This window comes from Rhodopirellula islandica (assembly GCF_001027925.1).
Classification (GTDB): Bacteria; Planctomycetota; Planctomycetia; order Pirellulales; family Pirellulaceae; genus Rhodopirellula; species Rhodopirellula islandica.
Genome location: NZ_LECT01000031.1, coordinates 230,686 through 288,356 on the forward strand (window position 1 = coordinate 230,686; position 57,671 = coordinate 288,356).

Genomic DNA, 57,671 nt, shown 5'->3' on the forward strand with positions numbered 1-57,671 from the left:
CAATCGCTTTGTGACCGAGATCGAGGCAAACGTGCGACTCCGTGGGCCGACTGATCACGCGGGTCATCACAACTGCCGCGGGCTCGAAAGGCATTGCAGGAGAGAAGGTCGGCTGCCCCGCGTCCCACAACACCGTCGTCCCGGCGCCCGTTTCGATTTCAAGTTGCCGAGCCCGTGCCTCCGCCTGCCAAAAACTGGCGGTGGGCGTCCCTCCCGCAACCAATCTCGGCTGGGTTTCAGAGTCGTGCTGCCACTCCGCGAGCCACGCCCAAAACGGCTTCATGACGTCATCGAACTGTTGCTTCAAACGCTCGGCGTCCGTGTCATGCAAGTGACCGTCGTAGACGTGAATCCCAGCGAAAGCAACATGCTCCCTCGACAACAGAGATCGAACCAAATCCGATGCGGCAGCGGATGGCGTGATGCCGGTTCGGTTCATGCCAACGTTGACGTCCAACCAGACGCTTCCGCAGACACCGGCCCCTTGAAACGCATTTTCAAGTTGCTCCAACACCGCAGGTTCATCCACCAAGCACGAGAACAAACAACCGGGATAGCGTTTGATCAGCTTCACCAAACGCTGAATATTTGGTCCCACTGGCTGCACGGCAAGCAGAACATCCTTGGCCCCGGCTTCGGCGGTCATCTCAGCTTCTGCAATCGTCGCCGTCTTGAACCGAGTGATCCCCGCGGCAATGTTCATCTGGGTGATGGCGGGCATCTTGTGAGTTTTCACATGGGGCCGCAGACGATCGGAACTTCCCGCCATTTCGATCATCCGATCTAAGTTGGCTTGAACTCGATCGGGGTAGACCAACAACGCTGGCGAATTGACTTCATCGAGATTGTCCGTTTCGTACCAGGGACGCGACATGGGGGCAGGGGAACGAGAAATCCGATCAGTCCAATGTTTCGAGTTCAACTGGCAAAACCAATTCAGTACCTTGGCGGAGCACCGTGACGTCAACCACGTCACCACGCTCGTAGTTCTCAAAAATCAGCGTCAAATCCGCCGTCGAAGTGACCTGATGATTGTCCACCGCCACAATGATATCGCCCAGCACGATGTCCCCGAAGCGGGTTCGACGCGTCGGCATCAATCCTGCCTCCGCAGCGCTGCTGGCATCAGGCACCTCCAGAATCAAGACGCCCGGCGGCAACTTGAACCGCTTGCTCATTGAATCGCTGGCAACCGTGATTGCGATTCCGGGGCGGATGATTCGCCCGTGTTCAATCAACTCGGGAACCACCCAACGAACCGTGTCGACAGGAATCGCGAATCCAATTCCGGCGTAAGCTCCCGAGGGGCTGTAGATCGCTGTGTTGACGCCAATCAATTGCCCTGAACGATCCAACAACGGCCCGCCACTGTTGCCAGGGTTGATCGCCGCGTCGGTTTGAATCACATCCTTGATTGGGATCCCCGAGTCCGACTTGATTTCGCGACCGAGCGCACTGATGACGCCCGTCGTGAGGGTCTGATCCAATCCGAAAGGGTTGCCAATCGCAAGCGCGGTCCGCCCCACTTCCAAATCAGCTGAGACACCTCGCGGGATAGGACGAAGCCGTTTCGCAGGGGCATCGATTCGCAACACGGCAAGATCTTTGTCCGGGGCAACGCCCACCAATTTCGCCGGAAAGCTGGTTTGATCATCAAACGCCACCATCGCCACGTCGGCGTTTTGAATGACATGATTGTTGGTCACGATGTGCCCGACTTTGTCCCAAACAAATCCGGTCCCACTGCCCTGCGGTATCTCCTGCAAGTTCATGCTGAGGAAATCGCGAGCCACCTTGGAGGTCGTGATGTGGACGACCGATGGTGATGTCACCCGGAACAGTTCAATCGTCCGCGACTCAGAATCCGGCGTTTCGCTTGCTGCGGAAATGCCCATCGTTTCGCGAGCGACCTCGCCCTCATTCGCCGTCCGCTCCACTACATACGAATTGCGTCGCGTGGCGGTCTCAGTGGATCCGCTTCCACTTGAACGCGGCCCTGGAGAAGTGACCTCTGTCGATGGTTGCAAAGACCGATCGACCTCAGAACGGCGAACCAGAAGTGCGATGACCAGGAGTATCAAACTCACATTCATCACCACCAAGCCAACGAAAAGAGATCGTTTCAAAGCGGACATCACGAAGCGGTGAGACTCCAATCGCGTCGCTGTCGACTGCTGGGAATGCCCATCTTTTTCCGATACTTGGTGACGGTTCGGCGAGCGACCGTCATCCCGGCTTTCTTCAACTCGTCAACCAGATTCTCGTCGCTGTATGGTTTGCTCTTGTCCTCTTTGTCGATCAATTCTTGCAGCTTCAAACGGATCGTGTCCCAGGCAACATCCTCCCCATCCTCGGTTTGGGTACCGCCGACGAAGAAACGACGCAGCGGAAGAATCCCTCGCGGGGTTTGAATCCATTTGTCATCCACTGCACGACTCACCGTCGTCACGTGAACCCCCACTTTGTCAGCGATTTGCTGCATTTTCAAAGGTTCAATTGCCTCAGGACCTTCATCGAGAAACCGCTTTTGGTGCTCCACGATGGCTTCCGAGACTCGGGTCAGAGTGCTTCGGCGTTGCTCGATCGAGTCGATCAACCACTGCGCGCCGTTGATCTTTTGCTTGATGAACTCACGCTCGGCATCCGAGCAATCGGAGGCTTGCAAACGACGCCGGTAGTACTCGCTGATGAACAGTGTTGGAACTCGGTCGTCGTCCAGACGAACACGATATTCGCCGGATTCATCCTGCTCCAGAATGATGTCCGGTGTCACGTTGGGAACGTACGTCTCCAAAAACGCAGCACCCGGTTTCGGATTCAAGAGATGCAACTCTTCACGCAACTCCTGGATCAGCTCAATCGAGAATCCAGTCTTCTTCGAAATCTGTGGCAGACGGTTTTCTGCCAGGTCATTCAGATGCCCCCGAATCAGGATCGACAACTCGTCGAAATGCTCGATTGACGAGTCCAACTGCGCAATCAAACATTCGCTCAAATTGCGAGCGGCAATGCCACTTGGCTCAAGGGACTGCACCACCGCCAGTGCTTCTTCAGCTTTCTCGTAGTCTTCCTTTGAATGTCCGGAGGGAAGCAAATCAGCCAACGGCATCCGCAAGTAACCACCGTCCGATGCATTCAGCGTGCTGATGATCCGCTCAGCGATTTGCTCCACCTCATCATCGATGTCCATCTCAGCGAGCTGGTGCAGCAGATAATCGTTCAGCGACTCAGGACGCGACTGGGCATTCGCCATCATGTCGTGACGACGGTCCGCGTCATCCGACATGCGGTTGGCACTCTGCCGAAAGGAATCATCGAAGGTGCTCGGCAGATCCGAATCCATGTTCAACAGACGCTCAAAGTCGTCTTTGTTGTCATGGTCGTTGTCGACCACCAATTCCTTCTCGTTCTCGCTGCGTGTGTCCTTGTCGGGGACCTCGTCGTCACCTTCATCCGGATTCAGAGGATCTCCGGTTTGCTGCTCCAGCAACGGATTCTCGTTCATCTCCTGCTCGATGCGTTCCTGCAATGCCAACGTGGGCATCTGCAGGATCTCCATCGACTGGATCATCCGTGGCGCGAGTTTTTGGACTTGGCTTTGCCGGGCTTGTAGCCCCACTGACATCCGCATGAGAATCTTTTCTGAAATGCGTGACGTGAATCAAATGGTAGATCGCCCCTCAGAGAATACCGAGTGAGCGAATTCGATGCCAATTCATCACTGGCGTCCAGATTATAACCGCTGCCTACCCGTCAACGCATCAGCAATTATTTCGCGATTGGCATATTCCAGGACGCTGCCGGAAGTGATCCCGCGAGCCAAACGCGTGATTTCCACCGGAAATTCCTGCATTAAATTCGATAAATAAAGGGACGTGCCATCACCCTCGACCGTCGGATTGGTCGCCATGATGATCTCAGAAAAATTTCCCGTCCGCACCCGCTCCACCAGCGAATCAATGGTCAATTGGTCGGGTGTGATCCCATCCAGGGGTGCGATCCGGCCAAGCAACACGTGATACAACCCCGCGTAGACCCCCGACGCATCGAGACTGAGCAGGTCACGCGGTTGCTCGACGACACACAACCGAGTGGCATCGCGTTTGGGGTCAGCACAGATCCGGCACAGCTCGGTCTCGGACAGGTTGTAACAAACCGAGCAATAACGAACGTCGGTGCGAACGCGACGAATCGCGGACGCTAGCGCCAACGCCTCATCCTCATGGACTCGCAACAAATGGAACGCCAATCTTTCAGCGCTTTTGCGACCGATCCCTGGAAGCTTGCTGAGCTGGTCCACTAAATCGGATACCGCACCGGCATGCCCGCTCATCCATTGCCACCCGTCAGGCTCGTCAGCAAGCCATCGACACCGGGCATGTTCAAATCCATGTCCGATGCAAGCTGACTGATCGCACTGGCGTACAACTGCTTGGCAGCTGCACCGGCCGCGTTGGTCGCATCGCGAATGGCGTGCTGCAGATCTTCGGGGGCAACCACTTCGCTGCCACCGACACCCAAGATCTCGGGTGCAATCTCCACCGATTGGACTTCACCGATCCCATTCATGACCACTTCCACGTGATTGCAAGACGAACTTGCTGAGACACGTTCGCTGCGCATCTGGTCATTGAGCTCCTGCATTTTCTGCGGGATTTCTTGCAGCTTGCCAACCATCGAAGCGATGTTGCCGAGATTGCCGAGGCCTTTGAACATGGGACCAATCCAGTGGAACGAGAGTCAGGGAGATCAAATATAAAACGAACGAATCCGATCGTCACGATGCTCAACCGCGAGGGGTGTCCACGCGAACGATTTCAGCGCCCAGCAATTCGACGCAGGATTGAACCAAGGGGTTGGCCTGGATCTCGCGCATTCGCTGCATCCGATTTCGATTCTTGGGCTTGGCGGCCGCAACCGGCTCAGCCTTTTTCACCGCGGTCGCTTCGAATTGCAAGGTAGCACGCCGACCAGTCACCCGGGCAACGGTTCGAAGAATTTCCTCTTTGTGCTCAGGCATCTGGCACCGACTCAGTGCCAACCCAGAGCTCCCAGGAAACACCAACCGAAGGACACCGGGCTCGGGCGAATCCACCCGCTCGGCTGCTTTGGCCAACGTCGCGGTCATCGGATCCATTTCCTGAAGCACCTGCGACCAACCGGACTTGGCTTCTTCACTGGAAATCAGCGGGTAACCATCCGTCGAGGTCGTGGATGCAGCTTGCTCGCCCGCAGACTCCGCAGCAGCAGCTGGCTGAGGCACGGCAGCTGACTGGGGCACGGCAGCTGGCTGAGCCACGGCGGGTGACTGGGCCACGGCAGGTGATCGACTCGATCCGGTGAGGGACGAGGCTTGCCCGACGGGCGCGGAGGATGGTGACGCTGCGGGCGGGGGACTGGATGCAGCCGCTGCGGAAGCAACTGGTTGCGCCGGATTGGACGTCGCTTGATGAGCAGAAATGGGTTCCGCCGCGGAATCAACACGCACATTCACCGCGTCACGCTCCGAAGCCGAACTGGACTGAGGCGTGGCGGGCGCCGTCGCGGGAGCTGAGCTAGCTACCGGGGCCCGCTTTTTTTTTTCGCTGCCGCCCTTTGCACCGCTGGCACCTGACGCAGCCGCCAAATCCGAGATGGCCTGCAAATCGGGCAGGTGACAAACCTGAATGACCGTCGCTTCCAGCAAAACCCGAGCGTGGACACTGTGCCGAATTCGAACCAACGTTTCATCGACCAAGCCGACAATTGCGAGCACCGTCTGCAAGCCCCAACGACCTGCCAACTCGCCCAACGCACCGTGCATCGATGCAGCCGCGTATCGCATCAGGGAAGCTTCGCATCCGACGGCAACCGCCATCAGGTCACGGAAGTAACCAAGCATTTGCTCCGCCAACCGCCCCGCGTCGACCCCCTCGGCAATGGCCTCGTCAATCTGCGAAAGTGCGGCCGCGGCATCTCGTGCCGCCATGGCTTCGGCCAAACGATGCAGACGCTGATCGTCCGCCGTCCCCAGCATCGTGTGCACATGGTCGGCCGTCAGGTGCCCATCGCTGAAACTCAGCACTTGCTCGAGCAACGATTGGCTGTCTCGCATTGACCCTGCGGCACGACGTGCCAACAGTTCCAACGCTTCCTCTTCCACCGTGTTGTTTTCAGCTTCGACAATCTCGCGCAGACGCTGCACGATTTTATCGCTTTCAACCGGCGCAAAATCGAAACGCTGACAGCGACTGAGCACGGTGATCGGAATTTTCTCCGGATCTGTCGTGCAAAAAATGAACTTGACGTGCTCGGGCGGCTCTTCCAGCGTCTTCAAGAGCGCGTTGAACGCGGCCCCTGTCAACATGTGGACTTCGTCGATGATGTAAATCTTGTACCGCGAGCGACTGGGCCGCACCCCAACGTTGGCTCGCAACGACCGAATTTCATCGATCCCACGATTGCTAGCACCGTCGATCTCAATCACATCGACGTCTTCGCCCGAATCAATGGCCTGTGCGACATCGCTTTCGTTGTCCGGGTTTGCCGTCGGACCATCGGGGTGATTCAGGGCCTTCGCGAAAATCCGAGCGGTGCTGGTCTTGCCGACCCCGCGGGCCCCCGTGAACAGGTAAGCATGCCCCACGCGAGAGGTTTCAATCGCACCCTGCAAGGCGCGAGCAACATGGTCCTGACCGACCAGCTGCGTGAAATCTCGCGGCCGATAGCGTCTTGCAACAACGACGTACGACCCGTCGTCTGCAGAATGATCGTCGCTCACAGATTCACATGAATTCGTAGAAACGGTTAAAAAAACCGGCTGGCAATCGCGTCTGCTTGGTGGAGGCAACCCTCACACAAAGTTACACCGCTTATGGCTGCTCCAGTTAAGGCCTGACCAGGTTCACGACTCACAGTCGCAAGGGTCGCCACCATCAAGCAGATCGCTCCGCTAGTTTAGGTCAAGCATCTCTTTTGCGAAACCCATCCCAGCCCCAGTTTGACGAAGTTGCAGGTTGAATCGCTTCGTCGCATCGATCGCGCATTTCGGTTACCCTGAGGGCACTCGTTGTTCACCATCAACGATGCTTGGGACAGACCGTTCGGACGATCGATTCGCCATCGAATCTGCTGAAACAGCCTCCTTGAGCGAAACACAGGTCCAGTCGGGCTGAATCTTGTCGGGAATGGAACAGATGGAAAACGGGTTCGAACCCCAAGCAGAAACAAAATCCGACCCCATCGAACAGGTCGAGTTGGAACCAAGCTGGAACGCCTGGCAGTCACTGCCAGAGCGCTGGCAACAAAACCACGGCTCGCTGCTGATGGCTTTCGCGACCCTGGTCTTTTTGACTGGAATCGGCGTCCTGACTTACCGACAAAACCAGTTCCGCCCGCCGGCCTTTCCAGATGCGTCCAGCATCAATCCCGCCCACAACAATTCTTTGACGGCGTTGGACTTGGCCACCGGCGAAGCAGCTGACGCGAACGAGGAACGTGTCCTGATTCGAGTCATCGGCGCCATCCCGAGTGACTCGCTGGTTTGGCTGGCACTCTACAACGCCGACACTTCGTTCAATGATCCGGAGAATGCGTTGGTCGCCGCCCAATTGCCCATTCAGCCCAATGGCGTGGCGGCGTGCACGATCCCAATCAGCCAACTCCCAAAACGATTTGCCATTGCTGCGTTCCACGACACAGACAACGACGGCGCCTTGTCCCGAAATCAGTTCGGGATCCCCGCTGAGCGTTACGGCTTCAGCAACAACGCTCGCGGAAAATTTGGGCCACCGGATTTCGCAGAAGCGGTGATTGATCGGCCTGAAAACGGCGAGACTCCCCTCGACGTGCAGATCTACTGAGCCGCAGCTGCCGGTGGCCTCCTCCCGATCACGGTGCGCCAAAAGCATTCTCGGGATCAGCGGGAAGGTCGATCCTCAATTCGCTTCCGCGACCAGCGTGGAGCGTCGGCGTTTGAATTGAGACGCCACCAAGAAGATCAGCAACCCAATCCAAACAAAAACGAACCCCATCTTTCTGGACGGGTCCAACGGCTCTTCAAACAACACGTAGCCCACCCAAAACTGCAGCGTCGGGCCGACGTACTGCAGAATCCCCATCAGCGATAAATCCACTCGCTGGACAGCGGCGGCAAAGAACGCCAGCGGTGCAATGGTGATCACCCCAGCCCCCAACAGCATTCCAAACTCGACGGGCGTCCCGGTTTGCATCGTCGAAACACCCTCTGCCAACCGTAGGCCCAAGTAGATCGCTGCGGGAACCACCAACACCGTGACTTCCAACATCAAACCAAGCAGCACGGGAAGCGTGGCCTTCTTTTTCACCAAGCCATACACGGCAAAGGAAGACGCCATGGCCATCGAGACCCACGGCAAACCACCGTTGCCGATCGCCATCACCGACACACCCACCGCGGCGAACCCGACCGCCACCCATTGCGGCCAACGAAGACGCTCGCCCAAGACCACCACTCCCAACAACACGTTCAACAACGGGTTAATGTAGTATCCCAGCGACGCCTCCAGAACGCGGTTGTTGTTGACCGCCCAAATGAACGCCAACCAATTGATCGCGATCATCAACGCCGCCACGATATAAACCGCCCAAACACGACGACTACGAAGCTCACGCAAGACGACTGAGAAACCTCCCCACCGTCCCCGCCAAAGCATCACAGGCAGCACCAGACCGAGTGTCACGAACGACCACACAATCCGGTGAGACACCAATTCCATCGAGTCAGCGTTGCCGATCTGTCGCCAATAAATTGGAAACAAACCCCACATCGTGTGAGCCACAATGGCACACACCAATCCGATTTTGAGTTCACCGCTGTGCGAGTGCTTCGGCGTCTCAGCCACCCGCATGACTCACATTGGAATTCGAGCGATTCAGATTTGAGCCATTCAGACCGGAATTCACATCCAAGGAGTCGCAGAGGGAGCGAGCCAAGTGCTTGACGTGAGGATCCTGAACCATGCTGTGGTGGTGCCCAGGAGTTAAAATCACATCCGCGCGATCCGCCAAATGAGACCAACCACGATCCGCACTGCCTTCCGTCTCGAACGGAACGTCGGTGGGGCGGAACAAGACGATCCGTGTTGCAATGGGTTTCATTTTGTACTGGGTGGCCAACTTCAAATGGTGGTGGAACAAGGCTTTCAAATCGTCGATTGCCCGAGCAGCAACGTCAGCAGGTGTGTCTTGATCCAACACTCCCAACTTCTCAGCGTGCTGCCACAGGAAAGGCAACTGCTCTTCGCTCGGGAGCTGCAACAACTCGTCCAGCGTCAAATCAATGCCGTATTCCAATCCCACGTTGGTTTGATCTTCCGCAGGGACCAGGTCACTGGCCCCACTCGGGATGGACGAGTCGAGCAGAATCAATCCCTCGACATCGTGCCCAGAGGAAATCAATTGCTGGGCAACTTCCATGGCAATGACCCCGCCGACCGACCATCCGCCAATCACGTACGGCCCCTCCGGCCGAACCGAGCGAATTGCGTCGACATACTCTGCGGCCATTGCCCGCATCGTCTCTGGCAAGGCTTCTTTCCCGTGCAATCCCCGCGAGCGAATCGCGTACATCGGTTGATCATCCGGCAATTTCGCCGCCAATTCCCGGTAACAAACGACGATGCCTCCCGGCGGGTGAACCATGAACAAAGGAGTCCGCTCCCCAGTGACTTTCAACGGAGCCAGTAATTCATTCAGACCGTGATTCTGCTGGATCGCTTGGTCTGCGTAGAACTCAACGGACGACTCCCCAAATCGTCGCGAAAGCTCCTCGGGATACAGTGTTGCCAATCGCCCGGCCATCGCGGAAATGTCAGCGAGATCAAAGAGCAACGACGAGGGCACATCGACCCCCAAATCTTCACTCAACCGATTCGTCAACATCGCCGCCTGAAGCGAACTGCCGCCAAACTCGAAAAAGTTCTGATTGATCCCAATCAACTGCGATCCCAACAGCTCCGTCCAACGATCCGCAAGATGCTGTTCCAAACTCGTTCGCGGTGGCTGATACGCCGCCAAGGCGGAAGCGTCTTGCGCGAGTTCCGGCAACGCGTTCAAATCCACTTTGCCGCTCGCGGTCACCACAAAGGCCTCCACTTGCTGCATGTGAGCGGGGCGTTTGTATGGCGGCAAATGCTCCGCCACATGATGCTGCAACGACAACACCACATCGCTCCACTGCGTCCCGCGTTCCGCAGCATCGCCTGGATGCCCGTCCGTCGACTCGGGCAAGTCCAACTGCACGAAGGCAACCAACTGGCTCGCCTCGGTGTCGCCAATCTCGCGAGGAACCACGGCCGCCTGAGCCACTGCAGGATGATCCTTCAGCACACTTTCAATTTCCGTTGGCTCGATGCGGTACCCACGAACTTTCAGCTGCCGATCCATGCGCCCCAAAACTTCCACCATGCCATCCACTCGCCGACGACCTTGATCGCCAGTCAGGTAAGCCCGTCTGCCATCGCCCAACGTCACAAACCGCTGATGAGTCAATGGTTCATCACCGAGGTACCCGTCGGCCAATCCCTTTCCGACCAAGGCCAACTCGCCCACAAACGTGGACGGCACTTCGCGTCGATCCGAATCCAACACGACCACGTCGGTATGATCCGCAGGCAAACCCACTGGAATGCGTCGCGGTGAATGAACATCAATGATGCGGTACGCGGTCGCTTCCACCGCGGCCTCTGTCGGACCGTAGCAATTCCAAATCTGGGCTTCACTGTTTCGACGGATCGTCCGGGGCAGGCTCTCGGGCATGGCTTCGCCACCAATCCAAACGTGCCGCAACGAATGACAATGTGCAAACTTGCGATGCGAGGCGACCAAGTCAATCCAGGAAGGCACACCAACCAAGACGGTCACACCTTCGCGAATGATTTGGTCCACCACCGAATCGACATCGGCGACTCGATCCACGTCCGGCCAGACAACGCTGGCTCCTTGAGCATAGGCAAACAATGTCATGCCCAACCCGGCATCAAACTGATGCGAGAGTGGCATCAGCATGCGGTCAGATGAATTCAAGGGCGTGATCCGACCTCGCCATCGCAACGTGTTCGCGATCGCACCCTGCGAAACAACAACGCCCTTCGGAACTCCGGTTGTTCCCGACGTGTAGATCACGTAAGCCGCGTCCTCGGCTGTGACCACCGGATCCTTCGCCGCACCAGGGAGCGATGATTTGCCGTTCCCATTGGTCACGCCATTTTGCGAACCGGTCAGCTGATCCCATGTGAACGACTGCAATGCCGAAGGAACCTCCTCGCCGAGTTGATCGACCAAGATCCGGGTGGCTCCCGTTTGCTGGACCACCAGATCCAGCATCACGGAAGGACGACTGGAATCCAGAGGCACCGGGACGGCACCGATCTGCTGCAACGCCAGAATCAAATCCATCGCTTGCTGGCCGGGCTTCGCCAGCACAGGCACAAACTCTCCGCGTTCAAAATGATGCGTCTGCAACCGTCGTGCGATCAAGTCTCGAGTCGCAACCGATCCCGCAACCGCCTCATCCGCCAGGTCAGAAAGGGAAGGGCTGGCTGGCTTTAATTTTGGCGACCGGAACAATCGGTTGAAGGATCGTCGCCGCCCACTGCCGACCTCAGCCTGCTCCTGTGAACTCGATGCCTTGGTCTGCGATTGCTGAGTCGCTCCCTCCAAAATCAACGCATTGAGAGTCGTCCGCTCATTCTCATCCGCGTCGCTCTTCCGATCAGACTGCAATGATTGCTGGGACGTCGATTGCTGAGCCTGCATCCCCTTGAACAAGTGGATCGAATCAACCAATGCGTTCGGCTCAGCCAACAACTTCCCAAGCAGCGACACGAACTGATCCGCCATCGCCTGCATGGTGTCCGCTTCGTACAGGTCCTTGCAATACACAATCATCCCACTCAGATGATCGCCAGTCATCTCAAAGATGAATTCCAAATCGTAGTGACAGGTTTGGTGCGGAACCGGGTAGCTTTCCTGCTTCAACCCTGCCATTTCCTTGACCTGAGTCGCCGATGGAAACAGATATCCGGCACGTCCCTCTTCGTCTCGCACGTGCGCCTTTTCGAACGTGCAAGAGACCTGGATCAGTGGACTGCGGCCCGTATCACGCGGGGGATCCACATCCCGAACGATTTGTGCAAACGGATATTCTTCGTGCTGCATCGAGTCAACCAAGCGATCGCCCGCCCGGCGGGCCAGATCCAGGAACGTTGGATTCCCAGAAACGTCGGCCACCAACGGCAACATATTGACAAAGAAGCCAACCGTGTCCTCCAAATCGGAGTGCGTCCGCCCCGCGAAAGGACTTCCGATGATGAACTTCTCTTGACCGCTGGCTCGGTGCAACATCACCTGAAGCGCCGCCATGACAACCGAGGACGAAGTCACCTGGGCTTGTTTGGCAACTTGATTGATCGCCGCGCCGACCTCCTCCGCACATTCGATCCCGACAATCTTGGCAGACTGAGTGAATGTCGTCGGACGGGTTCGATCTGTCGGCACTTCCAAGACCTTGGGGACATCCGCCAACGTCTTCGTCCAATACTCTTTCAGCGATTGACCTCGTTGCGAATTCAGCAGTCGACGCTGACGCAACACCAACTCGAAGTAGTCCTTCTCGGGCGCAACGATGGATGGAACCGCACCGGTCAAATATTGCGGGTAGAACTGCTTGATCTCGCCCAGAATCAAAATCAACGACCAGAAATCAACCACGATGTGATGTGTCGTCGCAACCACCACCCAGTCGTCTTCCGCCAACCGGAACAGACGCGTTCGCATCATCGGTCCATTCTGCAAGTCGAATGGACGCTGGGTCTCTTCGATCACAGCTCGAAGCAAGGCGTCTTGATCATGCTCGCCATCGATTGATGCCGACCAATCCTCAACCACAAACTCGGGTTTCAGTTCGTCGTGAACGATCTGCTGAAGCTCGCTCGATGAATCCGTGAACGTTGTCCGCAACGCCGCGTGACGCTGCACCACGCCTTCCATCGACTTCCGCAATGCATCGACATCCAGCGGCGATCGCAAGCGCGTCGGCAAAAACACATTGAATGCCGTCCCCTTCTGATTGCGACGAAATGCGTACCAGAGTCCCGTCTGCTGATCCGACATCGGATAACGTTGACGGTCCTGCATCGCCGGATCATCCGCGATCTCATCTTGTTCGTCCGCACCAACTTGCGTTCCCCAGGCTCCTTCGGAATCACCGGTTTCGGCCGCCAAGGATTCACTGAGCGTTGCCACCAAGGACTTCAAGCTGGATCCACGCATCAGGGAACCAATCTGAAGTTTCAACTGCAGCTGGCCCTCGATCCAGTTACGAAGCTCAACCGCCATCAACGAGTCCAACCCCATTTCCAACAGGGGCCGGTCAACATCCAACTCGGCAACGTTTCCGCCCAGCAACGACGCCAACTTGACCGACACCACTTCGTGCAAGCATCGCTCCCGATCAGAAGCTGCTACCTGACGGAGTGATTCACCGTTGAGCGTCTGCTCGGTGTGGTTGCCTCCACGAATCAAATGCGCAAATCGAGGGGAGACGTCCTTGGTCAAACCCAACCCGCGCCAACGTGACCAATCCATTCGTAGCACGCTGCACTGGGTCACTCCACGATGCAAGGCGCGAGCCAAACATTCGGTTGCTTCGGACGACGAGAAATCCAGCACCCCCTGACGCCGCAATCGTTCGCTCAGGTCTTCCCGTTCAGCCAAGTAGCCAACTTCACCAAGGTGCCCCCAGTTGACCACCGTCGCAGGCAGCCCTGACACACGGCGGTGATGGGCCAACCCGTCCAGCAACGCATTCGCCGCGGAATAATTCGCTTGCCCGGCGTGCCCAAACACACTCGACAAAGACGAGAACAAAATGAATTGATCCAGAACACGATCCCGAGTGGCTTGGTGCAAATTCCACCCGCCGAGCACCTTCGGCCACAGCACTCGATCCAAGGTCTCACGATCCAGATCAACGATCAGCCTGTCTTCCAAAACCATCGCGGTGTGCAACACGCCACGCAGCGGCGGCAACTGTTCGTCGATGTGATCCAACGTCCGCTGAATCTCATCGGGAACCGTGATATCGCACGGCAGCACCACCACCTGAGTCCCGCGAGATCGCATTCTCTCGATCACAGGGACGGCTTGCTCGCGAAGGGTTTTGCTTCGTCCGCTGAGCACCAATGTGCCCGCCCCGGACTCGGACATCCAATCCGCGATTCGCAAACCGAATCCGCCTAAACCACCGGCCAACCAGTAGGTTCCGTCGCTGCGGAACTGGAATTCACTTTCGTCGCGAGCTTGCACCTGCACCGGTGGAACGGTGTAGTCAACGATCACCTTGCCAATGTGCTTGGCCTGCTGCATGAACCGGAACGCCGACGCAGCGTCTGACGCTGCAAAACGTTTTGGAACATGGCCGTGATAAACTCGCGAGTTGAACTTCTGCACCACCGCTCGCAAACGCTTGCCCATTCGCACGGCATGCTGCTGAAACAGCTGGTCCAAATCAATCGCGAAGAAGGCAAGGTTGTTGCGCAACGGGTACATGCCCAGCGATTGATCGGCGTAAATGTCTCGTTTGCCAATCTCAAGAAAACGCCCGCCAACTCGAAGCAAACTCATCCCCGCGGGGATCGCTTCTCCCGGAAGCGAATTCAGAACCGCATCGATCCCCGGTTCACCACGGGACGCCGTCAAATCGGCGATCTCAGAAACAAAGTTCAGTGAACGGGAATCATGAATGTGCTCAACGCCCAGCGACCGAACATGCTCTCGTTTGAAATCATTGCCTGCCGTCGCGAAAACCTCCACGCCCAACTCTTGTGCCACCTCGATCGCCGCCAGCCCCACGCCACCACTGGCGGCGTGAATCAAGATCGATTCATCGTCCCTCAACCGAGCGCACGAATTCATCGCGTGATCCGCGGTCAGCCAAGCCACCGGGATTGCGGATGCATCGACCAGGTCCATCGCCTCAGGAGCCTTCGCAACCAACGCAGCATTGACCAACACATGCGTCGCAAATCCGCCGGGAGCCACCGCGATGACTTGGTCGCCAATCGCAAATTCTTGGACGTCGTCGCCCACGGCCGTGATCGTGCCACTGACTTCGGCACCCAATGCAACCGGGCCAGGAGGCAACCCGGGGTACAGATCCAACACCTTCATCACATCACTGAAATTCAACCCTGCGCCGGCAACCTGAATCTCAACTTCGTCCGCATGCGGCAATGCTCGACCGAAAGCCTGATGCTTCAGTTCGTCGACTCCCGATGCGGTGCCCTTGACCAACCGACAGGCCGAACGCTGCTCTGGATCGATCGCCGTCCAGCGTTCTTCACGATGCGTGTCAGGAACGAAACGGTGGACGTATCGAACGCCATCTCGCAACATCACCTCGTCTTCCGCGTCTTCGCGTGCCCATTCAGCAGCCAACCCTTCCAGCGGAAAATTCGCGTTCGGATCGCAATCCACCAAACGTGTTCGCAGCGATCCGATCTCACTCACAATCACGCGTCCGACACCGACCAAGGGCATCTGAATCGCAGCAACCGGTTGATCCAATTCATCACCCGACTGAGCCCCCAAGGTCACAATCGTGAATCGCGTGGCCGGACGATCGGGAATCGCCTCCCAACTTTGAACCAAATGCAGCGGAGCCCGCGTGCTCATCAAGGTGCTGTCACGAAGTGCATCACTGGCATCGCTTGGCGACATCGCTTCCAACGTCAGCGGGTCCAACGCATCAATGGCCCACAGATAGACCAAGTGCCAGTCTTCCGTCGACTCATGGATCCCGAGTTCAGCCCACAATCGCGAAAAGGATTGCGGGTCATCGGCGTCCACCCAGTAGCAATCCTGATCCACCGAGCCATCGCCCACGAATTGTCCCGCGTGCTGAGTTGGGTCTTGAATGGGATGCACCCACAAGAAGTCTTCGCGTGACTTTCCCCATCCGCGAACGAGCTCATCGGCGAGATCCGCTGGCGAGAACACCACCATTTTCTCGTTCGTTGAGTTGGACGAGCTTTCCAACTCATCCGCCTGCCAACGATATCGATACAGCAGATCCTTGGTCGATCGTTCGGTCTCGGCGCCCACGCGTCGGCTTTCGAATCCAACGATCGAACCCAAGTGCGATCCGTCGTCCAGATACAGATCCAAATCCGCCAACAGACGGTGTTCCGTCTTCAGCCGAATTTTCGCATGCACCGTCAATGACAAATCCAATCCGACCGACTGGATTCTCTCGAGATCGACTTGGATGTCTTTGATTTCATGTGGCAAGTACAACCCACCCGGTGAATTGCCGAACAGTGGATCGCAAACCACCATCGCATGAAAACAACTGTCCAGCACCGCAGGATGAACAAGAAACAGCGAGGCCTCCGCGTCAAAGGCAGGGGTGCGAACAGATGGCTCCAACTGCACCGTCGCAATTGACTCGCCATCGCACCGAACGCCCTCGCGAATGCCTTGGAACGCGGGCCCGTAGTTCAAGCCGATCGACTGGCAATAGTCGTAACATTCCTCTGCGTCAAAACTTTGTTGGCAACGTTTCCGGCCCGCCTGCAATTGGGCTCGCTTGGCATCGGCATCGATTGGCGCAGGAGTCCCATGGGTCGCCGCCAAGAGCGCCGTCCAGGCATCGCCCGGAATCTCACTGTATCGAATTTCGATGGAACGTCGGTCGCCCGCCAAGGAGGTTTCCAATCGATGCGTCTGCGATGGATCCAAGATCATCGCGTTGAGCAACTGCAATCGCTGAAGTCGGATCCGAGTGGGCTCGGGATCGCCCGCCAATTCGGCGGCCTGAGACAACACCGAGAGCGTTCCTGACAACGCCATCTCGATTCCTGCTGCGGCGGGAAACATCGCCGCACTGCGAACACGGTGGTCGAGCAAATAGGCTTGGTTGTCACCATCCACTCGGCCACGAAAAACCGGGTCGGCGGATCGGTCCGCGTCACCAAGCAGCGGGTGCACGGAGGTCGTTAGCCGAGAGCGACGGGATTGTTCCGATTCCTGCCACAACGCTTGCTGCTGCATCGGATAGAGCGGCAACTTAGCCCGTTTCGCCGGCCGAGGAACGACCCCCGACCAATCCATTTCAAACCCCAGAGAGAACAAGTCACTGAGACTGCTCAGCCAAAGCCTTTGGTCTTGATCAACCTCCGCGGAATCACTGGATTTCGATTCTGTTTTCGGTCGCCGTGCCGTCGCAATCAACTGAATGTTCTGGGGTGTGTGCCCGTAACATTCCGTCGTCGCAAACGCCAACACGGGGTGTGGTCCCAACTCAATCCCCACGCCATGCCCCGCCTTCGCTGCCACCATCACCGCATCGGCAAATCGGACCCCGCTGCGAACGTTCGTCCACCAATACTCACCAGCCAATGAATCAGCTTCGCTGATCGCACGTCCAGTCACCGTCGAAATCATCGGCGTGTGCAAAGGCCGCGTCTGGATGCCATCGAGCGAACGCAACAACTCGTCGCGAACCGGGTCCATTTGTGGACTGTGAAAGGCATACTCCACGGCGAGTCGACGACAGAAAATCGAATCCGCTTCGATTGAAACCGCCAATCTTTCGATCGCGTCCTTGTCGCCCGACAACGTGATCGAAGCCGGGCCGTTGACCGCGGCAATGGCAACCGTCGCGGGCATCAGCGGATCGATCTTTGCGAGCGCCGCGATTCGTTTCTCCGCCTCCTTTTCCGTCAAACCAACCGCAATCATCGCACCGCGACTGGTCGCCAGATCCATCGTCCGACCGCGATGAATTGCCACGCGGCAAGCATCCGCGAAATCCAGCCCACCGGACAAATGAGCCGCGGCAATTTCACCGACACTGTGCCCAATGATCAAACTTGGACGAATCCCAACCGAAGCCCACATCGCGGCTTGCGCCACTTGGATCGCAAACAGGGCTGGCTGCGCGATGGAGGTACGATCCATCCGAGTCGTTTCCGAATCGCGATGCAGTTCTTCGATCAGCGACCATTCCGAGGTGTGCTTTTGAAACTCGATCTCAATGCGTTCGATGATCTGACGAAAGACCTTGTTGTCTCGATAAAACCCACGTCCCATCGCCCACCACTGCGGTCCCTGACCACAGCACAAAAACACAATCCCTTGAGACCGTTCTGCAGCAGGCAAACGAGCTGGCATCAGAGAGGTTTCATTCGAGGCAGTCGTTGAACGCAACGAATCCGCCAGGGTGTTCAGCTCCGCCTGCAATGATGAAACATCCCCGCCAACAACCAACGTGCGAACATCATGGTGCGTGCGGTGATGAGCCGCCGTCGCTGCCACTGCCGCGAGCTCGAACAAACCGTCGCCAGACTGCGATTGTTCGGTCAGCCAACCATTCCACTGATCCGCAACTTCCACCAATGACTTGCGATCGGTCGCCGAAATGGGCAGGACAACAGGGCGAGTGCCGCCGGGTTCGGCCGGGTTCTCTTCGTCGGAAAAACCACTCGTCGATTGGCTTGCCACCTTCCCGCGTGGAGCTTCTTCAACGATCAAGTGACCGTTCGCTCCGCCATAGCCGAATCCGTTGATCCCGGCGATTCGAATCGCCCCTTCCGCTTGCCAAGGTTCCAACTCGGTCGGAACGTGCAGGTTCCAAGCACGCAGATCGATTTCGGGGTTAGGGGTTTGCAAATGCAGGTGAGGTGGGATGGCTTGATGGTGCATCGACAGAGCAACCTTGATCAAGCTTGCGATGCCAGCCCCGGCTTCCAAGTGCCCGATGTTTGTTTTGACCGAACCGATTCGGCATGGTGAATCGCGGTGGAGCGAACTCGATGCGATGACTCGCCCCAGCGCCCCAGCTTCGATCGGATCCCCAACGGCCGTTCCGGTCCCGTGAGCTTCGAAGTAATGCACGTCGGCGGGATCGACCTCGGCCAACTCACACGTGCGCCGGACCAACCGCTCTTGCTGTTCACCGCTGGGGACGGTCAAACCGGGAGTCCGACCGTCCTGATTCAGGGCGGTCGCCCGGATCGTGCAGTAGATTCGGTCGCCATCTTGCTGGGCCTCGCGGAGCGGTTTCAGCAGCACCATTCCCGCGCCTTCACTGCGGGCGTATCCGTTGGCTCGCGAATCAAAGGTTTTGCAACGGCCGTCCGGTGACAGCACGCCGAGCTGACTGAACGCGACATAAAAGTCCGGCATGATCAGCGCATTGACACCTCCGGCCAGTGCCGTTTCAGCTTCGCCGTTCCAGATCGCTTGGCAAGCCATGTGCAGCGCAACCAAGGAGGACGAACACGCGGTGTCGACGGCAACGCTTGGACCTCGCAAATCAAAACAGTATGAAATTCGGTTGGCCGCGATGCTGCTGGACGATCCCGTGTTCGTGTACGGCCCCAACTCCCCCCGATCTTCGAAACTCAGGCTGGCGACCGCATAATCGATGCTGCTGATCCCGGTGAACACCGCGACCGGGCGGCCTGCCAACGTGCCAAGCGGCGCACCGCCATCTTCCATCGCTCGATAAGCTACTTCCAACAGCATTCGTTGTTGCGGGTCCATCGCCGCGGCTTCGCGGGGCGAGATCCCAAACAGAGCCGGGTCAAATCGCTCGATGCCGCGAACATAACCGCCCCATTGGCTCTGCGTTTTGCCGGGCAATGGATCTCCAGGACGATAGAACTTTTGCAAGTTCCAACGATCGCTGGGGGTCCGCGAGATGGCGTCTGTTCCCGATGCCAACAGATCCCAAAACGCGGACGGATCGTCCGCATCGCCAGGAAAGCGACACCCGATGCCCACAACGGCAATTGGTTCGTTTCTCACGCCAAACCCTACCTTCGAATGTTTCGTTGTTTCATGTGTCATGCGTCATTCGCCTCGCAATCATCCCTGGTGGCGAAGGGCATCCGCAGGGCGCATCTGTGACGCACGCCAAACGGGCAATGACGCGCCCAAAACACCAATCCCTAACCCCACGACGAGCCCTCGCACCCAGACCCCTGTCGCGATCGTCGGCTGCAGCAATCCACCCGTTGCTTCGCTGTTTGCCAACACCTGCAGCAACACGCTCGCACCGAGTCCGCCCAAAACCGAAGCCATCAACGCAAGCATCACCGATTCGCAAAGGATTACTCCCGCGATTCGCTTGGCTGGCCAACCGATCGCTCGCAAAATCCCAATCTCGCCGGTTCGTTCCAGAACACTGGTCATCATGGTGTTGAGCGTTCCAATCGCTCCCACCAACAACGCGATCGTCGATGTCATCCAAGCCATCGCGCCGGCCAATTGCATCCGAGTATCCGAGCTCACAAACTCATCCGTCGCCAAGGGCAGAAGCTTGACATCCACCGCTTTGATTCGCTCCACCACCTGACCAACGTCGGACGCTTGGATTGACTCGTCCAGCACCACGTTGATGTAAGTGATTTGCCCGTCACGGCCAGCCAAATCCTGAAGCTGGTCCAACGGCACGATCATCGAACCGTTTTCCCAAACGCTTCCGCTTTGGAAAACTCCCGCGACAAGAAACGGTTCATCGAACAGATTCAAAATCGCGCCCGGCTGACAATCCAGTCGTCCTGCCAGGTTCTCGCCCAAATAAACCTGCCCCTCCACCTCGGAGTTCTCAGACGCCAACGAACCGGCCAATTGCATCTCGTAGTCCTTGAACAACCACGATTCGGTCCGCATTCCCATCGCTGGAATTCCGTAAACCTGCTGGTCTTCCGCCGACAAGGTTTCCAAAAGAACTCCCGCCGCACTGGCGACACCTTCGACCGCCGTCACCCGCGCGACATAGGTTTCTTCCAGCGAACTGCTTAAACGATCCGCGGAACCTTGGCGTGAAACAACCACATCGACTCGATGTGATTCATACACCCCACGGAATGACTCCGTGAACCCTTCGGCCACGCCCGACAAAGCCATCACGGAACCAATCGCGGTGGCCAAGGCCATCAGCGTCAGCCCCGTGCGCAGCGGTCGCCGCCACAGGCTTTTGAGCACGAAACCGAAGTAAGTCAACGGATCACCTAGGTAACTGGGTCAAGTGAAAACAACGAACGATCCAAATCGATGACGACCGCCTGACTTCGGCACCATCTTCAAAATTGCAAATTGACAGAAAATGGACGATTCAAAGGTACCACTCTGCGTTGGATCAAGAAAACCCTCTGGGGTTTGAGCTATTGTATTGGCGGCGTTTCACACGTCCCCTCCCCAAATCCCCCTTCTTTCCCCCAACAAGTGACCCCATGCCGAGTTTCACACCCTCGCGTTCTGTCTTGAGAATCCCTCGCGTCAAAGTGGCTGGATGGCGGACCGCCGCCGCTCTCCTGGCCGGATGTGTCATCCTTATCCCTTCCATCGTCACAGCCCAAACCCGCGGGCCAGCCGAAAAAGCCGCCAAACAAGATCGTTTTGAAATCACCGCTCGCGCATCGGAGATCGATCCTCGCGTGAAGGCCTACCCGGAAATCAATTTCTTGATCGAGGACGCCAAAGGAAAACCGGCGGATCAACAGCAGGCGATGTTCAATCCCAACGTCAATTCCCGAGGCCAATTGGTGATTTGGTTGATGGGCCACAACTCACAGCTGTTCGAAAAAGTAGGCGATTACGGCCTGCATGCGATTCGAGTCCACTACGCCAACAAGTGGTTCAGCATCTGCTGCCAAGAAAAACCGGTTCCCCCGACCTGTCGCGGCAACATGCGTCTGGAAGCCGCCACGGGGGAAGACTACACCGACGAAGTGGACCTGGCCAAACCTGACGGGATGGCGGAACGAGCCTTCCAATTTGTTCGTTGGCTGGCCGAACGAAATTCACCCGGCAACTGGGAACAATTCCTCAACGAAGACCGCACCGACCTGAACTGGGACAAAGTCATCGTGGCCGGCAGTTCTCACGGTTCGACCACCGCCGCGAGATTTGCCAAGCACCAACGAGTCGCTCGCGTCGTCGCGTTGTGTGGACCGCGGGACCAGCACCAAAACTGGCAAGCCCTTCCGTCGGCGACGCCGCCGAACCGCTACTTCGCGTTCTCTCACGTGCTGGACGGTGGCTGGGTCGATGACCACTACTGCCGCAGCTGGGAAATGCTCGGACTGAATGCCTTCGGCCCGATTGTCAACGTCGATGAACAGGCACCGCCCTATGGACACACCCGCCGTTTGATCACGGACTTCGATGTCGACGGAGACGCCAAGCGAGCGCACAGCAGCGTGCAGCCAGGACGCTCCGCCGCCAAGGATCCGAAAACGGGCGAGTACAAACACGAAGCGGTCTGGCGTTACCTCTTCACGCATCCTGTCGACCAAGTTGGCACGCCCGTTGATCGCGATCCCGATTGCACTCACGACCAAAAACAGTGAATGCCGTTGGAGATTTGTTTCGCATAAATCAGAGGGTTCTGCAGCAATGCTGCAGGGCCCTCTTTGCGAATGGCAGCGAGCGTGATCAGCGATTTGATCACCTCTCAGGCAAAACCCGCTCCGACAAAAGTCGCACGTAGAGTTCGATGTGGCGCTCGACCATCGCGTCGAGCGAGAACTCCGTGACGATGCGTTGTCGGGCTCGCTCGGAGACCCGCTTGCATTCCTCTGGGTCATTCAAAGCCGACAAACTTCGGCGGACCAAAGCCGCCTCGTCCCCCAGCGGAAACAGCCATCCGGTTTCCCCTTCGATGACCAAGTCTCGATTGCCGGGAATGTCCGATGCGACCACGGGAACGCCCGCCAACATCGCTTCGATCACCGCGTTGCTTTGCCCTTCGTATTCACTCGCGATCCAAAACAGATCCGCGTGCGGCAGCAGTTCAGCGACATCCTCTCGCTGCCCAGCGAAACGAACGTGCAACGGCGAGGACACCGCGTCTCGGTGGCGAACCAATTCATCTCGCTGGGGCCCGTCCCCAATGATCACCAACGTCGTCGCCCCGTGCGTGGTCGCCAGCAACTCGCCCGACCAGATCAAATCACGAATTCGTTTTTGAGGCCACAGTCGACCGACGGCCAGAATCAATCGACGATCCGGCTGCACATCCAACCGGCCCATCGCCTCCTCGCGATCGATCTCACTGAGTCCCGTTGTGCCGACAGACTCGACTCCATTGGGAATGACCACAAACTGCGCCGGATCCAACCCATTGGCCGAGTAAAATCCTTGGACGCCGGTACTGTTTGTCGTGATCGCCTGCGAGAGCTTCTGCAATCGTCGATCAATGCGAAAGTGCCAGGACGTCTTCCAGGGATCCACGCAACGCTCGCTGGCAATGATGACGGGAACCCCCGCCCATTTCGCAGCCACACGCCCAAAGCAATTCGCGGCGAACAACCATGTGTGCACCACATCGGGTGCGAAATGAATGAGCTCCTTCTTCAATCGAAACAACGCCGTCGGATCCATCTTGAAACGCTTGCCAATCAAGACGACGGGGATGCCAGCGTCTCGCAGTGCTGCACTCCGAGGGCCATCACGCGTGAGCAAGAACACGCGGACGTCATGCCCGGCTTCATGCAACCCCTTGGCAAGCAGGACCACCTGTTTTTCGGCGCCACCACGGTCCATGGTGGGAATGACCAAGGCGATCTTCATGAGGCTTTCGGGTTGGACATGTTTTGATCGGGACGCAAAATGGATTGCCAGAACGTCAATTCCGGTTCCAAGGGATGACGACGCGAAAGATCGCGTGCCAATTCGAAGGCATGTTGCTTAGCCATTTCCAAATCGCCCCAAACGGAACGAAACGCTTTCCGCAGCGTACTCGGCTTGGCTGGCTCATACCAAGCCAACGAATCCAAAATGGAAGCGTCGAATTGGGTTTGCAAGTACTCCCTCGCCGCTGGATGATCGGCGACAATCACGGGAAGCCCCGCCGCCAATGTTGCCGGAAAGGTGAACCGCAGCTGAGAATCTTCGTTCAGCACGACGGCGTCAACCGAACGCCAGATTTCCGTCATGTCCGAAAACGACCCCGGAATCGCGACGACACTGCGAACGCCCTCGGCTCGGAGTTCCGCGTGCACCCAGTCGCGTAGCTTCCCGTCGCCAAGCATCCAGATTCTCAGATCCGGATCTCGGGCAGCGAGAAAACGGGCACTCTGGACCAAGGCGCCCACACCACTTTCGGAGGACGCCGGTCCGGCCATCGGCCCGCACCACAGAAGCACGCGTGAATCGTTGTCGGTGGTCAGGTCGAGATTGATCCCCCGCAAACTCCTTCTCGCGTCCATTCGTTCCTCATTTGTCACCCTGACCGGTCGATGGAAACCGACCGGACGCCGGCGAAGCTTTTCCGCCGGAACACCGTGCGAAACCAAGTAACGATCCGTTTTGGCATGGTCCGTGACCACGGCATCCATCCCAATGCAGGATTGCAGGACGCGGCGGCCGCTTCTCGTGTTTTGGCACCAGATCTCATCCGAATCCTCGCCCCATCCGCCGCACATCGCAACACCCACGGTGGCTCTCGCGCCGCCCACCTCCGGCGGCCCCGACTGAACTGCGGTGGCCACCGCCCGAGATTCCTCCCGAAGTTGATCACAGACGATCGCATCGAGTCCGGGCATTCTCTCAGCCAACCAGTGTCCTAAATGTCGGACGTAACGCTGCGTCGACCAATCACCGCGAGGGGCTGCCGCCACACGATGAACCTTCACGTCACCCAACATGATTTCGGTTGGCCAAGTGTTGCCGTGCCGGGGCGTCACGACCTGCACCTGCATGCCCCAGCTCGCCAACCGCTGGGTCAATTCAAACGTCGCCGCAGCGGCTTCGTGTCGCCCCGCGCACAGCGGCCAATAGTGCCGAGCCACGAACATCACCCGAGACGCACTCACTGGCGCGCCGTCGCTTCAATCTCGTCCGGTTCCAACACACCGATGAACGGCAAGTTGCGATACATGTCGAGGTAGTCCAGCCCATACCCGACGACAAATTCGTCCGGGATTTCAAACGCCACGAAGTCAGGCTTCGGGCCGATCTGCTCCGGTCGCAACTTCCGAAGCAAGACCGCCGTGGAAACGCTGGAGGCGCCCATGTCCGCGATCGCTTCGCTGAGCTTGGTCAACGTGGCTCCGGTGTCATAAATATCATCCACCAACAACACATCCCGGTTCTGCACATCGATCAGCATCTTGGAATCGATTTCCAATTTGCCCGCCTGTGTTCCGCCCCGATAACTCGACGCATGAATCACGCCGACTCGCTGAGGCATCGACAACCGGCGAATCAAATCGGCGAAGAGGACCAACGATCCGGTCATCACCGCGACCACTGTGATGGGCCGATCGCCGTAGTGGGAATCAATTTCCTTGGCCAACTTCGACACCCCGTCATCGAGCTGGGATTCGTCAATCAGCGTTCGCATGGCGGGTCAAAGAGAAAGAGGATCAAGGAAGTGGTAGCAAAGCGACGTGACGAGCCTTCACCGCGACGAAGGCCCGCAACCAGTGTCAAACTAGTCCGATTGCGTAAACCAGCGAAAAGGCAGCGAATTTCCCGGTCGAGTCACCCCTGATGCGGGAACGCAACCGACCGATGCCCTGACCGCCTGCGGTCCGATTGAAAGGGTTGGGTTGTCTTCGTCGGCACCCATTTTGCCCTATCAATCGTGGATCGAACAGACGCATGACGCCATCACAAAAATTGGCACGGGCTCGTCACTGCTTCCAGGCTTGGCTGAACACCCAACCCGCAGAAGATTCGCCGGATACCATTCAAATTCGCCCGAGTGAACCGCAAGCCGAATGGAGTGAATCCGTCTTCATTTGCGACGGATTCTATCGAGGTCGCCGGTTCCGCACCGACAGCACTTCGGCCATCTGGTTCACCGAAGAGGATGAGTTGAAAATCCACGACGAAGACGGTTCCTGCGTTGAAACCCTGTCGTCCGCTGAGATGGAAGCACAATTCGCTGCCGCCCAACCTCAGACTGACACCGCTCAAACCGAACCACTGCGCCGAGCCGCTTAGGAGTCAAATGGCTCAGGAACCGCCGGGAAAGAAATGCCCGGTCCGCACGCTATGACTCGAGGAACTCCAAGCGTTTTTCAAGCGCCTCGAGTTTGGCGGTCACGCTGTCGAGTCGATCTTGAATTTTGTCGATTCGATCATCGTGGGCGGACTTCCCTGACCCAGATTCCACCGGTTCCAATGTGACAGGTGCCGATTTGGTGGGCGCTGCCGAAGCGTCCTGCTTCTTGATTTTGTCAACCAAGTACAAGCGTTCTTGGGGCGTGTACAAGCAGTGCGAGAATGTTTGCCCGCGCCCCGAAGGCGTCAGCGATTCGACCAAACCTTTCTCGATCAACGAATCCAATTCGGTCTTGAGCGAATCCAGGTCGGGAAATTTGTGCATGCGAGACGCTCGGGTGCGCAACTCGCCCGCGGTTTGTGGCCCACGCAGCAACAACTCGGTCATGATCGCCGCCCCGGGACTGTCGACCCCCAGCCACTCATAGGCTGCGTGCCGGTACTTCGTCACCCGTCCGCTGCCTTGGATCTCGCGAGCCGCACCGGCGGCCCGAAGCTCATCCAAGGCTGACAGAGCGTCCGATTCATCCACCTGCATTTGCGGTGAACGATTGGACTTTTGATTGCAGCCCGTGATCAGACCGGCCAAGGAAAGTGGGTAGCCGTCCGGCGTCGTCTTGGCCTTTTCAACCAACACGCCCAAGCAACGTCTCGCAGCGGCGGACAACGGGTGAGGTTGGCTGGTTTCGTTTTCAGCAGCGTTTTCTTCGTTCATGCAATTTCCTTCTTGATGCAAACCGCCTGGCGTCGATCGTGATCGCGCGAGCGGCAAGAAACGGGGAGCCTCTCGCGAGCCTCGGTTCAATCCGTTGACAATCCAATCGAACAACTCATGGCCAATCGAACGACTCATGGTAGCTTTTTCCCGACTTCTTGGCAGCAACCAACGATTTCCTCGAGCCGCTCTCTCGACGCAGGGCTCCAGACCGTATCATCATGCGTTGGGCTGCATCGCGAGGATACAGCCACATCGTTTTCGACTTGTGTAGGTGGAGCTGCTGCCGGTGGACACGTATCTCATCATCTTGATTGTTCTCATTGCCCTGCTGGTCATCGCGATCTTGCTGGCCGTGTTCTCTCCACGGCTGTTTGTTCGTGGCCTGTTTCGCCCGGTCCTGGCCACTTTCTACCGGAAACGTGTCGTGGGATTGGAGAAATTCCCGAAGGAAGGCGGTTGCCTCCTGGTCAGCAACCACATGTCGTGGATCGATGGGATCTTGATTCTGTGGGCCCTTCCACGAAACGTTCGCTTCGTGGTCGACGGCAGCAACTTCACGTCCAAGATCGGCGATTATCTCGGCCGAGCCTTTGACACGATCTTCATGATGGGCGGCCCCAAGTCGATTGGACGAGCCATCCGTGACGCCCGCGAAGGGCTGAACAAGGGTGACGTGGTCGGCATTTTCCCCGAGGGCACGATCACGCGAACCGGGCAATTGCAGGCCTTCCGCCCGGGGATGAGCAAAATCCTGAAGAACACCGACGCGAAAGTCGTTCCGGTTCACTTGGAAGGCATGTGGGGCAGCATTTTCAGTTTCTCCGGCGGCAAGTACTTCTGGAAATGGCCCGACAAGTTTCGACGGACAATCACGGTGTACGTCGGCGATCCGCTGCCGGCCGACACCCCGATCTCCACCGTTCGCGGCAAGGTCCAAGCCTTGGGGTCCCAAGCCCAAATCGATCACCGTCGCGAATTCCCAGTGCTGGCACGCCAAGTCCTGCGGGTCTGGCGACGCCGGGGCAAACGACTGCAAGCCGCCGACACCTTGGGCACAGAAGTGGGTGGCAGAAAACTGTTGATCAACACGCTGGCTCTGCGCCGCTGCCTGCATCGAGAGGTGTTCTCCAAAGACGAACAATTCATTGGCGTGCTGCTTCCCCCCAGCGTCGGTGCCGTCGCGGTGAACGTGGCCTTGGCCGCTGATCGACGTGTCAGCGCCAATCTCAACTACACCGTCAGCAGCGAGGTGATGAACCACTGCATCCACGATGTGGGAATCAAACACGTGCTGACCAGCGATCGGTTCTTGGAAAAGATCGATGTGGAACTGGACGCCGAAATTGTTTCGCTGGACAAACTGAAAGAAAAAGTCAGCTTGGCCGACAAAGTCATCGCGGCCCTCCAAGCGACGATTGTGCCGAGCTGGCTGCTGGATCGAATTCTGGGCCTGAACAAAATCCAGAGCGATGACCTGTTGACCGTCATCTTCACCAGCGGTTCCACCGGAATGCCCAAAGGCGTGCTGCTATCCAACGCAAACGTCAGCCACAATGTCGATGCCGTCAATCGTGCGATCCGCCTGACCACCGAAGACGTGGTCATCGGCGTGCTGCCATTCTTTCATTCGTTTGGTTACGCGGTCACGCTCTGGGCAGCACAAACGCTTGGCCCCGCCGGTGTCTACCACTTCAACCCGCTGGATTCCAAACAGATCGGCAAACTGGCCGAGAAGTACAAGGCCACGGTGCTGCTGGGCACACCGACGTTCATGCGTGGTTACCTGCGACGCATCACCCCGGAACAATTCAAGACGCTCAATGTCGCGGTGGTGGGCGCCGAGAAGATGCCCGCCGACCTGTTCGATGCCTTTGAGAAACGCTTTGGAGTCCGCCCCGTCGAAGGCTACGGCACGACGGAAATGAGCCCCTTGGTCAGCGTCAACATTCCGCCCTCACGTTCGGCTGCGAAGTTTCAACCCGATCGCGTCGAAGGCAGTGTGGGCCGTCCCTTGCCCGGGATCTCAGCGAGGATCGTCTCGCCTGACGATGGAACCGAATTGGATGCCAATGAAGACGGCATGCTGCTCGTGACCGGTCCCAATGTGATGCGAGGCTACGCCAATCGCGATGACCTGACTCAATCCGCTGTCATCGATGGTTGGTACACGACCGGTGATATCGCGCACATCGACAACGATGGCTTCTTGCACATCACGGGGCGTCTGAGTCGCTTCTCCAAGATCGCTGGCGAGATGGTGCCACACGTTCGAATCGAAGAGGAACTTGGCAAACTGCTCTCCGAAGGCGAGGACGACGACCAAGTCCGCGTTTGCGTCACCGCCGTTCCATGCGACCGCAAAGGCGAACGCATCATCGTCTTGCATTTGCCCACGTCCCAGATCCCCGACGCACTCCGCGAAGGGCTGAAGGAAGCCGGACTGGCAAACTTGTTCATCCCAGCCGCTGACAGTTTCTTCGAAGTCGACCAGATCCCGCTGCTGGGAACCGGAAAACTTGACCTCAAAGGTGCCCGAGATCGGGCCAGCGAACTCACGCTGGCGAGCTGCTGAAAAGAATCGCCACGTCCAGATCGCAACGCGAACGGACGGGCAAATCGCAATGCAGAAGGCACGGGCCTGCCATCGGCCCGGTTTCTCAAGCGGTTGCGATGCTTTGCCAGCCGACGGCTCAGCTCGACTCGATCTCGTCTTCTTGACTGACGGGCGAGTTCAAATCGATCGCTTCGAATCGACTGCGATAAAGAATGCGTTCCCACCACCGAGCCCGCCGCAACGACGGATCGTCTGCACTCACCAAATGGCGTTTCCCGCGACGGGTGCAGATCTTCAATTGGTTGTCAGCCAGGACTTCTTCCACCATCCAGTACTTCTCCACCACGTAGCGGTAGGTGTTTCCCTTCCCAGCGGCATGAACGTCGGAAGCACGCGGCCCCGGCGAAACACTGCTTTTGTGTTTGCGGTAGATCACCCAATCGTTTCGCTGAAATTGATTTGCGGCCAATGTCATTCCTGAGACGTGGATTTGAGCCAACTTACCTGACTGGGATGATGGCAGCTTTCAGAAAACGACACAATTGGTGGTGCGATCCATTGTCGTCAGGAACGCGAAATCGCTTGGAAGATTGCCTCCAAGCGATTCACGCGTGACCCGGAGATTGCGTGGATCATTTCGTCGAGAAGCGGAACACCGTTGTCGTGTCATACTTCTCACCAGGCTTCAAAATCGCCGATGGAAACGTCGGCTGATTGGGGCTGTCGGGGAAGTGCTGAGTCTCCAAGCAGAACCCTCCTCGATGCACGTAAGATTTGCCCGACTTCCCTTCCAAACGTCCATCCAAGAAGTTCCCGCAATAGAACTGGATCCCCGGTTCAGTGGTGCGAATTTCCATGACACGGCCAGTGACTGGCTCGAGAACACGGGCTGCCCACATCATTTCTCCTGGCTCACCGGAACGATCGAGCACAAAGTTGTGGTCGTATCCCAGCCCGAATTCGAGTTGTTCGTTGTCGACACCGATGTCGCGTCCAATCGTTTTCGCCTTTCGAAAATCAAACGGTGTCCCTTCCACCTCCCGCAATTCACCGGTGGGAATCAAGGTCGAATCAACCGGGGTGAATTTCGAAGCGTTCAATATCAACTCGTGGTCGAGGATGGTCCCGTTGCCCTCACCGGCCAAGTTGAAATAAGTGTGCTGGGTCAGGTTGATCGGGGTGGCTTTGTCCGTCGTCGCTTCGTAGTGGACAATCAATTCGTTTTCGTCCGTCCACTGGTAAGTGACCGCGACGCTCAGATTGCCGGGGTACCCCTCTTCACCATCTTTCGCGTGGTAGGTCATCTTCAACGCGGGCTTTCCATTGACCGCCGTGGGCACAGCATCCCAGACAACTTTGTCAAATCCGATCACGCCACCGTGCAAGTGATTGGGGCCATTGTTGGTCGCCAACGAATAAGTCTCGCCGTCCAACGTGAACTCACCCTCGGCGATTCGGTTCCCGTAGCGCCCAACCACCGCACCGAAGTAGGGCTTGTCGACTGCGTTGATGTAGCTTTCAACGGAGTCATACCCCAGCGCCACGTCGCCCAACTTCCCGTCGCGATCAGGCACCACGATGGAGGTCACGATCGCACCGAAGTTGGTGATCTGAACCTTGGCACCGGACTTGTTTTCAAGTGTGTACAGCTGGATCGAATCAAAGTCCTCGACCTGCATCTGATCTTGTGCCCGGCCAGGAACGGCAAGGCATCCAAGCATCAACACACCCGCAAACCAATGTGCAAAGAGTCGGTTCATACAAATTCTCCAAGAAGCGATCGAAGTGAGTTTGAAAGGAAAGGGAATCTTGCGACGACCGCTGGACCAATCACGGTGTCGCCGCTTGAACGATGAGATGAATGGAACAACCTAAATCGCGAAGTACGCGTAGACGCCCAAGCACAGCAGAACCAAAACGCCGCCGACGTAAGGGGCCGGTTTCCACGGGGTCAAGTCAACCAATTTGGCATCCCGTTGCTCGTAGGGCGAATCCCGACGAATCCCCATCGCCACCATCACCAACTGCAGTGCGACCAACAGGACAAACACCGCGCCCATGTAGTGAAACCCATTGCCGAAGATGGAAACCAGCCAACCGTCGTCGCCGCCGCTGCGGAAGGTCCCGATCACCATCAACACCAAACCGACAATCAACGCGACCATCGCGGATCGCCCGTCCGCAGTCTTGTGAAACAACCCCAACAAAATCACCGAGGCCAATGGGATGAAGTAGACCCCGTTGAGACCTTGGAAGAAACTGAAAACACCTTCGCGCCCGTAAAAGACCAGCGGAGCCGCGATGACAGCAAAAACGGCAACAACGAAACTGCAAACCTGGCCTGAGAAACGCACCTGTTTCGTGGTCGCATCCGGCCGAATGTATTGCTTGTAAACGTCCAACGAGAACAACGTTGCCGCCGAGTTCAACACCGAATTGAACGTCGAAAGAATCGAACCGATCACCACCGCAGCAAAGAACCCGAGCAACCATTCTGGCAACACTCGTGCGACCAACGCACCGTAGGCCTGACTGGACTTCCAATCGCCGTCGGCATTCAACCCGACGGCATCAATCATCTGCTGGTCCTCGGCGGTGATGACCAGATACGCCGCTGCGATCCCAGGCAACACGAGGATCAACGGCGCCAAGATCTTAAAGAACGCGGCCAGCAAAACTCCCTTTTGACCTTCCGCCAAATTCTTCGCCCCGAAAGTTCGCTGAATGATTTGCTGGTTGGTGGTCCAGTAAAAGAAATTGAGCAGCAACACTCCCGTGAACAACGTTGGCCAGTGAGTTGATTCGTCCGCTGCACCGAGCGACCGAAATGCGTCGGGATCCGCTTCCTGAATCTTCTGAAGTGCGCCCCCAATTCCACCTTCGTCTCCCGCGACAACCTGCAGCGAAAAGTAGGTGATCATCAAACCGCCAACCAACAACCCGGCACCGTTGAACGTGTCGGAAACCGCGATGGCACGCAATCCACCAAAGATCGCGTAGGCACCGCCCAACGATGCGATGAAGACCAGCAACATCCAAATCATCTGGTAGTCGGTGACCCCGAACCGAACGTGAAGCGACAACATGCTGTTGAGCCCGTTGGCGCCCAAAAACAAGACAAATGGCAACAGGATCAGCATGTAGGCAACGATGAAAATTGCCGCCGTCAACGCACGCACCCCGCGACCGTAACGTTCCTCCAGAAACTGCGGGATGGTCGCGATCCCCGATTTCAAATACCGAGGTAAAAACACCAGCGCCAAAACGACCAGTGAGATCCCCGCGACCACTTCCCAGCACATCACCGACAACCCATCGCTGAAGGAGTCTGCGTTGAGCCCCACCAATTGCTCCGTGGACAAATTGGTCAGCAGCAAACTTCCCGCGATGAAGACGCCAGTGAGCGAACGACCGGCTAAGAAATAACCCTCATCGGTGTCCACGTCGCTGCCACGCGTCTTCCACCAAGTCAGAAACGCTACCAGACCAGTGAAGAACAGAAAGGAAACGAGCGTGGTGGTGTTCATGGACATCCTCGGGGGTTGCATCATGCAAGGGGGTTTCAGCGAGACGACATACCATACAGCGTCACCCCACCCCTTACAGCCTCCACGAACTATTTTCTGCCGTTCCACACACTCAAGTGGCACGGATCCACCCTTCGATCATGATCCACTTGACGCCCGTGCGAGAAGGCCCCTCCAAACCAACCGTTCACCCTAAGACATATTGCCCGGCAAGCTCACCCCTTTCCGGGTGGCACCAAATCACTGAATGGAGGATCCAATCCATGGAATTGGAGGGACTGGCTATCGCCCACGGGCTGAATCTCGCAAAATGACACGCTTCAAGCCTGCCCCTCCGTTTGGGCATTTGCCCGCATTCCGAATTTTCGTCAGTCCCCAATCACTCATGGCCCAACGTTCACGCAGATCTCGAGCCGCTGAGACCACCGCAGGCGCGAGTCCCAACGGCTCCGACCCAAACCAAGCCTCCGACAAAAGCGCCCCCTCAAAAAACGAACCCATTCAGGTCAATCCCAAGGTCTTCAACGGCGACACTCAGATCGAGGTCGACGGGATCCAAGTCAACTTGCGGAATCGCTATTTAGCGGCGTTTTTGGCTTGGTTGGTGCCCGGAGCAGGGCATTACTACCAAGGTCGCCACACCAAGGGCACCTTGTTCGTGATCAGCATTCTCTCGATTTGGACCCTGGGATTTGCACTGGGCGGCTTTCACGTCGTTTACGCCTCGTGGTACCCCGGCGACAAACGCTGGCACTACTTCCTCCAAGCCGGAGTGGGCTCCGCCGCACTTCCCGCGCTGGTTCAGGGCAATCGAATGCGACTGGCGACGGACAATCGCGGGCGAACTCGTCAGGACTACGAACCTTGGTGGAACGGCTTCATGGCGCCCCCACACCGTCCCGTCGACGAATCCGAGGCCGATGAAGTTGCCGCCTGGTATGCCCGGCGTGGCTCGGGCTACGAAATGGGCACCTGGTACACGATGATCGCAGGGCTGCTGAACTTCTTGGTGGTTTACGATGCGTTTGGCGGCCCTTTGGCGGTTCCGATCAGCGGTCGCAAAAAACGCGAGTCGGAACAATCCGAAAACTCTCCCGACAACGAAGAAGCGGCAGCGCAATTTGCGGAAACGAGCTGACGCGATCACACTCTCCTCTGCGATCCCGGTCGCCTTCTCTAATCAACTGACTTTACTGTTGAAGGACGCGCGTTGAACAAACCTGCTCGCTCCAAACCTCACGTGGCGCTGATGGTCGAAACCGCGACTGTCTACGGACGTGAAGTGCTGTCTGGAATCATGCGTTTCATGCGAACGCAAGAAGATTGGTCGGTCTTCCTCGAACAACGGGACCTCATGACGTCGCCACCGGCCTGGCTGAACGATTGGCAGGGCGACGGGATCATCTCGCGAGGATCCACCAATGAAATGATCGAGGCCGCCGTCCAGCGGAACATTCCGGTCATCGAATTGAACGATCGCAGCGAAGTCGACAAGGCGCACGTCCGCAGCGATGACGCCAAAATTGGTGAAATGGCCGCCCGCCACCTGATGGAACGCGGATTCCAACACTTCGGGTTCTGCGGCTTTGATTTCGAAGCCTGGTCGCATCGACGCCAAGAAGCGTTCACCAAAACGGTCCAACAAGAAGGATGCCAGTGCGATTCGTTCAACTCGCCCTGGATGAATCTGGCCCGACCCTGGGAGGAGGACCAACAATCCATCTCGGATTGGCTGCAAGCGTTGCCCAAACCCTGCGGAATCTTCACCTGCAACGACCTTCGCGGCCAACATGTCCTGGCGGTTTGCTCCACCCTGGAACTGACCGTCCCCGAAGAAGTTGCCGTGATCGGGGCCGACAACGACGAACTGCTTTGCCAATTCTGCCAACCGCCCCTGTCCAGCGTGATCCCCAACGCGGAAGCGGTCGGCTTCCTCGCCGCGGAACGTTTGTCTCGCCAAATGAAGGGCGAATCGCACCACGAATCACAGCAAGTGGTGGCGCCCACTGGAGTCGCAACCCGACTTTCCACCGATGTCGTTGCCATCGACCACCCCGAAGTTGCCTCGGCGCTGGCTTATATCCGGCAACACGCTTGCGAAGGCCTGACGGTCGACGAAGTCCTGCAAAACGTTGCGGTCAGCCGCAGCACCCTCGAACGACAACTCCGTCGCTACCTGGGACGCACCCCGCAGCAGGAAATCCGCAACGTCCAACTCAAACGCGTCCGAGAATTGCTGGTCACCACCGAAATGGCCGCCGAACAAATCGCCTATCGGGCAGGCTTCGATCACCCGGAATACATGCACTACGTGTTCAAACGTGACCTGGGTTTGACCCCTGGGCAATACCGGCAAAGTGTCCGCGGGCAGGATGGTTGACTCCCCGCCTCCGAATCAGGGGTGAGATCCCAGCGCCAACGCTGTCGATTTCCCGTGCAAATGCGACGGGAACGCAGGAAGAAAATTTGGTCCCGGCGCGGCAACCAAGTATACTGATTCGACCCCGATCGCTCCCGGTCCAGCCTTCCCTCCCCTGAATTGCTGCCTGCATTCAATGGAAACGGACAGCTTGTCCGCGGGACTGATCGCCAACGGTGCCGAATCAATGGTGGATCTCGCCGTCTAAAATCCATTTTGTCTTCAGCGCCCGACCATTACTTCTCCCTGCACACTGATTCTCAGGATGTTGACCGTGAATCGCCACTTCTTCTCTCGTCGCACCCCAGTTTCGTTCTCCGGAATGACCTCTCTGATGTGCGTTGCCGCTCTCGGTTTCGCCGCCGCGGGACTTGCTTCGCCCTCCCAAGCCAATGCTGGTGGTGAAGAAACCGTCGTCAATGGCTTGTTCGAGGCCATGGAAGCCGGAACGGTCGAGGCCAAATTCATCCCTCAATCGTCTGCAAAAGCCAACTTGTTGGTCAAGAACCTGACTGACAAACCTCTGCACATCCACGTTCCCGCCGCCTTCGCTGGCGTTCCAGTTCTTGCTCAAGGCATGATGGGCGGCATGGGTGGTGGTATGGGCGGCGGCATGGGTGGTGGAATGGGAGGAGGCATGGGCGGAGGCATGGGTGGCGGTGGCGGCGGTCAAGCCATGGGCGGCGGCGGCGGCATGGGTGGTGGCATGGGCGGCGGCATGGGTGGTGGAATGGGCGGAGGCATGGGCGGCGGAATGGGTGGCTTCATGCGAGTCGCACCCGGACGCACGACCAAAATGGCTCTCAACACCGTTTGCCTGGAACATGGCAAACCTGAACCCAACGCCAAAATGAAATACACCATCGCACCACTCGACCAAGTCACCCAAGACCCTGCTGTGACGGCCTTGTGCGAAGCTCTGGGCAATGGACTCATCGCTCAAAACACCGCCCAAGCCGCAACTTGGCACCTGACCGACAAAATGTCATGGAGCGAACTGGCCGAGAAGAATCGCAAGGAAAGCCAGTACACCGGCAACGAGCCTTACTTCACGTCCTTTGAGCTGCGTGCCGCCTCCAATGTCGTGGGCGAAGTCAAACGCATCGCTCAAAATCACCAGGACAAACTGGAGTCAGACGAGAAGACTCAAGGCGGCCTGACCTTGGACAACAACTACGGCAGCTGAGGATCCTTGCCACAGAGTGATCGCCAAGAACGCAATCACCACAGAGAAAACCAAACGATACCTGCGAGGACCTCACGGTCCTCGCAGGTGTTTTTTTGGCCGTTGGGTTGATCCAACAAAGTGGATCAACGACGCGAATCAGTCGTCGTCGGAATGGACGGCTTCCGTCTTCCCCGCCTTCAAACGCAGGAACGAGTCGAAGAACCCCTGCAGTTCACTGCCGTCGAGCACACTGTTGAAGTTGCCGACGTAATGCCCCGTCCGAGCGTCCTTGACGCGTTGATCGGGGTGCAAGAAGTAATTGCGAATCTGACTCCCGAAACCGGTTCTTGCCTGAGTCTCGTACTTCTTGGCTTCCTCCGCTTCACGGCGTTCTTCCTCGATTCGTGCCAACTTGGCACGCAGCATCTTCCAGGCGGTGTCCCGGTTTTGGTGCTGACTCCGTTGGTTCTGGCATTGCACAACCGTGTTGGTGGGAATGTGTGTCAACCGAATCGCACTGTCCGTCTTATTGACGTGCTGACCACCTGCTCCACTGGCCCGATACGTGTCCTCGCGAACATCCTTCTTTTCGACGTTCACCTCGAACGAATCATCAATCTCAGGCGCAACACTCACGGCAGCAAAGCTCGTCTGGCGTTTGCTTTCGCTGTTGAATGGACTGATCCGAACCAACCGGTGCATGCCTTCCTCCCCCTTGAGATAGCCATACGCCATCGGCCCCCGAACCGCGATCGAAGCATGGTTGATCCCCGCCTCCTCGTTTTCTTGACGGTCCAGCAATTCGATTTTGTATTCCTGTCCCACCGCCCAAGCGGAGTACATCCGAAGCAGCATGTCGGCCCAGTCGTTCGCGTCCGTCCCGCCATCGCGAGCGTTGATGGTCACGATCGCACCCGCGGAATCATTCGGCCCGTTCAACAAAGCCTTCAATTCCAAGTCATCCAGGACGCCCTCCAGGCGATCGATCTCTGACCGAACCTCATCGACAATCGAATCATCGTCCTCTGCCATTTCGAAGAGGGCTTCCAAGTCCTCTGCAGAGGACTCAAGCTCATTCAACGGGGAGACAATTCCTTTCAGCCCCTTGAGTTGCATCACGACTTTTTGAGCCGCTTCACTGTCATTCCAGAAATCGGGCGCCCCCATTTGGGCTTCGATCTTTTCGATCGCTTGGTTCTTGCCAGCGTGGTCAAAGAGAGTCCTGTAGCTGGACCAGGCGGCTGCGAATCGCTTGGCTGCGTTGCGTCAATTCAGCGTCCATGACGAAATGTCCCTCTCGGATATGATGGTGAACCGGCGAGGCCGTGCACGGCGTGTGCAAGGTCCGCCAAATTTTTTTCTTCGAAAACGGATTCTACATGTCTCGCGTGGTTCTCGCGATGAGTGGCGGCGTTGATTCCAGCGTCGCGGCCCACCTGTTGTTGCGTGACGGTCACGAGGTGATCGGAGTCTTCATGCGCCACGGCGAAGCATCCGCTGCCGCCTGCCGAATTGATTCCGACGAACCCCAAAACGCCAATCCCCTGAATCTTCCCGTGCTGGGCGAGTCCGCAGGTGGTAAACGAGCCGACCACAAACAGGGCTGCTGCAGCGCGACCGATGCCGCCGACGCTCGCCGGGTCGCGATGTCGATGGGGATCCCGTTTTACTCCCTCGACCTGCAAGAAGACTTTCGCAAGATCGTGGACTATTTCGTCGACGATTACCTCGCCGCGCGAACACCCAATCCGTGCGTGAAGTGCAATCATTGGATCAAGTTCGGACGTTTGTTCGATTACGCCGATGGTGTCGACGCCGAGTTCGTCGCAACAGGGCACTACGCCCGAATGGTGCACGCCAACGGCCGCTCCGAACTGCACCGAGGCTTGGACGGTCACAAGGATCAATCCTACGCTCTGTTTGGCATCGACCCAGCCCGCTTGCCCCGCATGATGCTGCCCGTTGGCGATTTCACCAAACCTGAAATTCGCGACATGGCGACCTCGCTCGGATTAGGTGTGTCAGACAAAAAGGACAGCCAGGAAATCTGCTTCGTCACGCAGGGTCACCACAGCGATTTTGTAAAGTCCCGACGCCCGGAAATGGTCGGCGCAACCGCCGGCGAAATCGTGACCACCAACGGCAAGGTGGTCGGCGAGCACAACGGCTTCGAAGCCTTCACCATTGGCCAACGCAAACGACTCGGCGTCGCCATGGGCGAGCCTCACTTTGTGATCCGCATCGAACCAGACACCCGGCGCGTCGTGATCGGGCGATCAGAAGAGCTGCTGCGTCCAGGGTTGGTCGCCGATCAATGCAATTGGCTTGTGACACCGGAAGAGCTTGCGGAGGCCACATCAGTTGGCATCCAAATCCGCTACAACGGGCAACCTCACCCCGGGCGAGTTGAGATCGACGCATCCGATCCAACCCAAATGAAAGTGATGTTTGACGAACCACAATCCGCCGTCGCACCAGGCCAAGCCGCCGTCGTCTACGATGGCGAACGCGTCCTCGGCGGAGGCTGGATCACCCACGCCATCGATCATGTAGCCGACGGAGCCCCTCCGTCAGTCTGAGCGCTACCCAGCGCAGCAAGCGAGTGGATCAGCCCTCCTGAACGGAGGCCGTGCAGTTTTGAAGAGCCGTGCTCGTAACATCTTGCGACCCCCGCCCGACGAAGTTGGGAGGGGTCGGAAAACAAGTGTTCAGCGAGATTTCCGGGGGAGGGCACGCTCGCCGCCTCCCATGCTCGGCCCACTCCCTCGCGTACGCCTGAACGGCGTCGCTCGACCTCCCCCCAAACTTCGTTTGGGGAGAGGTGCATCGTGCGGAAACCCGCTGAAAAACCGTGTCAAAAAACGGCACGACCTCGAACGCAGCTGGGGAGCGGTCCCTGCACGCCGTTGAGCACAACGGCGCGGATCCGCGAGGAGCCAGGGTTCGTTTCGACGCAAAGACGCCAGGGCGCAGAGACGCATGGAATCGCTCGAGAGAGAGCATGAATCCACGGATGCAATTTGCCAGAAGACGGAAGGTGAGTTCGGGGCAACGGCCGAGTCTCTGCGTCCCCGCGTCTCACCGACTCTGCGTCAAAACCATATCGCATCGGCACCGACCCTCTGGCCCCGCCACCGTTTCCCGCAAACCGTACGGTGCCGTCCACCCAAAGACCATTGTATTGCCATTGCGTATGTGCGGAATCTGAAGTTCGATGGTATTCGTTGAGCTTGAGCGGCACCAAACAGGGCGTTGCTATAGCCCTTTGCCGATTAGATTGTTCGTGATTGCTTCAGCTACTTGATGCTCTGCATGAGACAGTCCCGTAGTCATCGCCATGGAGATTTCGGCTTCGTCGTTGTCACTCATTTACCGTTCCAGAATTTGAAGAGGCCTCGATGATGCGACTTCAATCGCATATTCAAACACTTGAAATATACCGCAAAACGTTTGCGCCCACGCCCAGCCGATTTCGGCCCATCAGTGAAGACACTTTCAACTCAAGCCCCAAAAGAGCAACATGGCTGCGGAAAAGGAAACTATCCGAGTAACACTTGGTGTCGGGCTGATTTTGGCGGTTCTGTCAATCGCCCCGGAGACGGTCAAATTTTATCTATCGGCCCGGTCCATTGATCGCGAGGCTGATTTAAAGGCAATCTCGCTTTTCGATGCCTGGGCTGGCCAGCAGGCCGCATGGGGAATCCAGATAAAGGAACTTGAGAAACTGCGTGGCGAGAAGCAAATGAGGGAACTGGACGCATCTCTACCCCCGCTTCCACCCGACTTGGACGCATTTGCCCAGGACGCAGCAAAGCGGTTCGATTTGGAACTTGAAAGCCTTCGGTTCAACATGCGGATCGCAGAACATCTCAATCGACCTACGCGAGTATCGCCGAACTCAGATGCCGAAGTCGAAACGCTGAACGAGCAGATTGACGATCTCCAGGCGAATCCGATCATCGACCGAGGTTTTCACATGTCTCTTGCGCAAAGCACTGACGAGGCAATCGCGTTCGCAAAGGCTAAACGTTTGGATTTAGCTGAAGCAAAATGGTTTGTTGGGATTAGCGGGCTATTGCACGCTCTTTCGTTTGCTGTCGGCTGCTACTTGATCTTCAGTGGAATGAGAGCCAAGCGTGCTTGACTCCTATCGACCGGCCCAGGCTTTATAGAGATAGGCAACGGCATCTTCTATGCTTAACTCGAATACAACCGTACGGTGCCATCCACCCAAAGCCATTGCACATAACTCGTTCTCGTACTCAGGGCGCAGCCCGGTACTCGCACTCGTTTTCGAAACCGGCGCCGATGAACTCACAGGGCGTCACGGTCCAGCACGGTACGGCGGCGCAAGCGATGCTGCACCGAATCATTGCGGTGTTGCTCCGAATCGCGATGGAATCTGTTGGTGCAGTTGAGCCGGAGGCGGGGTTCCCTGATGCATTCGAGCACGAGTACTGCTTCGCTGAGCACGAGCACGAGTGCGAAATCAGGTCGCCCCACACACTGACCATCGCCGGCTTGCTGGTTTGCTCAGTCGTTTGTTGCTCGGTCCCGTTTCAGCCGGTATTCTTCGATCTGGAGGGCCCGCCCCATCGGTGAGCCGATCGCCATGCAAGCCCAACGCAAGAACCAAGGGTTGTTGCCGAACTAGGCCTGCGAACGCTTGGCTATAGAACATCAACCGTCCCGGCTCGCAAAACCCAAACGTTCGCCGACTGACTTGCGTTGTTGGGAACAAAACATGAACCTTTCCTCTGCAATCGAATCCAATCGGCTTTCCAGATTGAAAGATGCTTTGCATGAGTTGTCGCGCGAGTGTGTTCGGCTCTCAGCGGAGCGGACAAGAGACTCCCAAACGCCAATTGGCGTCTCGAAATTCGGTGGGGAGCCTGACGTGCCACCATCGTTCGATTGGCCCATGTGGGAGGACGAGCCGATGACGTTTTTGGGCCAGATCAATTGCCAACAGATCTCGCGGATACTTTGCCCCAACTTCTTCCCGGATTCGGGTCTGCTCTTTTTTTTTCACTTCGTTGACGTTGATGGATGTTATTCTCGACGGAAATCAAATCGCGTATGTTGGTGGCAACGATCCACACGCCCCTGATTGCCTCGTCCGGCTCGACTCGGGATTCACCCTCGGGTTTGTTCTGGATTCAAACGCTGGTCACGGCCCCGCTGGATTACGATCTTGGTCGATCCAAAACTGATAGCCTCCAATGCGAGCCGAAATGGCATGGTAAATCGACGTCGCATCATTGCTCGCGTTGTTTGCCTCGTCCTGATTCTTATTTTCGTCCCCTATATCGTCAGCCGGATTGCCAGTTCATGGCGTGGCCTGTCCGCCCACGCATCGACGTCGATGGACGCCCCATCTGTGAATGGGCGGCCCCTGCGCATCGCGTGTTACAACATTGCTCACGGTCGCGGCCAATCGAAATCAAACTGGACTGGCGAATCGAAAGCCATGCGTCAGCAGCGATTGGACGAAATCGCGAAACAGATCGCGTCCGTTGATGCGGACATCGTTGTATTGAATGAGGTCGATTTCGACTCTTCTTGGAGCTTCTCCGTTAACCAAGCGGAGTACCTTGCCGAACAGGCAGGCTACCCGTACCGCGCGGAGCAACGAAACCTCGACTTCCGCGTCTTGTTCTGGAAATGGCGTTTTGGAAACGCGGTTTTGTCTCGCTTTCCGATTCGCGACTCGACGGTCATTGATTTCCCAAGCTATTCGCGCGCTGAAACACTGCTTGCGGGCAAAAAACGCGGGCTCGAATGCGTCGTGGATATTGAAGGAACACTCATCGATGTTGCTGGCGTGCATCTATCACATCGCAATGAAGGTGTTCGAACGAAGTCAGTCGATTTGCTCATGAATGTGACCAAACCAAAGCTGATTGCCGGCGACTTCAACTCAACACCCACTGGTTTTCCTCGGTCGACAACCGATGCATCAGAGGGAAATGCGATTGACAAGGTTGACGAAAACGCTCTCTTTCAACGTCGCCCCATTGATTCACCTTCGGGCGAATCTGAGTTTACCTTCCACTCAAGCGATCCCGGATCTGTGATTGACTGGATCCTCGCGTCTGACGACTGGCAAATCATCGACTACAAGGCGATTCCTTCGCTCTTGTCGGACCACCGCATGCTTGTCGCCGAGGTGATGCTGGTTTCCGATGCTCAGGAAGTTGAAAGCGGCAATGCAAACAAGCCGTGAACCAGGAAACTGATTCACGCGGCAACTGAAATCAAAGTCTTCCGTTCACGCCCGGTTTCGGCAGACGTGATCGTGATCGTGATCGAAACCAGCCCCGATTGTCCGCGCAAGCATTGGACCACCGTGTTCGTTTCGTGGCACCCACCAAACCTCTTTTTAAAAACGGCACGGCATCCGCATTTGCGGAGCGTCGTAGAGTGGCCGGCACCATCCGTCCCCCAAGAGTCGTATCTGGTAGACTCGATTTCGCGACAGGGAGCGTCCCGGTCGCTTCGTTGCTCGCCTCCCCAGTGCGGCGACAAAGTTCAACACACGATCGATCCACCAGTCAGGTGACCAAACTCAACCGCAACGCGGATCTTTTTCAACGCTCGACCAGCGGATAGATCGCAATTCGTTCACCGACTGAAATGCGGGCCCTCGCCGGCCCATGATCCCAGACGCCTGACATGCTACAATGAGCTCGCCTCATCATCACCGGAGACCCCCGAATGGTTCGCGATTCTGACCTTGCCGATCTGCCTGTCAGCGAGAAACTTCAGCTTATCACTGAGCTTTGGGATCAAATTGCCTCTCGAAGGGACAGCCCAGCTTTACCGGAGTGGGTTCGGGACGAGTCGAATCGTCGATTCGAGGCGATGGAACGCGATCCGGGAGCCTGCTTGACCGAGGAGCAAATGTGGCGACAGGTAGATGAAACGCGTTGATCGATTCAGCCCAGAATTCCCGTCCGACGTCACCGATGCTCTTTCATACTACGACGCGATCGCGATCGATCTTGGCAATCGCTTTCGGGACGCACTGAAATCTACTTCTTGTAGAAATTCGCGACCGCCCTGAATCGTTCGGGTACACCGATCCGCCGACACGCGGGGCAATGCTTTCCAGATTCCCTTACGTTGTCGTGTTCCGCGCAACGGAAAACCAACTCCATTTCGGCGGCGTTTTCCATTCGGCGTCAGAGCCAACTCGCTGGCGGAAACGCATGCGGCCAGCCTGAGGGATCGCCAATGCGGATTTGACTTTGCGTGAACGCGAAGGTTGAGTCACTTTCAATAGCAGCTTGCTTCGTTCGTCGCGGTTCGAAACGCGAACGCCTAGCCGAAGCTCAAGTGCCTACGACGGCCCCGTCCGGGGCGACCTGCTGGGGTCCGCCATCGGTCTCGGGGCTTCCGCCCCGAGCGAAGGACGGCAGCCCCATCCGGGGCAAACGGAGCACAAAACGCAAGAGCACAAGGTGCCAGCCAGCTTTCCAGAAACTCGTGCTCGTGCTCGTGCTCAGTCGCGCCAGCGACGGTGCTCGTAATCGTGATCGAAACCAGACGCGATTGTCCGCGCAATCATTGGATCACGAATGACTCGATATTGACCGACTCTCGATCGACGCCGTGGCTCGATCGTTGGAGACATCACCATCGCTCAGCGATTCGCGATGATCTCGCGATAAATCCCGATGGTGTCGCGGAGTCCGCAGCGGAGGACCATGCTGAGATCGAGCGAGATTACGAGCACCGCTTCGCTGAGCACGAGCACCGCTTCGCTGAGCACGAGCACGACGACGCTGAGGAGCCGGAATAGAAAGGCCTTGGGTTGGGCACTCTGATCAACCAATGATCTCGTCAACAACACGCCCGTGAACGTCGGTCAAACGGAAATCACGACCGGCGTAGCGGTACGTCAACTGTTTGTGGTCGTAGCCCATCAGCCGCAGAATCGTGGCGTGCATGTCATGCACATGGACTCGGTTTTCGACTGCTTTGAACCCCAGCTCATCGGTTGCCCCGACTCGCGTTCCTGCATTCACCCCGCCACCGGCCATCCACATCGTGAACCCGTAGTGATTGTGATCGCGGCCGTTCATTTTGCCTTGGTTGGACCCTGCCTTGGGCATTTCGACCACGGGCGTCCGCCCAAATTCACCGCCCCAAATCACCAGTGTCTCGTCCAGCAATCCGGTCCGCTTCAAATCGGTCAGCAACGCTCCAATCCCTTGATCGACGCCCTTCGCAACTCGTCGGTGAGCCTTGTCCAAATCATCGTGACTGTCCCAGGGTTGCCCAGCACCAGTGTAGAGCTGCACGAAGCGGACACCACGCTCGACCAACCGCCGAGCAATCAAGGCTTGCCTCGAAAAATCACCCTCGCCGTACATTTGCCGCGTTTCTTCCGTTTCGCGACTGATGTCGAAAGCCTCGGACGCTTCGCTTTGCATGCGATAGGCCAGTTCGAACGACTCAATGCGAGATTCCAAGCGAGGGTCGCTTCCACGCTGAGCTGCGTGTTGCTGATTCAGTTTGGCCAGCAGATCCAACTGCTCGCGTTGATTGGTTGGATGGACCGAACGCCCTCGAATGTTCTCCAGCAATCGCTCGACCGATGCGAAACTGCTGTCGATGTAAGTGCCTTGGTACTTGCCTGGCAAAAAACCATTCTGCCAGTTCTGTGACTCTTTGATCGGGTACCCACCTGGACACATCGCAATGAAGGAGGGCAGGTTCTCGTTGTCACTGCCCAAACCATAGGTCAACCACGATCCCATCGCGGGCCGGATCAACCGAGCCTCGCCACAGTTCATCAGCAACAACGAAGGCTCATGGTTGGGAACGTCGGCGTACATGCTGTTGACCACACACAGATCATCCGCGTGCTTGGCCGTGTGCTCGAACAACTCGCTGACTTCCAACCCGCACTCGCCGTACTGGTCCCATTTGTAGGGCGACCGCATCACGTTGCCCGTGGGCCGTTCGGTCTTCAAATTGGCCATCGGAGCCGACTTGCCATCGAACTCCTCCAGCGCAGGCTTGCGATCGAACGAGTCCACTTGGCTGGGACCGCCATTCATGAACAAGTGAATGACACGCTTGGCTTTCGCGGGAAAGTGTGGCATCACCTCCCCACCAAAGTTCGCTGGGTTGGGCAACCCAGACGCAGCGCTTTCACGGCACAGAGCGTCGGTCAGTGCGAGCGAGCCAAAGCCCATCCCGCAAACTTTCAATGCATCACGACGAGACAAAGGTAAATTCATGATTCAATCCACGAATGCGAATTCGTTGGTGAGGAACAACACCTGGGCCAATTGAGCCAGGCGATCCAAGTGAGGCAGTTCGGTCTTTTCAAAGGGGCCACTGAAATCGTCAACGGAGTTGGCTTCGACGACAGCCCCATCATTCGCCGTCGCTGAAATCTTCGATCGCCAAAAGAAACTATCGTGGCTCAACGTCGGACCGCTGTGAGCGATGAATTCGACGAATTCGCCTTTGCGGATCTTTCGTTTCCTGGCTGGCAGAGGTCGATTGCTGCTGAATTGTTTTTCGTCAAACACGACCTCACCAGCGATCCGAATCACCGCCTGAATCCCATCACCTTCTTTCGCCCGGTGGCCGACCATCCCGATAACTTTGACGACGCCATCCACGGGACTCCTCCAACGACGCACCACGGCACCGTTGTCGCCATGGCCGGGATGCCCGCCCTCGTTGGTCAGCCGTGCGTAGGTGAAGGATCCCGGACTGGGATACTCGCTCTCAATCTGCCAGCCGTTCTTTTCGAAAGTCGGGAAGGCCGTGAACCCTTCAAGCTGGTCGTCTTTCCAGGTTGCCGTCCCATACGTCCACAACTCACGCGGGTCCGCCTCGACCAAAGGTGGCAACTCAGCTGATGAGACAAACGAGACCGCTTGCTCCAACTCCGAGGCCGTGGGCTCTCGCTGCAACAAACGCTGAAACAGTTCGGTCACTTGTTTCGCGGACTCGCCGGAACTGGCACGCCGGACGTCACGTGCCGTCGCCAAGGCAGCCGAAGCCAGCTGGGGATGATTCAGCAAAAACAGAGCTTGCTGCGGAACCGTGGTTTCGTAGCGTTCCGGCGAATGCATGTCCGGACTTGCAAAGTCAAACGTGCGAAACAATCCCGGCAGGTTTTGGCGATTGATCATCGCGTACAACGTCCGGCGAGGCGTGACGGTCGGCGATGTGATCTCGACCGACTCACCTCCATACCGGCAATCCATCAGATTCGCCCCCACCAAGATGCTGTCGCGCAAGGACTCGAATTCACGCCGACGTCGTTCCGCTCTTGCGAGTGCGGTGTTGGTCGGATCACGGGCCAAAGCTTCCGCACTGACGGCGGATGACTGCTGATAAATTCGAGTGGACAAAATGCGGCGAATCAAACGCTGGGTGCTCCAGTGCGTTTGAAAGTCCACGGCTAGGTCATCGAGCACCCCGGGGATCGCTGGAGCGGGGGTCCGAAACCCGAAATCACTGGGTGAATCGACCAGCGGCCGTCCGATCAAATGCCCCCACATGCGATTGACATAGACGCGAGCGGTCAACGGATTCTCGGGAGAAATGACTTTCATGGCCAGATCCAGTCGGCCACTGCCCGCCTCAAACTGCGGTTCCTCCGCTTTGCGAAACGCGGTCAAGTACTGACGCGGTGCTTCTTCGCCACGGTTCCCACGCTGACCACGAATGTAAATCTGCTGCCCCCGTAGTTTGTCTCGATCCACCAACATCAATGGACTCGGCGCCGCGTCCAAGTCCTCCGGTGGCACACTGTTGTTGAGCACGTTGTAAAGCGAGTAGTAATCCATCGTGGGGATCGGATCGAATTTGTGATCGTGACAACGAGCACACGAAACGGTCAGCCCCAACAATCCTCGCGTGATCACATCGATGCGATCGTCCAAGGTGTCATCGTTTGATAAAAACTTCCGACCAATGGTGATGAATCCCATCGCGTCGGCGTTGCCGTTTTCGTTCTTGGGATCGGTTCGATCACCCGCCAATTGATGACGCACCATCTCATCAAATGGCATGTCTTCGGCAAACGCTTTCAGCACCCAATCTCGGTATCGATGCGATCCTTTGATCGTGCGTTCTTTGCCCGCGGTGGTGTATCCAATGGTGTCGGCGTACCGAGCAACGTCCAACCAATGCCGCCCCATCCGCTCGCTCATCCGTGGGTCTGCCAGCATCTGATTCACACGACGCTGAAAGGCATCGGGACGACGATCCTCACGAAACGACTGAAGTTCCTCGTACGTCGGTGGCAAACCGGACAAATCAAAATGCAACCGTCGCAGCAACGTGTCCCGATCCGCCATCTCGTTGACAGAAATCCCCAGTTCGCCGGCGTGCTTCGCCGAAAGGTCATCCATCAAATCGCGTGAGTTTGCATCCGTGGCAACTTGGCTTGCACGCAACTCCTCGCCACTCACACGTGTCGGGGGAACAAACGCCCAATGCGAATTGACATCTCGCTCGAGAGGCGAAAGCGACTCGGCGACCGAATGCTCCTCTTCGCGTGGATCGACTGCCCCGGATTCAATCCAGTGTTTCAGGATCGCAATTTCTTCGCCACTGAGTTTTTCATCCGGTGGCATCTCCAACCCGGATTCTTCGTAGCTGATCGCTCGCACCAACACACTTGCGTCCGCGTCGCCAGGGACGATCGATGCCCCCCGTGATCCACCCGCCTTCATCGCAGGGGCAGAATCCAGTCGATAGTCTCCCATCGATTCGCCGGATTCACTGGAATGACATTCGTAGCAGCGCTCGATCAGCAATGGTCGAACTTTGGCTTCAAAGAAGTCGAGTTCATCGGCGTTCGCACCGCCCGAAAAGACCAGTGATGCAGCGAGACAGAGACTCAGATTCCAAGCGCAGAACGAACGGATGGCCGAAAGGCGGCGCGCATCAAAAGACCGCTGGTCTCGACGTGATTGGCGGACGAGCATCGTCGGATCGCTTGCTGGCGGGAGGGAGGGTGGCAGGGACGGCCCAAGGTGGGAGGACGGAAGAGTATTCCGCCCCAAAGCCGACAGGGGCCATTGTATCACCGCACCTCGTCGAAGTCACTCTTGAAATGTCTTCGCGATCAATCTTGCTCGCAGCCGATTGCCATGCTCGCTGTAAGTCCGCTCCGATTTCAGCAACTCCTCGACTTCGTCCCAGTCTTTCGCGTGTTCTTTGGCACGGGCGAAGTTGTAACGAGCGGAATCTTCCCACATCGACATCTGGTCTTCGTCCAAGACTCGTTTCCCGAACCAATTGGCCGCCGTGTCGAATCGCCCATCATCGTACTGAACCAACGCCAGCCAATGAGTGGCCGTGCGTTTCCCCAATCGCATGAACATTTGAATCTGCTGCAGTTGTTGATCGTACTGAGAACTCTCAATCCCCAGCCCGCGTCGCAGACCGTAGCGTTTCTGCAAGTCGACGTTGATTCGCAAGTCTTCAATCTCAAACTCGGGAGCACGCTGTTCCAAGTACCGAGTCCGGGCCCCTTTGACGCCTTCGATATCATCGTCCGAGAAATGCCCGGTCAGGTGCTGCCAACGTCCGCTGGAAAGGTTGCGAGCCATGTCGTCTTCCCCATCCAACACCGCCCAGCGGGACAGGTACCAAAACGAGAACAATGGGTCTCGCTCGACCATCCGTTCCGCCTCGGCTTGATAAATCTGGCTCAACAACGGAAGGGACCAAATCCGCACCCCGGCAATCCCGGGAATCGCGTCCAACTGCTTTGCCACGGCGTCCACGTCCATCGACAGTGTCATCCGACGATCACCCGTCAGACCGTTTTGCAGTTTCTTCATCCGTGGTGAAATGGCTTCGATTCGGGCGTTCAGCAGAGCCACACTCTGCTGCACATCGGTCCGCGAGAGTGGGTAGTCGAAGTAACCGGCCACATCCAAGCGACGCATCACGGTCGGTTCTTTGCGAGCCTGTTCCAAGGTCGCAATGCCAACTTGGTCCGGCCCCGGAATCGGCAATCCCAATTCCGTTTCAAACAGATAAATCTGATCTCCCGCCAAAACGCCCACCGACCACGGTGTCAACGAACCGTCTTCATCCGACTGCAAAGCCAGCACGGCGGCTCGAACGCCGGCCTGCTCGCACAAAGCCGTGAAGACATTGGCACGCTGTATCGGGTCACCGCGACCTCGCCAAATGGTTTGATAAAGCGTTTGCCGATAGCCGGGTCCCTCCAGCTTCATGCCGAACGGCAGGGCTGGTCGCGGGATTTGCGGAGGCACCCCTTCTGAACTGTCGAGCGGCTCCGCGGCGATGTTGCGAATCGTCCAGTCGAACAACCGGCAGGCGGTTCGAAGTTGAGCGGCTGCGTCCTCGCCAATCTCTGCCGACAATCCCTTCAACCAATCGACCAGCAAAGGGTCTTCGCGAATGGGATCGTCCATCCACTGCACGGCGTGACGAAACAAATAGGCGTCCCGCAACACGGTCACATCAGTCGGTTGAAACTCTTCTCGAAGGATTTCCGCCCGCAGGTTTTCCTCTGGAATGACATCCGTCAGCGTGGACGCCAACTCGGGAATCTCGCCCGAACCATCGTCGCTGGATTGATTCTGGGACCACTGGTTCAAGTGATAGGAAATTTGCCGACTGGCTTTTTCCTCGTTCAACCCCACGAACTGACTGAGCAGCGAAACGGTTTCCCCAAGGTGATCCTGCTGGGACTGTTGTTGCAGTGCGACCTGACGCTGGGTTTGAATCCGACGAACGGTTTCCGAGTCGTCGGTGCATCCGGCCAGCAACACCGCGGCAGATGCCATCCAGGCCAGAACCGAAGCGGGCGAAGAAGCGAACGTCATGGTTTGTTTGGCGAAGTGGAGCACGGCGGGAACAAACAGAGCGGCGAAGAAAAGAACAGCATTTCGAAACGTTGCATCGCAGATGCCGGTCAGCCATCGAGGCTGTCGACCGTCTCTCGCAATCGCAACAAGCGGTCCAACGTTCCCGCGAATTCGTCCAGCGGGATCATGTTTGGCCCGTCACTCGGCGACGTTTCTGGGTCGGGGTGCGTCTCGAAAAAGAGAGCGTCACACCCGATGGCTACGGCCGCGCGAGCCAATGGTTCAACCATTTCCCGATTTCCGCCCGTCGCCCCGCCCAAGCCACCCGGTTGCTGGACACTGTGAGTCGCATCAAAAACGACGGGGACTCCCAACGACCGCATGATCGGAATCGACTGCATGTCGTTGACCAACCGCCCGTAACCGAAAAACGTGCCCCGCTCGCAAGCCATCACGCCGCCATCGCCGGACCCTCGCAATTTGTCGATCACGTACCGCATGTCTCCCGGCGACATGAATTGGCCCTTTTTGACGTTCACAGGACGCCCCGTGCCCGCCGCGGCGACCAACAAATCCGTCTGACGCGCCAAAAAAGCCGGGATCTGTAGCAAATCGCAAACCTCGCCCACCATCGCGGCCTGCTCCGGCAAATGAATGTCGGTCGTCACCGGCAATCCTGTGTTCGCCCGAACCGCCTCCAAAAGCCCGAGTCCTTGTTCGATCCCCGGGCCGCGCTGCGATGCCAAACTGGTCCGGTTGGCTTTGTCGAACGAAGCTTTGAAGATCACCTGAACGTCGGGACGCTGGTTGATCCGAGCCAATTCCTCGCCGATTTGGAGCGCCAATTCACGCGACTGCAACACGCACGGTCCAGCGATGACCAACAGTGGTTCTCCCGGGCCACACACGTAGTCGCGAATTGAAACGGGTTGAATCTTCGGAGTTTCGGGCATCGGTTCGCGGGCCATGCAGGTCGGGCGGATCGGAAACAATCGAACCATCACCAGCCGATCGACTGTTCTTTCGAATCAGGCAGGCAATGGAATCGCTTCATTTCATCTTGGCGTTTGCCGGATTCATTGCCAATCGGACTGACAAAATCAACCGTCAATTGGCAGCCCGGAGCAATGTCACGTGGTCGGGCAACACTTCAATCTGAACCGGCAGTCTCCCAGCGTAATCCCCATCGACCTGATACGGCACTCGCGAAAGACTGGACCAAATGATCTTGGTCGCTTGGTAGCGAAAGACATCGGAACGCTTCAAATGGCGACCGCCCGGCAACGCCATCAAATACCGCAGACCAGCGATCACGGAACCGTAAGCCAGGTTGATCAGATCCAATTGCCCGTCGTTTCCATTGGCTTCAGGTTCAATGGGCAGCGAGGCCGCGTAACAAGGCAAATTGAAAGCCATCATCCAACAACCGCTGGTCCGAACCGTTTGCTTCCGCTCAAGTGCCCCCGAAGACGTTGTTCGTCCCTTTGTGCCGACGCCGATCTTCTCTGGAGCCGAAACCGGCATCGCCTGTTCCATCTCCGCATCAATCACAGGAAACGCGTACCGACGAATGGCTCGCCAAAGCGGCCCGGCGTAGCTGAAACGATTGATGTGACCGCGACGTGTCAAATGCATCGCCCGCACGACCTCTGCGTCGAAGCCCGCCGTGACCATCACCAGAAACAACCTTCCGTTGGCTCGGCCGGCGTCGACCCTCATCGCGTCTCCCTGACGAATCGTCGCCAACACGTCCTCGGCACGCCGCGAATACCGGTAGTAACGAGCCAATAAATTTTCGGTGCCCATCGGCATCGGGATCAAGGCACTGCCTGGTGGCAACTTCCCCGCCAGCAGCGCCAGAGTCCCATCGCCCCCGGCCCCGACCACGGCCACGTCGTCCGGCAGTGAATCGGCCTCGCCCACTCGCTCGGCAAGTTCGACCAAGTTGTCGATCCGGCGACAAGTCAGGCCGCCGGCGCGACACAGCTCGATCAAACGCAAAATTTCTCCGCGTCCCGCACCGCTCCCCGCCTTGGGGCTGGTGAAGATCCAGACCTCACGAATTTTCCGTTTCGAGTCCACAGCGGGCACAGTCAATTGCTTTTTGGAGAGCGAGTTTCAACGACAGGAAAGAACCGAGGCGAAGTGTCAAACAATTTGCATCTCGGTGATAGACGAAATCGGGGATCCAATCAGAAGGCAGCCACCCACTGCGACGTTGTGTCGTTCGCCTGTCACTTGACCAGAGCCTGTTTGGACGCCGAGGACGCGTTCCAACCTGAGTTTTTCGAGTCATCAAAATTTTGTGCCCTCACCGCGAGAGCCCCAGCACACCGCGGGAACGCCCGATCGCAGCAAAAACACACGGATTCGTTTGCCCGCCCGTTTTTTGCAACCTAGGCTTCGGCGGAACCCACTGACAACTGTTTTGGGCTCCGCATTCGCTTCGACTTCACTTTCTCGAGCAATCCTGTGCAACTGCTGCGTCGTTTTTGGGCCCCTGTGATCATCCTGCTCATGGTAGCGATCCACGCTGCCGTGATTGGCTATGTTCGCAGTCGCGTGGCCCGGCTGAGCAACATGCAGAGTTCAGCAATCGAAATTGGGCACTTGCGATTCCAGAATCCCAACGTGCCAAACAGTACGTTTCAATTTCAATTGCACGCGATCGTGGACCCATCCCGCCGTTTTCGTGGTGAAGAGCGTTTGAAGCTGAACCAGCTTCCCATCACCGAAGCCGCCGAACAAATGCTGCGACAAGTCGAAGCCACATGGCTGAACGACCCCGCCCAAAAAGAAATTCGCGAGCGACTGATGGACGTCGTCCTGCAACACCTGGATGAACCGCTGGTGCAACGAGTCGTGATCACCGATTGGCTGTGCCTCCCCAGCCAATCCGTCCCCATGGACAGCTCGTTCACCACCGCCTCGCTGTAACCAGCGTCTTGACGCAACGACAGCCGAGCAAGGAATTTTCCTTGTTCCCAGGCTCTGCCTGGGAACACACTGTCTTGGAGGCTCCGCCTCCCGATCCTGCCGCAGCAGGCGGAGCCTGCAGTGCATTGCGTTCCCAGGCAGAGCCCGGGAACGAGAAAAGCCTCCTTCATAAAACCGATGTCCCCGGAGTCACTTGGGACGCATTGCATGCCGCTCCCAACCTTCAAGCATAAAACCGGCGTCCCGAGCGAATGCGGGTTAACTGCCTCGCGGTCCAACCCCAAGGCTCGCAAACCCCACCTCGGTTCGATTGGGCTACGTCCGCGCCGCCATCAACGCATCGATCGTTCCAGTGCTGTCGGCGAAACGGGGCATGGGGATCCCCAACAAACGAGCTTGCGTCAACCACAGGTTGGCGAGCGGTGTTCCCTCAGGCAGGTTGATATGGCGTCCAGATGCGACCCGTTTTCCACCACCGGCAACAACGATCGGCAAGTCGTTGTATTGATGCGTTGACCCGTCTCCCAAACCCGATCCATAAGTGAACAAAGTGTTGTCAAGCAGCGTGGAACCATCGGCCTGCTCGATAGAATCCATCTTCTCCAGCAGAGAAACATATTGCTCCATGTGGAAGCGATCGACCTTCAACAAATCATCAATCATTTTGGTTTGATTGTGGGACATTTGATGGTGACTGCGAGGCTTGTCGAACAAGCTTTCGTACTTGAACGGCGTGTCCCATCGCTCAGGACCCACCATGAAAGTCGCCACGTTGGTCAACCCCGTTTGCAGAGCCACCACCATCAGATCACCCATCAAGCGGATGTACTCTCCGCGCGGCAAGTAGGCTTCGGGCGGCTCGTCCAACTGCACGCGAGAGAGTTGGGACTTCATTTTCTCCAGTCGATCCATCTGCGTCTCGATCGATCGAATCGAATCGAAGTACTCGGCGAACTTGTGACGGTCTTCGTATCCCAAGTGCATCTTCAAATCGCGGGCGTCCTCGAGGACCAAATCCGTCACGTCTCGGTAGCGATCGATCTCCTGGGTCGAGAACAGCCGATGATACATTTTGCGAGGGTCGCGAATGGACGGCGCCAAGTGCCCGGTGCCATACCACGAGATGTTGTCGAAGTAGATCGACTCTTTGTTGTCACGGTGGCTATTGCAACTGAACTCCAGCGTTGGAAAGGGTGTTTCAGTCCCGATGGCATCCGCCACCAAATGGTCCAGCGTTCGATCGAGCGGCCAAGCCGTCCCTTCCACCGTGTACGGCACCGCGCTGCTCAAGTAACACGACGCACACTGCGCGTGCACATCGGTCCCTTGCTGAAACGTCCGGTCCATCCCCGTGATCAGATTGACCTTGTGCTTGAAGGGCTCCAAAGGTTCCAGCGTCGGCGTCAATCGATCCAGCGGTTCGTCGCTGGCGAACGGGTTTTGTTTCCCCAACGACTTCATCACGTTGCCGAGATTGCCTTTGGGGATCACATCCTCGGACTCACCCGGAAAGAACCCGCGCCGGACGACTCCGATGGGCACATAAAAATGAGCCATACGCAGCGGCACGTTGTTGGCCTGCCCCGCCATGGCAATGCTGGGCATCCAAGGCAACGCCAAAGAAGCTCCGCCCAGCCCGCGAAGGAAACGACGTCGAGTGGTACGAATCATGGCCCTGGATTGCTCGCAACTTGCGGGAATGATTTGGTTTGAAAGGGTTCGCTCAAAACAACTTGCCGAAGCAAGGTGTGCATTTTGTATTCGTCTGCGGCGACGGTCGCCGTGATCTCATCCAACGCGACTCGGTCGGCAGCACTCAAAGGCCGAGCCAACGCGAAACTTAGTAGATGCCCCGCCAGGGCCTCGGTGAACCGATCCTTCTCCGCCAACAAGGCATCCTTGAACTCGATCACATTTTCGAAACGATGCTTGCGAAGCAGTGTTCCCGCCATATCGACCTCGCGACCGTTCTCGTATTGATCTCGCCAAACACCGATGGGATTGAAGTTCTCCAGTGCGAATCCCAAGGGGTCGATCTGTTCGTGACAGCCTTTGCAGTCGGACCGTTTCCGGTGCATGGACAGCCGTTCCCGAAGCGTCAAATGCTCTTCGCCCTCCGCCGGCTTTTCGCCCAAGGCAGGCACATCCGCGGGAGGTGGCTCGGGCGGGTTGTTGAAAATCACTCCCGCCAACCAAGCCCCTCGGGTGATCGGCTGGGTGCGTTCTGGCCCCGATGTCATGGTCATCACGCCCGCGTTTGTGATCACGCCGCCGGTGCGTCGATCCTCGATCGGCAATCGACGAAACCGGATGGCTTGCACCGCTCCGCCCTTTCGCTCGGAATCGGTCGCCAACTCGCCGTAGGCATCCTCCAACAGATCGGATCGATACGTGAAATCAGAATCGATCAATTGGGTGATCGGTTGGTTTTCAATCAAGACCGTCTCAAACAGCAACAACGGTTCCAGCATCATGTGCATGCTGTCCCGGTACTTCAAGAAATAGAATTGCGGGAACTCATCGGGATTGGGCACCGATGAAATGATGCGTTCGAGTTGCAACCACTGCGAAGGGAAGCTGTCGCAAAAACGTTTGAGTTTCCGATCGCGAATCATGCGTTCGAATTGTTCGGTCAAAACGTCCGGCTGATGCAGACGTCCTTCGGCAGCCAGGGCCAGCAACGTTGGATCCGGAATGCTGCCCCAGAGGAAGAAGGACAAGCGAGAGGCGAGTTCATAGTCATCCACTGGGGAAGCCGTTTGCGTCTCGCCCGATGTGTCATACAGATAAAGAAAGCGGGGCGACGAAATTGTCGCCGCCGCAACCGCCTTCATGGCGACGGGAAAGTCGGTTCCCTGCTCGAGATTCCGACTCACGAACTGGCAATAACGGTTCAACAACGCATCACCGACCGGACGTCGAAACGCACGCGTCAAAAAGGGCTTCAACCGCTTTCGAACCACCCGATCAAGATCCGCCTCGGCAGCTGGCGCCGCAAAGAACGACCTCCACACACCAACATTCTTGGGTTCGAAATCAGGGCTCTCGGTGATCGATTGCCCGAGCTTCAAAAACGACTCCATCAACAGCGGCGACAACGACAAGTGATCGGCTTGGTTGTCGTAACCATGTTCGGCTCGCAAGTCTTGAGGGAACGCCGCGACGCCCGCCAGCCGAGGCTCGATCAACTGTGACTTCCCCAGCGGCCGACTGCCCGCCAACAATTCGTCGGGCATTTTTCCCGAGGCCGGTTGAAAGTATCCCCGGTGTTCTCGCAGCATGCGTTCCGGCAACGTGAACACGATGCATTTCAAATCAAACAGATCCACCACCGCGTTGTTGTACTGAAACCGATTCATCCGTCGGATCGGCGTGCGCGGATATTGCTTGGTCGCGGCAACTGCATCGTGCAGGGTCGCTTGCAACTTGGCGAGCAATTCCTGGCGGATTTCTGCTGGCAATTCCGGCTCATCCTCCGGTGGCATTTCCTCCAAGTCCAACACATCGACCAGGCTTTGCAATCGATCCAGATCCTCCGCCACGTTGCCGTGGTTGATTTCCGTCAAAGCCATCTCGCCGGCTGGTTCCTCCCCCGCGGCATGACACTTCACGCAGTGAGTTTGCAAAACAGATTCCAGCGAAACGGACGTTTTCGTCAACGCGTCCGCAGCGGTTCCATCGGGTTCGGAGGCGGGTGTCGAAGCGACCGACAAAACCGTCAACGCACAGATCGTCAGGAATTCAGTGCATCTCAGCGGATGATTCCGCATGGGACAGAGTCTTCCACAAGGCAGGAAATAGAAGTGGGGGAGGGACACACAGTGTAGCAAAGCCGGTCACCCACGTTTTCCCGCTTTTTGTTGAGGGGATTTCGACGTCCACCTCGCAGGTACTCCCGACAACCCAATCCGGCATCCAACCGCCATTCAAATCGCCCCCCTCCCAAGCGAGAAGACCGATGAAACCCGCCATCATCCTATCGATTCCGTTCCTGCTCGCTCTTGCGACGACCACCTTGAACGCCTCTTCCATCCCCAGCAACATGCCCGAAACGCGAGCCATCGACAGTGACTTGGCTCGGATCGAAAGGGAGTGCCAAACGCTCCAAAACCGCCTCACTCAACTCCGACACCAGGTCAAAACAGCTCGTGACGGGGTGAATCATGCCGTCGACGCAACCAAAGCGATCAAGGCCACCGACGAGCGGTTGATCAAGCTGATCGACAATCTCAAACCCTACACATCGGTCCCGAAGGTTCGCACCATCGCTCGCACGCTTCGCAAGAATCTGCAACGCGTCCAAGAACAGATTCATGCGTTGCGAAAGAAAACGGACCGAATGGAGAAAGAAGTCCTGCGTCCAGCCAAAGAAAACCTGCGTGAACTGGAACAATCGATCCTCGGTGGCGAAGCCAAACTGGCGAGCTACCGCAAGACGATCTCGGTCTGGCGACGCGATTTACAAACCAACGCCGCACGTGC

The 57,671-nt window shown here is 57.3% G+C and carries 39 protein-coding genes and 1 other RNA gene (2 of these 40 only partly in view); 14 read left to right on the plus strand and 26 right to left on the minus strand.

The window, feature by feature from the left end; genetic code table 11:
• The 7 genes from RISK_RS17100 to ffs form a co-directional block, all read right to left on the minus strand.
• Nucleotides 1-874: the 5' portion of a D-TA family PLP-dependent enzyme gene (locus RISK_RS17100; RefSeq protein WP_047815520.1), read on the minus strand. It extends 254 nt beyond the left edge of the window; only the first 874 of its 1,128 coding nucleotides appear in the window; its start codon is at nt 872-874; its stop codon lies beyond the left edge, outside the window.
• 25 nt (nt 875-899) lie between these two features.
• Nucleotides 900-2,135 (minus strand): S1C family serine protease, encoded by a 1,236-nt coding sequence (locus RISK_RS17105; protein ID WP_047815521.1) that lies wholly within the window; start codon nt 2,133-2,135, stop codon nt 900-902.
• Entirely contained in the window at nt 2,135-3,631 is a 1,497-nt protein-coding gene (gene rpoN / locus RISK_RS17110) for an RNA polymerase factor sigma-54 (RefSeq protein WP_083435015.1), read from the minus strand. Before rpoN ends, RISK_RS17105 begins: the two co-directional genes overlap by 1 nt.
• Nucleotides 3,632-3,733: 102 nt before the next feature.
• Nucleotides 3,734-4,333 carry a recombination mediator RecR gene (gene recR / locus RISK_RS17115; RefSeq protein WP_047815522.1) on the minus strand — a complete coding sequence of 200 codons (600 nt, stop codon included), beginning with the start codon at nt 4,331-4,333 and terminating at the stop codon, nt 3,734-3,736.
• Entirely contained in the window at nt 4,330-4,716 is a 387-nt protein-coding gene (locus RISK_RS17120; RefSeq protein WP_047815523.1) for a YbaB/EbfC family nucleoid-associated protein, read from the minus strand. Before RISK_RS17120 ends, recR begins: the two co-directional genes overlap by 4 nt.
• A gap of 70 nt (nt 4,717-4,786) precedes the next feature.
• Entirely contained in the window at nt 4,787-6,760 is a 1,974-nt protein-coding gene (dnaX, locus tag RISK_RS17125; protein WP_047815524.1) for a DNA polymerase III subunit gamma/tau, read from the minus strand.
• A 58-nt stretch (nt 6,761-6,818) separates the two neighbouring features.
• An RNA gene (ffs, locus tag RISK_RS28685) (signal recognition particle sRNA small type) lies at nt 6,819-6,913 on the minus strand.
• A 253-nt stretch (nt 6,914-7,166) separates the two neighbouring features.
• Between ffs and RISK_RS17130 the strand changes: the two genes are divergently transcribed.
• Nucleotides 7,167-7,841, plus strand: coding sequence for a DUF2141 domain-containing protein (locus RISK_RS17130; protein WP_047815525.1), 675 nt, complete (start codon nt 7,167-7,169; stop codon nt 7,839-7,841).
• Nucleotides 7,842-7,916: 75 nt separating this feature from the next.
• Here the strand turns inward: RISK_RS17130 and rarD are convergent, their stop codons facing one another.
• From rarD to RISK_RS17145, 3 genes are all read right to left on the minus strand, one after another.
• Nucleotides 7,917-8,861: an EamA family transporter RarD gene (rarD, locus tag RISK_RS17135; RefSeq protein WP_047815609.1), complete on the minus strand. Its 945-nt coding sequence runs from the start codon at nt 8,859-8,861 to the stop codon at nt 7,917-7,919.
• Nucleotides 8,854-19,806, minus strand: a complete 10,953-nt coding sequence (locus RISK_RS17140) for a type I polyketide synthase (RefSeq protein ID WP_047815610.1) — start codon at nt 19,804-19,806, stop codon at nt 8,854-8,856. Before RISK_RS17140 ends, rarD begins: the two co-directional genes overlap by 8 nt.
• A gap of 84 nt (nt 19,807-19,890) precedes the next feature.
• Nucleotides 19,891-21,030: an ABC transporter permease gene (locus tag RISK_RS17145; protein ID WP_047815526.1), complete on the minus strand. Its 1,140-nt coding sequence runs from the start codon at nt 21,028-21,030 to the stop codon at nt 19,891-19,893.
• A gap of 230 nt (nt 21,031-21,260) precedes the next feature.
• Here RISK_RS17145 and RISK_RS17150 point away from each other — a divergent pair, with 230 nt between their 5' ends.
• Nucleotides 21,261-22,379 carry an alpha/beta fold hydrolase gene (locus RISK_RS17150; RefSeq protein WP_047815527.1) on the plus strand — a complete coding sequence of 373 codons (1,119 nt, stop codon included), beginning with the start codon at nt 21,261-21,263 and terminating at the stop codon, nt 22,377-22,379.
• A gap of 97 nt (nt 22,380-22,476) precedes the next feature.
• Here the strand turns inward: RISK_RS17150 and RISK_RS17155 are convergent, their stop codons facing one another.
• The 3 genes from RISK_RS17155 to hpt are packed head-to-tail and all read right to left on the minus strand — an operon-like array spanning nt 22,477 to nt 25,375.
• Nucleotides 22,477-23,601: a glycosyltransferase family 4 protein gene (locus RISK_RS17155; RefSeq protein ID WP_047815528.1), complete on the minus strand. Its 1,125-nt coding sequence runs from the start codon at nt 23,599-23,601 to the stop codon at nt 22,477-22,479.
• A complete protein-coding gene (locus tag RISK_RS17160) occupies nt 23,598-24,845 on the minus strand; it encodes a glycosyltransferase (protein ID WP_236696390.1) in 1,248 nt (415 codons plus the stop codon). The genes RISK_RS17155 and RISK_RS17160 overlap by 4 nt, the downstream gene beginning before the upstream one ends.
• The gene (gene hpt / locus RISK_RS17165; RefSeq protein ID WP_047815530.1) at nt 24,842-25,375 is read right to left on the minus strand and encodes a hypoxanthine phosphoribosyltransferase; all 534 of its coding nucleotides are present in this window, start codon (nt 25,373-25,375) and stop codon (nt 24,842-24,844) included. The genes RISK_RS17160 and hpt overlap by 4 nt, the downstream gene beginning before the upstream one ends.
• A 260-nt stretch (nt 25,376-25,635) precedes the next feature.
• Between hpt and RISK_RS17170 the strand changes: the two genes are divergently transcribed.
• Entirely contained in the window at nt 25,636-25,980 is a 345-nt protein-coding gene (locus RISK_RS17170) for a hypothetical protein (RefSeq protein WP_047815531.1), read from the plus strand.
• A 49-nt stretch (nt 25,981-26,029) separates the two neighbouring features.
• Here the strand turns inward: RISK_RS17170 and RISK_RS17175 are convergent, their stop codons facing one another.
• Nucleotides 26,030-26,755, minus strand: coding sequence for a YceH family protein (locus RISK_RS17175; RefSeq protein ID WP_047815611.1), 726 nt, complete (start codon nt 26,753-26,755; stop codon nt 26,030-26,032).
• Nucleotides 26,756-27,029: 274 nt separating this feature from the next.
• On the opposite strand from RISK_RS17175, the gene RISK_RS17180 reads away from it, so the two are divergent.
• Entirely contained in the window at nt 27,030-29,330 is a 2,301-nt protein-coding gene (locus RISK_RS17180) for an AMP-binding protein (protein ID WP_047815532.1), read from the plus strand.
• Between the two features lie 118 nt (nt 29,331-29,448).
• Here RISK_RS17180 and RISK_RS17185 read toward each other — a convergent pair whose 3' ends face one another.
• The 3 genes from RISK_RS17185 to RISK_RS17195 form a co-directional block, all read right to left on the minus strand.
• Nucleotides 29,449-29,787 (minus strand): hypothetical protein, encoded by a 339-nt coding sequence (locus RISK_RS17185; RefSeq protein ID WP_047815612.1) that lies wholly within the window; start codon nt 29,785-29,787, stop codon nt 29,449-29,451.
• Nucleotides 29,788-29,944: 157 nt separating this feature from the next.
• Nucleotides 29,945-31,072, minus strand: coding sequence for an aldose epimerase family protein (locus RISK_RS17190; protein ID WP_047815533.1), 1,128 nt, complete (start codon nt 31,070-31,072; stop codon nt 29,945-29,947).
• Between the two features lie 111 nt (nt 31,073-31,183).
• Nucleotides 31,184-32,839 carry a solute:sodium symporter family transporter gene (locus tag RISK_RS17195; protein ID WP_047815613.1) on the minus strand — a complete coding sequence of 552 codons (1,656 nt, stop codon included), beginning with the start codon at nt 32,837-32,839 and terminating at the stop codon, nt 31,184-31,186.
• A 385-nt stretch (nt 32,840-33,224) separates the two neighbouring features.
• On the opposite strand from RISK_RS17195, the gene RISK_RS17200 reads away from it, so the two are divergent.
• From RISK_RS17200 to RISK_RS17210, 3 genes are all read left to right on the plus strand, one after another.
• Nucleotides 33,225-33,977 (plus strand): DUF6677 family protein, encoded by a 753-nt coding sequence (locus RISK_RS17200; protein WP_047815614.1) that lies wholly within the window; start codon nt 33,225-33,227, stop codon nt 33,975-33,977.
• 72 nt (nt 33,978-34,049) lie between these two features.
• On the plus strand, nt 34,050-35,219 hold the full coding sequence (locus RISK_RS17205; RefSeq protein ID WP_315852651.1) for an AraC family transcriptional regulator: 1,170 nt from the start codon (nt 34,050-34,052) through the stop codon (nt 35,217-35,219).
• A 361-nt stretch (nt 35,220-35,580) separates the two neighbouring features.
• Nucleotides 35,581-36,444: a hypothetical protein gene (locus RISK_RS17210; protein ID WP_236696392.1), complete on the plus strand. Its 864-nt coding sequence runs from the start codon at nt 35,581-35,583 to the stop codon at nt 36,442-36,444.
• 138 nt (nt 36,445-36,582) lie between these two features.
• Here RISK_RS17210 and prfB read toward each other — a convergent pair.
• Nucleotides 36,583-37,708, minus strand: a protein-coding gene (prfB, locus tag RISK_RS17215; protein WP_390173944.1) for a peptide chain release factor 2 whose coding sequence is annotated in 2 segments (ribosomal slippage) — nt 36,583-37,638 and nt 37,640-37,708 — 1,125 coding nt in all. Because the reading frame shifts where the segments join, the coding sequence is not laid out codon by codon here.
• A 97-nt stretch (nt 37,709-37,805) separates the two neighbouring features.
• On the opposite strand from prfB, the gene mnmA reads away from it, so the two are divergent.
• The 5 genes from mnmA (at nt 37,806) to RISK_RS33620 (ending at nt 43,359) form a co-directional block, all read left to right on the plus strand.
• Nucleotides 37,806-39,005 carry a tRNA 2-thiouridine(34) synthase MnmA gene (mnmA, locus tag RISK_RS17220; RefSeq protein WP_047815616.1) on the plus strand — a complete coding sequence of 400 codons (1,200 nt, stop codon included), beginning with the start codon at nt 37,806-37,808 and terminating at the stop codon, nt 39,003-39,005.
• Nucleotides 39,006-39,946: 941 nt separating this feature from the next.
• A complete protein-coding gene (locus tag RISK_RS17225) occupies nt 39,947-40,570 on the plus strand; it encodes a hypothetical protein (protein WP_047815536.1) in 624 nt (207 codons plus the stop codon).
• Between the two features lie 600 nt (nt 40,571-41,170).
• On the plus strand, nt 41,171-41,536 hold the full coding sequence (locus tag RISK_RS33615) for a DUF1963 domain-containing protein (RefSeq protein ID WP_083435017.1): 366 nt from the start codon (nt 41,171-41,173) through the stop codon (nt 41,534-41,536).
• A gap of 255 nt (nt 41,537-41,791) precedes the next feature.
• Nucleotides 41,792-42,652, plus strand: a complete 861-nt coding sequence (locus RISK_RS17240; RefSeq protein WP_160311460.1) for an endonuclease/exonuclease/phosphatase family protein — start codon at nt 41,792-41,794, stop codon at nt 42,650-42,652.
• A gap of 491 nt (nt 42,653-43,143) precedes the next feature.
• A complete protein-coding gene (locus RISK_RS33620) occupies nt 43,144-43,359 on the plus strand; it encodes an addiction module protein (protein ID WP_047815540.1) in 216 nt (71 codons plus the stop codon).
• 712 nt (nt 43,360-44,071) lie between these two features.
• On the opposite strand, the gene RISK_RS17250 is transcribed toward RISK_RS33620, so the two are convergent.
• The 6 genes from RISK_RS17250 to RISK_RS17275 all read right to left on the minus strand — a co-directional run bounded on the left by RISK_RS17250 (nt 44,072) and on the right by RISK_RS17275 (nt 52,343).
• Entirely contained in the window at nt 44,072-44,263 is a 192-nt protein-coding gene (locus RISK_RS17250) for a hypothetical protein (protein WP_047815541.1), read from the minus strand.
• Nucleotides 44,256-45,677, minus strand: coding sequence for a DUF1501 domain-containing protein (locus RISK_RS17255; protein ID WP_047815542.1), 1,422 nt, complete (start codon nt 45,675-45,677; stop codon nt 44,256-44,258). The genes RISK_RS17250 and RISK_RS17255 overlap by 8 nt, the downstream gene beginning before the upstream one ends.
• A 3-nt stretch (nt 45,678-45,680) precedes the next feature.
• Nucleotides 45,681-48,392: a PSD1 and planctomycete cytochrome C domain-containing protein gene (locus tag RISK_RS17260; RefSeq protein ID WP_047815543.1), complete on the minus strand. Its 2,712-nt coding sequence runs from the start codon at nt 48,390-48,392 to the stop codon at nt 45,681-45,683.
• Between the two features lie 117 nt (nt 48,393-48,509).
• A complete protein-coding gene (locus RISK_RS17265; RefSeq protein ID WP_236696393.1) occupies nt 48,510-50,270 on the minus strand; it encodes a CDC27 family protein in 1,761 nt (586 codons plus the stop codon).
• 89 nt (nt 50,271-50,359) lie between these two features.
• Nucleotides 50,360-51,220 (minus strand): 3-deoxy-8-phosphooctulonate synthase, encoded by an 861-nt coding sequence (gene kdsA / locus RISK_RS17270; protein ID WP_047815617.1) that lies wholly within the window; start codon nt 51,218-51,220, stop codon nt 50,360-50,362.
• Between the two features lie 139 nt (nt 51,221-51,359).
• On the minus strand, nt 51,360-52,343 hold the full coding sequence (locus tag RISK_RS17275; RefSeq protein ID WP_047815618.1) for a diacylglycerol/lipid kinase family protein: 984 nt from the start codon (nt 52,341-52,343) through the stop codon (nt 51,360-51,362).
• Nucleotides 52,344-52,769: 426 nt separating this feature from the next.
• Here RISK_RS17275 and RISK_RS17280 point away from each other — a divergent pair, with 426 nt between their 5' ends.
• Nucleotides 52,770-53,189, plus strand: coding sequence for a hypothetical protein (locus tag RISK_RS17280; RefSeq protein ID WP_047815619.1), 420 nt, complete (start codon nt 52,770-52,772; stop codon nt 53,187-53,189).
• 315 nt (nt 53,190-53,504) lie between these two features.
• On the opposite strand, the gene RISK_RS17285 is transcribed toward RISK_RS17280, so the two are convergent.
• Together RISK_RS17285 and RISK_RS17290 are read right to left on the minus strand one after the other, a co-directional pair.
• Complete coding sequence (locus RISK_RS17285) at nt 53,505-54,860, minus strand: DUF1552 domain-containing protein (RefSeq protein ID WP_047815545.1); 1,356 nt, start codon at nt 54,858-54,860, stop codon at nt 53,505-53,507.
• Entirely contained in the window at nt 54,857-56,959 is a 2,103-nt protein-coding gene (locus RISK_RS17290) for a DUF1592 domain-containing protein (protein ID WP_047815546.1), read from the minus strand. The genes RISK_RS17285 and RISK_RS17290 overlap by 4 nt, the downstream gene beginning before the upstream one ends.
• A gap of 188 nt (nt 56,960-57,147) precedes the next feature.
• Between RISK_RS17290 and RISK_RS17295 the strand changes: the two genes are divergently transcribed.
• On the plus strand, nt 57,148-57,671 hold the beginning of the coding sequence (locus RISK_RS17295) for an AAA family ATPase (RefSeq protein ID WP_047815547.1). The gene runs 694 nt beyond the window's last position; only the first 524 of its 1,218 coding nucleotides appear in the window; its start codon is at nt 57,148-57,150; its stop codon lies beyond the right edge, outside the window.

Bases quoted from the DNA above. Each gene is read 5' to 3' on its own strand.
- RISK_RS17105 (WP_047815521.1), bottom strand. From the start codon at position 2,135: ATGTCCGCTTTGAAACGATCTCTTTTCGTTGGCTTGGTGGTGATGAAT.
- rpoN (WP_083435015.1), bottom strand. From the start codon at position 3,631: ATGCGGATGTCAGTGGGGCTACAAGCCCGGCAAAGCCAAGTCCAAAAA.
- recR (WP_047815522.1), bottom strand. From the start codon at position 4,333: ATGAGCGGGCATGCCGGTGCGGTATCCGATTTAGTGGACCAGCTCAGC.
- RISK_RS17120 (WP_047815523.1), bottom strand. From the start codon at position 4,716: ATGTTCAAAGGCCTCGGCAATCTCGGCAACATCGCTTCGATGGTTGGC.
- RISK_RS17130 (WP_047815525.1), top strand. From the start codon at position 7,167: ATGGAACAGATGGAAAACGGGTTCGAACCCCAAGCAGAAACAAAATCC.
- RISK_RS17150 (WP_047815527.1), top strand. From the start codon at position 21,261: ATGCCGAGTTTCACACCCTCGCGTTCTGTCTTGAGAATCCCTCGCGTC.
- RISK_RS17155 (WP_047815528.1), bottom strand. From the start codon at position 23,601: ATGAAGATCGCCTTGGTCATTCCCACCATGGACCGTGGTGGCGCCGAA.
- hpt (WP_047815530.1), bottom strand. From the start codon at position 25,375: ATGCGAACGCTGATTGACGAATCCCAGCTCGATGACGGGGTGTCGAAG.
- RISK_RS17170 (WP_047815531.1), top strand. From the start codon at position 25,636: ATGACGCCATCACAAAAATTGGCACGGGCTCGTCACTGCTTCCAGGCT.
- RISK_RS17175 (WP_047815611.1), bottom strand. From the start codon at position 26,755: ATGAACGAAGAAAACGCTGCTGAAAACGAAACCAGCCAACCTCACCCG.
- RISK_RS17185 (WP_047815612.1), bottom strand. From the start codon at position 29,787: ATGACATTGGCCGCAAATCAATTTCAGCGAAACGATTGGGTGATCTAC.
- RISK_RS17190 (WP_047815533.1), bottom strand. From the start codon at position 31,072: ATGAACCGACTCTTTGCACATTGGTTTGCGGGTGTGTTGATGCTTGGA.
- RISK_RS17195 (WP_047815613.1), bottom strand. From the start codon at position 32,839: ATGAACACCACCACGCTCGTTTCCTTTCTGTTCTTCACTGGTCTGGTA.
- RISK_RS17200 (WP_047815614.1), top strand. From the start codon at position 33,225: ATGGCCCAACGTTCACGCAGATCTCGAGCCGCTGAGACCACCGCAGGC.
- RISK_RS17210 (WP_236696392.1), top strand. From the start codon at position 35,581: ATGACCTCTCTGATGTGCGTTGCCGCTCTCGGTTTCGCCGCCGCGGGA.
- mnmA (WP_047815616.1), top strand. From the start codon at position 37,806: ATGTCTCGCGTGGTTCTCGCGATGAGTGGCGGCGTTGATTCCAGCGTC.
- RISK_RS17225 (WP_047815536.1), top strand. From the start codon at position 39,947: ATGGCTGCGGAAAAGGAAACTATCCGAGTAACACTTGGTGTCGGGCTG.
- RISK_RS33615 (WP_083435017.1), top strand. From the start codon at position 41,171: ATGAACCTTTCCTCTGCAATCGAATCCAATCGGCTTTCCAGATTGAAA.
- RISK_RS17240 (WP_160311460.1), top strand. From the start codon at position 41,792: ATGGACGCCCCATCTGTGAATGGGCGGCCCCTGCGCATCGCGTGTTAC.
- RISK_RS33620 (WP_047815540.1), top strand. From the start codon at position 43,144: ATGGTTCGCGATTCTGACCTTGCCGATCTGCCTGTCAGCGAGAAACTT.
- RISK_RS17255 (WP_047815542.1), bottom strand. From the start codon at position 45,677: ATGAATTTACCTTTGTCTCGTCGTGATGCATTGAAAGTTTGCGGGATG.
- RISK_RS17260 (WP_047815543.1), bottom strand. From the start codon at position 48,392: ATGCTCGTCCGCCAATCACGTCGAGACCAGCGGTCTTTTGATGCGCGC.
- RISK_RS17265 (WP_236696393.1), bottom strand. From the start codon at position 50,270: ATGACGTTCGCTTCTTCGCCCGCTTCGGTTCTGGCCTGGATGGCATCT.
- kdsA (WP_047815617.1), bottom strand. From the start codon at position 51,220: ATGGCCCGCGAACCGATGCCCGAAACTCCGAAGATTCAACCCGTTTCA.
- RISK_RS17280 (WP_047815619.1), top strand. From the start codon at position 52,770: ATGGTAGCGATCCACGCTGCCGTGATTGGCTATGTTCGCAGTCGCGTG.
- RISK_RS17285 (WP_047815545.1), bottom strand. From the start codon at position 54,860: ATGATTCGTACCACTCGACGTCGTTTCCTTCGCGGGCTGGGCGGAGCT.
- RISK_RS17290 (WP_047815546.1), bottom strand. From the start codon at position 56,959: ATGCGGAATCATCCGCTGAGATGCACTGAATTCCTGACGATCTGTGCG.